This window comes from Roseateles sp. DB2 (genome assembly GCF_051857535.1).
Lineage (GTDB): Bacteria > Pseudomonadota > Gammaproteobacteria > Burkholderiales > Burkholderiaceae_C > Roseateles_B.
This window is the reverse complement of sequence record NZ_JBPZGY010000002.1, coordinates 451,493-506,977: the sequence shown is the minus strand read 5'-3', so window position 1 is coordinate 506,977 and position 55,485 is coordinate 451,493. Positions and strand designations below refer to the sequence as shown.

48 protein-coding genes (2 of these 48 only partly in view) are annotated in these 55,485 nt (G+C 70.2%); 16 read left to right on the top strand and 32 right to left on the bottom strand.

Going from position 1 to position 55,485, the window contains the following annotated elements; genetic code table 11:
• The 4 genes from ACS5PK_RS04755 to ACS5PK_RS04740 form a co-directional block, all read left to right on the top strand.
• Nucleotides 1–1,745, top strand: the final stretch of a protein-coding gene (locus ACS5PK_RS04755; RefSeq protein ID WP_439439103.1) for an indolepyruvate ferredoxin oxidoreductase family protein. Its footprint begins 1,855 nt before the window's first position; 1,745 of the gene's 3,600 nt are visible here — the last part of the coding sequence; the start codon falls outside the window, past its left edge; its stop codon occupies nt 1,743–1,745.
• Between the two features lie 105 nt (nt 1,746–1,850).
• Nucleotides 1,851–2,771, top strand: a complete 921-nt coding sequence (locus ACS5PK_RS04750) for a hypothetical protein (RefSeq protein WP_439439102.1) — start codon at nt 1,851–1,853, stop codon at nt 2,769–2,771.
• Between the two features lie 213 nt (nt 2,772–2,984).
• On the top strand, nt 2,985–3,551 hold the full coding sequence (locus ACS5PK_RS04745; RefSeq protein ID WP_439439101.1) for a hypothetical protein: 567 nt from the start codon (nt 2,985–2,987) through the stop codon (nt 3,549–3,551).
• An 11-nt stretch (nt 3,552–3,562) separates the two neighbouring features.
• Nucleotides 3,563–4,348, top strand: a complete 786-nt coding sequence (locus ACS5PK_RS04740; RefSeq protein WP_439439100.1) for a hypothetical protein — start codon at nt 3,563–3,565, stop codon at nt 4,346–4,348.
• Between the two features lie 71 nt (nt 4,349–4,419).
• Here ACS5PK_RS04740 and ACS5PK_RS04735 read toward each other — a convergent pair whose 3' ends face one another.
• The 7 genes from ACS5PK_RS04735 to ACS5PK_RS04705 form a co-directional block, all read right to left on the bottom strand.
• A complete protein-coding gene (locus ACS5PK_RS04735) occupies nt 4,420–5,070 on the bottom strand; it encodes a 2-hydroxychromene-2-carboxylate isomerase (protein WP_439439099.1) in 651 nt (216 codons plus the stop codon).
• A gap of 92 nt (nt 5,071–5,162) precedes the next feature.
• Nucleotides 5,163–6,293 carry an acyl-CoA dehydrogenase family protein gene (locus tag ACS5PK_RS04730; RefSeq protein ID WP_439439098.1) on the bottom strand — a complete coding sequence of 377 codons (1,131 nt, stop codon included), beginning with the start codon at nt 6,291–6,293 and terminating at the stop codon, nt 5,163–5,165.
• An 81-nt stretch (nt 6,294–6,374) separates the two neighbouring features.
• Nucleotides 6,375–7,043, bottom strand: coding sequence for an SDR family oxidoreductase (locus tag ACS5PK_RS04725; protein WP_439439097.1), 669 nt, complete (start codon nt 7,041–7,043; stop codon nt 6,375–6,377).
• Between the two features lie 111 nt (nt 7,044–7,154).
• Nucleotides 7,155–8,333, bottom strand: a complete 1,179-nt coding sequence (locus ACS5PK_RS04720) for an acetyl-CoA C-acyltransferase (RefSeq protein WP_439439096.1) — start codon at nt 8,331–8,333, stop codon at nt 7,155–7,157.
• Between the two features lie 29 nt (nt 8,334–8,362).
• Nucleotides 8,363–10,174 carry a bifunctional isocitrate dehydrogenase kinase/phosphatase gene (gene aceK, locus ACS5PK_RS04715; protein WP_439439095.1) on the bottom strand — a complete coding sequence of 604 codons (1,812 nt, stop codon included), beginning with the start codon at nt 10,172–10,174 and terminating at the stop codon, nt 8,363–8,365.
• Between the two features lie 34 nt (nt 10,175–10,208).
• Complete coding sequence (gene can, locus ACS5PK_RS04710) at nt 10,209–10,880, bottom strand: carbonate dehydratase (protein ID WP_439439094.1); 672 nt, start codon at nt 10,878–10,880, stop codon at nt 10,209–10,211.
• Nucleotides 10,881–10,972: 92 nt separating this feature from the next.
• Nucleotides 10,973–12,151 carry an isovaleryl-CoA dehydrogenase gene (locus ACS5PK_RS04705; RefSeq protein WP_439439093.1) on the bottom strand — a complete coding sequence of 393 codons (1,179 nt, stop codon included), beginning with the start codon at nt 12,149–12,151 and terminating at the stop codon, nt 10,973–10,975.
• A 253-nt stretch (nt 12,152–12,404) separates the two neighbouring features.
• On the opposite strand from ACS5PK_RS04705, the gene ACS5PK_RS04700 reads away from it, so the two are divergent.
• Complete coding sequence (locus tag ACS5PK_RS04700) at nt 12,405–13,970, top strand: methyl-accepting chemotaxis protein (RefSeq protein ID WP_439439092.1); 1,566 nt, start codon at nt 12,405–12,407, stop codon at nt 13,968–13,970.
• Between the two features lie 150 nt (nt 13,971–14,120).
• Nucleotides 14,121–15,665, top strand: a complete 1,545-nt coding sequence (locus ACS5PK_RS04695; protein WP_439439091.1) for a methyl-accepting chemotaxis protein — start codon at nt 14,121–14,123, stop codon at nt 15,663–15,665.
• A gap of 42 nt (nt 15,666–15,707) precedes the next feature.
• Here the strand turns inward: ACS5PK_RS04695 and ACS5PK_RS04690 are convergent, their stop codons facing one another.
• From ACS5PK_RS04690 to ACS5PK_RS04680, 3 genes are read right to left on the bottom strand one after another with little or no spacing between them, the layout of a single operon-like run.
• The gene (locus tag ACS5PK_RS04690) at nt 15,708–16,418 is read right to left on the bottom strand and encodes a DUF6438 domain-containing protein (protein ID WP_439439090.1); all 711 of its coding nucleotides are present in this window, start codon (nt 16,416–16,418) and stop codon (nt 15,708–15,710) included.
• A gap of 15 nt (nt 16,419–16,433) precedes the next feature.
• The gene (locus tag ACS5PK_RS04685) at nt 16,434–16,904 is read right to left on the bottom strand and encodes a cyanophycin metabolism-associated DUF1854 family protein (RefSeq protein WP_439439089.1); all 471 of its coding nucleotides are present in this window, start codon (nt 16,902–16,904) and stop codon (nt 16,434–16,436) included.
• 17 nt (nt 16,905–16,921) lie between these two features.
• Nucleotides 16,922–19,201 carry a cyanophycin metabolism-associated ABC transporter gene (locus ACS5PK_RS04680; protein ID WP_439439088.1) on the bottom strand — a complete coding sequence of 760 codons (2,280 nt, stop codon included), beginning with the start codon at nt 19,199–19,201 and terminating at the stop codon, nt 16,922–16,924.
• A gap of 222 nt (nt 19,202–19,423) precedes the next feature.
• Between ACS5PK_RS04680 and ACS5PK_RS04675 the strand changes: the two genes are divergently transcribed.
• Nucleotides 19,424–21,601, top strand: coding sequence for a cyanophycin synthetase (locus ACS5PK_RS04675; RefSeq protein ID WP_439439087.1), 2,178 nt, complete (start codon nt 19,424–19,426; stop codon nt 21,599–21,601).
• 57 nt (nt 21,602–21,658) lie between these two features.
• On the top strand, nt 21,659–24,220 hold the full coding sequence (cphA, locus tag ACS5PK_RS04670; RefSeq protein WP_439439086.1) for a cyanophycin synthetase: 2,562 nt from the start codon (nt 21,659–21,661) through the stop codon (nt 24,218–24,220).
• A 51-nt stretch (nt 24,221–24,271) separates the two neighbouring features.
• Here the strand turns inward: cphA and ACS5PK_RS04665 are convergent, their stop codons facing one another.
• The 6 genes from ACS5PK_RS04665 to ACS5PK_RS04640 form a co-directional block, all read right to left on the bottom strand.
• Nucleotides 24,272–24,706, bottom strand: coding sequence for a hypothetical protein (locus tag ACS5PK_RS04665; RefSeq protein WP_439439085.1), 435 nt, complete (start codon nt 24,704–24,706; stop codon nt 24,272–24,274).
• A gap of 123 nt (nt 24,707–24,829) precedes the next feature.
• A complete protein-coding gene (locus ACS5PK_RS04660; RefSeq protein ID WP_439439084.1) occupies nt 24,830–25,315 on the bottom strand; it encodes a hypothetical protein in 486 nt (161 codons plus the stop codon).
• A gap of 72 nt (nt 25,316–25,387) precedes the next feature.
• On the bottom strand, nt 25,388–25,822 hold the full coding sequence (locus tag ACS5PK_RS04655; RefSeq protein WP_439439083.1) for a hypothetical protein: 435 nt from the start codon (nt 25,820–25,822) through the stop codon (nt 25,388–25,390).
• Nucleotides 25,823–25,959: 137 nt separating this feature from the next.
• Nucleotides 25,960–26,097, bottom strand: a complete 138-nt coding sequence (locus ACS5PK_RS04650; RefSeq protein WP_439439082.1) for a hypothetical protein — start codon at nt 26,095–26,097, stop codon at nt 25,960–25,962.
• 29 nt (nt 26,098–26,126) lie between these two features.
• Nucleotides 26,127–26,438 carry a hypothetical protein gene (locus tag ACS5PK_RS04645; protein ID WP_439439081.1) on the bottom strand — a complete coding sequence of 104 codons (312 nt, stop codon included), beginning with the start codon at nt 26,436–26,438 and terminating at the stop codon, nt 26,127–26,129.
• Nucleotides 26,439–26,579: 141 nt separating this feature from the next.
• Nucleotides 26,580–27,725, bottom strand: coding sequence for a tetratricopeptide repeat protein (locus ACS5PK_RS04640; protein ID WP_439439080.1), 1,146 nt, complete (start codon nt 27,723–27,725; stop codon nt 26,580–26,582).
• Nucleotides 27,726–27,876: 151 nt separating this feature from the next.
• Between ACS5PK_RS04640 and ACS5PK_RS04635 the strand changes: the two genes are divergently transcribed.
• Both ACS5PK_RS04635 and ACS5PK_RS04630 read left to right on the top strand, forming a co-directional pair.
• The gene (locus ACS5PK_RS04635; protein ID WP_439439079.1) at nt 27,877–28,095 is read left to right on the top strand and encodes a DUF3079 domain-containing protein; all 219 of its coding nucleotides are present in this window, start codon (nt 27,877–27,879) and stop codon (nt 28,093–28,095) included.
• A 163-nt stretch (nt 28,096–28,258) separates the two neighbouring features.
• On the top strand, nt 28,259–28,669 hold the full coding sequence (locus tag ACS5PK_RS04630) for a PaaI family thioesterase (protein ID WP_439439078.1): 411 nt from the start codon (nt 28,259–28,261) through the stop codon (nt 28,667–28,669).
• A gap of 103 nt (nt 28,670–28,772) precedes the next feature.
• On the opposite strand, the gene ACS5PK_RS04625 is transcribed toward ACS5PK_RS04630, so the two are convergent.
• From ACS5PK_RS04625 to ACS5PK_RS04595, 7 genes are all read right to left on the bottom strand, one after another.
• Nucleotides 28,773–30,497: a hypothetical protein gene (locus tag ACS5PK_RS04625; RefSeq protein WP_439439077.1), complete on the bottom strand. Its 1,725-nt coding sequence runs from the start codon at nt 30,495–30,497 to the stop codon at nt 28,773–28,775.
• Between the two features lie 134 nt (nt 30,498–30,631).
• Nucleotides 30,632–30,880: a DUF3297 family protein gene (locus ACS5PK_RS04620; RefSeq protein ID WP_439439164.1), complete on the bottom strand. Its 249-nt coding sequence runs from the start codon at nt 30,878–30,880 to the stop codon at nt 30,632–30,634.
• Nucleotides 30,881–30,938: 58 nt separating this feature from the next.
• A complete protein-coding gene (locus tag ACS5PK_RS04615) occupies nt 30,939–32,198 on the bottom strand; it encodes a TolC family protein (protein ID WP_439439076.1) in 1,260 nt (419 codons plus the stop codon).
• Nucleotides 32,195–32,494 (bottom strand): DUF3240 family protein, encoded by a 300-nt coding sequence (locus ACS5PK_RS04610; protein WP_439439075.1) that lies wholly within the window; start codon nt 32,492–32,494, stop codon nt 32,195–32,197. Before ACS5PK_RS04610 ends, ACS5PK_RS04615 begins: the two co-directional genes overlap by 4 nt.
• Nucleotides 32,487–35,579 carry an efflux RND transporter permease subunit gene (locus ACS5PK_RS04605; protein WP_439439074.1) on the bottom strand — a complete coding sequence of 1,031 codons (3,093 nt, stop codon included), beginning with the start codon at nt 35,577–35,579 and terminating at the stop codon, nt 32,487–32,489. The genes ACS5PK_RS04610 and ACS5PK_RS04605 overlap by 8 nt, the downstream gene beginning before the upstream one ends.
• 1 nt (nt 35,580) lies before the next feature.
• Nucleotides 35,581–36,750, bottom strand: a complete 1,170-nt coding sequence (locus ACS5PK_RS04600) for an efflux RND transporter periplasmic adaptor subunit (protein WP_439439073.1) — start codon at nt 36,748–36,750, stop codon at nt 35,581–35,583.
• 189 nt (nt 36,751–36,939) lie between these two features.
• Nucleotides 36,940–37,293, bottom strand: coding sequence for a hypothetical protein (locus ACS5PK_RS04595; RefSeq protein WP_439439072.1), 354 nt, complete (start codon nt 37,291–37,293; stop codon nt 36,940–36,942).
• A 168-nt stretch (nt 37,294–37,461) separates the two neighbouring features.
• Between ACS5PK_RS04595 and ACS5PK_RS04590 the strand changes: the two genes are divergently transcribed.
• Nucleotides 37,462–38,040, top strand: a complete 579-nt coding sequence (locus ACS5PK_RS04590; RefSeq protein ID WP_439439071.1) for a lysozyme — start codon at nt 37,462–37,464, stop codon at nt 38,038–38,040.
• Between the two features lie 14 nt (nt 38,041–38,054).
• Here ACS5PK_RS04590 and ACS5PK_RS04585 read toward each other — a convergent pair whose 3' ends face one another.
• On the bottom strand, nt 38,055–40,634 hold the full coding sequence (locus ACS5PK_RS04585) for a cation-translocating P-type ATPase (protein ID WP_439439070.1): 2,580 nt from the start codon (nt 40,632–40,634) through the stop codon (nt 38,055–38,057).
• 153 nt (nt 40,635–40,787) lie between these two features.
• Between ACS5PK_RS04585 and ACS5PK_RS04580 the strand changes: the two genes are divergently transcribed.
• The 4 genes from ACS5PK_RS04580 (at nt 40,788) to ACS5PK_RS04565 (ending at nt 47,560) form a co-directional block, all read left to right on the top strand.
• Entirely contained in the window at nt 40,788–41,294 is a 507-nt protein-coding gene (locus ACS5PK_RS04580; protein ID WP_439439069.1) for a c-type cytochrome, read from the top strand.
• Between the two features lie 66 nt (nt 41,295–41,360).
• Nucleotides 41,361–41,738, top strand: a complete 378-nt coding sequence (locus ACS5PK_RS04575) for a response regulator transcription factor (protein ID WP_439439068.1) — start codon at nt 41,361–41,363, stop codon at nt 41,736–41,738.
• 4 nt (nt 41,739–41,742) lie between these two features.
• On the top strand, nt 41,743–46,599 hold the full coding sequence (locus ACS5PK_RS04570) for a PAS domain S-box protein (protein ID WP_439439067.1): 4,857 nt from the start codon (nt 41,743–41,745) through the stop codon (nt 46,597–46,599).
• On the top strand, nt 46,592–47,560 hold the full coding sequence (locus ACS5PK_RS04565; RefSeq protein WP_439439066.1) for a diguanylate cyclase domain-containing protein: 969 nt from the start codon (nt 46,592–46,594) through the stop codon (nt 47,558–47,560). Before ACS5PK_RS04570 ends, ACS5PK_RS04565 begins: the two co-directional genes overlap by 8 nt.
• A 45-nt stretch (nt 47,561–47,605) precedes the next feature.
• On the opposite strand, the gene ACS5PK_RS04560 is transcribed toward ACS5PK_RS04565, so the two are convergent.
• The 8 genes from ACS5PK_RS04560 to ACS5PK_RS04525 are packed head-to-tail and all read right to left on the bottom strand — an operon-like array spanning nt 47,606 to nt 54,723.
• Entirely contained in the window at nt 47,606–48,055 is a 450-nt protein-coding gene (locus ACS5PK_RS04560) for a nuclear transport factor 2 family protein (RefSeq protein WP_439439065.1), read from the bottom strand.
• 39 nt (nt 48,056–48,094) lie between these two features.
• Nucleotides 48,095–48,895: an SDR family NAD(P)-dependent oxidoreductase gene (locus tag ACS5PK_RS04555; RefSeq protein WP_439439064.1), complete on the bottom strand. Its 801-nt coding sequence runs from the start codon at nt 48,893–48,895 to the stop codon at nt 48,095–48,097.
• Entirely contained in the window at nt 48,886–49,449 is a 564-nt protein-coding gene (locus ACS5PK_RS04550) for a DUF3833 domain-containing protein (RefSeq protein WP_439439063.1), read from the bottom strand. The genes ACS5PK_RS04555 and ACS5PK_RS04550 overlap by 10 nt, the downstream gene beginning before the upstream one ends.
• On the bottom strand, nt 49,446–50,762 hold the full coding sequence (locus ACS5PK_RS04545) for an MFS transporter (RefSeq protein ID WP_439439062.1): 1,317 nt from the start codon (nt 50,760–50,762) through the stop codon (nt 49,446–49,448). Before ACS5PK_RS04545 ends, ACS5PK_RS04550 begins: the two co-directional genes overlap by 4 nt.
• A 7-nt stretch (nt 50,763–50,769) precedes the next feature.
• Nucleotides 50,770–51,366: a chalcone isomerase family protein gene (locus ACS5PK_RS04540; protein ID WP_439439061.1), complete on the bottom strand. Its 597-nt coding sequence runs from the start codon at nt 51,364–51,366 to the stop codon at nt 50,770–50,772.
• Complete coding sequence (locus ACS5PK_RS04535) at nt 51,363–52,613, bottom strand: class I SAM-dependent methyltransferase (RefSeq protein ID WP_439439163.1); 1,251 nt, start codon at nt 52,611–52,613, stop codon at nt 51,363–51,365. The genes ACS5PK_RS04540 and ACS5PK_RS04535 overlap by 4 nt, the downstream gene beginning before the upstream one ends.
• A 20-nt stretch (nt 52,614–52,633) precedes the next feature.
• On the bottom strand, nt 52,634–53,407 hold the full coding sequence (locus ACS5PK_RS04530; protein WP_439439060.1) for a DUF1365 domain-containing protein: 774 nt from the start codon (nt 53,405–53,407) through the stop codon (nt 52,634–52,636).
• Nucleotides 53,404–54,723 carry an NAD(P)/FAD-dependent oxidoreductase gene (locus ACS5PK_RS04525; RefSeq protein ID WP_439439059.1) on the bottom strand — a complete coding sequence of 440 codons (1,320 nt, stop codon included), beginning with the start codon at nt 54,721–54,723 and terminating at the stop codon, nt 53,404–53,406. The genes ACS5PK_RS04530 and ACS5PK_RS04525 overlap by 4 nt, the downstream gene beginning before the upstream one ends.
• A gap of 141 nt (nt 54,724–54,864) precedes the next feature.
• On the opposite strand from ACS5PK_RS04525, the gene ACS5PK_RS04520 reads away from it, so the two are divergent.
• Nucleotides 54,865–55,485: the 5' portion of a TetR/AcrR family transcriptional regulator gene (locus ACS5PK_RS04520; protein ID WP_439439058.1), read on the top strand. Its footprint extends 24 nt past the window's final position; only the first 621 of its 645 coding nucleotides appear in the window; it begins with the start codon at nt 54,865–54,867; its stop codon lies beyond the right edge, outside the window.

Below are 55,485 nucleotides of genomic sequence, written 5' to 3'. Positions count from 1 at the left end.
GCGCCGCCGAGAAGCGCCGCCGCCGCAAGAAGGGCGAGTTCTACGACCCGCCCAAGCGCGTCTTCATCAACGAGGCCGTCTGCGAGGGCTGCGGCGACTGCGGGCAGGCCAGCAACTGCCTCTCCGTCGTGCCCGTGGAGACCGACTGGGGCCGCAAGCGCGCCATCGAGCAGAGCAGCTGCAACAAGGACTTCTCCTGCGTGAACGGTTTCTGCCCGAGCTTTGTCTCGGTGCATGGTGCGCAGCTGAAGAAGAAGGTGGGCTCGGGCTTCACCGCAGCCGACCTGGCCCGCGAGATCAACGCCATCCAGCCGCCCGCGCCCTGGCAGTGGACCGGCCCCTTCGACATGCTGGTGACCGGCGTGGGCGGCACCGGCGTGGTGACCGTGGGTGCGCTGGTCTCGATGGCGGCCCACCTGGAGGGCAAGCAGGCCTCGGTGCTGGACTTCATGGGCTTTGCGCAAAAGGGCGGCTCGGTGCTGTCCTTCGTGCGTGTGGCGCCGACGCAGGACCTGCTCAACCAGGTCCGCATCGACACCCAGCAGGCCGACGTGCTGCTGGCCTGCGACATGGTGGTGGGCGCCTCGCCCGACGCCCTGGGCACCGTCAAGCCCGGCCGCACCGTGATCCTGGCCAACACGCACGAGCTGCCCACCGCCGCCTTCGTTCGCAACCCCGATGCCAGCCTGCAGGGCCAGGGCCTGCTCGCGAAGATGCAGCATGCCGTCGGCGGCCAGCTTGATTTGCTGGACACCATCGACGCGCAGGCCATCGCCCAGGAGCTGATGGGGGACACCATGCCCAGCAACATCATCATGCTGGGCGCCTGCTGGCAGCGTGGCCTGATCCCGGTGAGCTTCAATGCGCTGATGCGCGCCATCGAGCTCAACGGCGTGGCCGTGGACGGCAACAAGACCGCCTTCGCCCTGGGCCGCCTGGCGATCGCAGCGCCCGAGGCCCTGCGCCGCCTGGCCGGCCAGCCGGACGGCACGCCCGTGCAGCTGCTGCTGGGTCAGGACAAGCTGGACGGCGAGGACGGCCTCATCAGCCGCCGCCTGCGCTTCCTCACCGACTACCAGGACGCCGCCTACGCCCAGCGCTACCTGGCGCTGGTCCAGGAGATCCGTCTGGCCGAAGGCCGCCTGGGCGCGCTGGGCCAGGGCGAGCGCCTCACCAAGGCCGTGGCCCGCTACCTGGCCAAGCTCATGGCCATCAAGGACGAGTACGAGGTCGCACGCCTCTACACCGACGGCCGCTTCGAGCAGGCGCTGAAGGAGCAGTTCCAGTCCTTTGATCGCCTCTCCTTCCACATGGCCCCGCCCCTGGTCTCCAAGCCCGGTGCCGACGGCCGCGCGAAGAAGATCGAGCTGGGCAGCTGGACCTTCTCTGCGCTCAAGCTGCTGGCCCGCCTGAAGGGCCTGCGCGGCGGCTGGCTGGACATCTTCGGCAAGACCGAGGAACGCCGCATGGAGCGCCAGCTGCTGGCCGACTACGAGCAGCTGCTGCGCCGCGAAATCCTGCCGCTGCTGCAGCCGGGCCTCGAGAAGCCGCGCTACGAGCTGATGCTGGCCCTGGCCCGCCTGCCGGAGAAGATCCGGGGCTACGGCCATGTGAAGCTGGCCAATGTGGTGACCGCCCGCGCGCAGTGGAAGGACCTGCTGGACCGGCTGCAGGGCAAGGTGCAGGAGGCCAGCCCGGTGGCCAGCGCAGCGCCCATCCGCATCAAGGGCGTGGCGGAGCTCTGAAGCCGCTGCGTGCGGCCGGGCGGCGGTACTAGTCCGCAGTCCTCACTGCAGCGCCCGCGCTGGCGGCCTGGGCCAGGGCTATGCTGGCGGGCGGACACCTCGCCCATGCCGCCGCCAGACATCCCCCATGTGCCCCACCGCCGCCAGCTGCTGCTGACGGTCTGCGGCATCGGCATGGCGTCGAGCGTGTCGGCCCAAGCACCGCTGCTGATCCGTCACAACATGGCGGATGCCGGGGCAGCCTCGCCCCCCTACCGCCTGCAGGTCCTGCGCCTGCTTCTGGACCGTACCCTCGCCAGCCATGGCCCCTACGAGTTGCGGGCCAACCCCAGTGCCACCACGCAAAGCCGCGCCCTGGCCCAGCTGCGGGCCGGCGACCTCGACGTCTGGGCCAGCATGTGCTCGCGCAGCCGCCAGGACGCCGGCCTGAGCATTCCCATCTGCCTGCGCCGGGGCGTCAACGGCGTGCGCCTGCCCGTGGTGCTGGCCGAGCGCCGCAGCGAGTTCGAAGGCCTGCGCCACCAGCTGGCGCTGCGGACCTACCGCTTCGGCCAGGTCAGCCACTGGCCGGACGCCCGGGTGCTGGCCGGCAATGGCTTCAAGCTTGAGGCGGTGCAGACCCTGGAGGCCTTCCCGGCCATGCTGCGCCTGCGCCGCTTCGACATCTTCCTGCTGGCCGCCGACGAGGCCCACGCCATCGCCCAGGCTCATCCGGACCTGCGGGTGGTGGATGGCTGGTGCCTGGCCTATCCCTCCCTTTACGGCTTCTTCGTCAACGCCCGCCTCCCCGCCCTGGCCAGCCGTCTGCGCGAGGGTTGGGCACGATGCCTGGCCGACGGCAGCTTTGCCGCTCTGTTCGAAGCGCATCTAGGCCCTCAGATCCAGCGGGCGCAGCTGGACAAGCGCCTCTGGTTGCGCCTGCCCAATCCGGACCTGCCAGACGGCATGCCCCTGCGGGAGCGCGCCCTGTGGCATCCACAGGTCTGGCAACACCTGCTCGCACCCGGCGCCTCGCTCAGCCGCTGATCTACCCGCCCCGCAGTCCCGCGGGCCCGGCAGGCATCACCCTGGAAGAACTGCCAATAGGGTTGGGCCTGATGTCTGCAGGCAAACCCCGAGTTCATCGCGCTTCCCGGCCACCACACTCCGTGTCGCGCGTGCAGAAGTTGTGCAGCATGCGCTTCCATAACAAGCCGGGCCGACAGGCCTGAACCATCCATCCATCTGTACGAGGCAGATATGCACACGAAACTTCTGAAGTCCCCCATCGCCCGCACCCTGGGCGTCGCGGTCGCGCTGTACATGGGAGCCCTGGGCGCCCAGGCCGCTGTCGTCAACAGCACCTACATCCAGAACTCGGCCACCGAGATCCGACGCCAACTGGGCAGCTATGCCCGCCCCACCGTCTACGTGGACCGCAATGCCTGCGGCGAAGGCGTCCCCGGCAGTGCCGTGGCCTGCGGCCCCTACACCATCAGCGTGGGCGTGCGCTTCCTGCAGGGCCAGGAAAACAGCTACGGCAACTACGTGGCCAAGTTCATCCTCGCGCACGAGTGGGGCCACAGCATCCAGTTCACCCGCGGTATCTACAAGCAGGCACCCATGCAGGAGCTGCAGGCTGACTGCGTGGCCGGCACCTTTGCCAAGTACGCTCAGACCTCGCTGGGCTATCCGTCCTTCATCGAGTCGGCCGTGCGCTCGGCCCGTGCCGCGGCGGACTACTCCACCCACGGCTCGCCCTCGCAGCGTGACTACTACTCGCGCTACGGCTACGCCAACGGCCTGGGCCGCTGCCTGAGCCTGTAAGGAGCCTGGTCATGAGCCCCAAGCATCTGGGCCTGGCCGCCCTTGTCGCCACCGGTCTGACGCTGGCCAGCTGGTACTGGCTGGATGAGCGTGAGGCCGCACGTGCCGAGGAGGCCCAGGCCCGCGCCAAAGCCGAGGCGGCCCAGCGCAATGCGGGGCTCAACACCGGCCTGGCCGACTTGTTCCGCCCCGTGCCAGCCAGTAGCGCGCAGGCGCAGGGCACCGGCGGCAACGGGCAGCAAGTCTGGCTGGCCGCCGGCCAGGGCGGCTCGCCGGGCACCGTGCCCGGCATGCCGCCGCCCGACATCCAGCCCGAAACCCCGCAGCAGCGTGCCGAAGCCGAAGCCCTGCGCAAGCTGGGCTATCACATCGACCAGCGCTACTACCAGATGAGCCTGGGCGATCTGCGCCAGGCGGCCAACAACGGTGATCGCCAGGCGCTCACGCACCTGGCCGAGCGCTACCTCTTCGCCCTGGACGGCAAGCCTCAGGACCCCGAGCATGAGCCCGGCTATCCCTACCGCGAAGCCGCCCGCGAAGCCCTGCGCCAGGCCTATGTCCGAGGCAATCTGCATGCGGCAGCCATCATCTCGGAGTCCTATCTGCTGGAGAAGCGGCCCCTGGACGCCGCGGCCTGGAACCTGGTCGCCCGGCGCGCGGGCGACACGCTCAGCGCCGACTGGTTCGTGGGCACCAAGGACTACCAGCAGCTGAACGAATCCCAGCGCAGCGAGGCCAACCGCATGGCGGAGAGTCTCTGGGCGGATCTGGAGGCAAGGCGGCAGGCCAAGGGTTGAGGCAATCGCCCCTCGGCACGACAGCAGCCCACGCGGCTGCCGTTTCTTTTCCTGACGCCTGCCCGGCGTGATCAGAGCCGCGTGAATGGCCCGCTGGCCAGCCAGCGCTCGATCTGCGGCTGGCGGTCATTGCCCCAGAAGGGTTCGCCGTCGATGAGGAAGAAGGGCGCGCCGAACACGCCCGCGGCCACGGCAGCCTCGTTCACGGCCCGCAGGCGCTGCTTCCAGCGATCGTCCTGCCAGGCTGCCTCGGCGGCCTCGGCGTCCAGGCCCAGTTCGGACACCAGCGCCTTGAGCTGAGCAACATCGCTCAGCACCACGCCACGGGTGAAGTAGGCCCGCAGACCGGCCCGTGCGAAATCCACGGCCTGCTGCGGGCCGTGGGTGTCGTGCAGCCACCAGAAGACGCGCGCCGCGTGGTGCGTGGCGATGGGAAATGGCTCCGGCTGCCGGTAGGGCAGGCCCGCGAAATGCGCCGAGCGCTCGAAGTCCCGCAGCGCATAGTCTCGCTTGATGGGATGGGCCACCGGCGGCTTCAGCTCGGCGGCCTGGAAGGTCACACCCAGCAAAATGGCATGCCACTGGACGGTGCGCCCGTGGCGGGCCGCGACGGCATTGATCCACTCCGAGGCGATGTACGAGTACGGCGAGGAGAAGTCGAAGTAGAACTGGAGGGGCGGGCGGGCCGGGGCGACGCGGCCGGCGAAGGGCGATTCACTCATGCCGCGACCTTAGGCCATTTCCCTCGCCCGCGCAGCCCGGGCTTTCGCTCCCTGGGCGCACTGCGGGCCTGCTCCGCCCTTCCGGCCATCGCTCAGACCAGGGCGCGCCCGATCAGGATCTTCTGGACCTCGGAGGTGCCTTCGTAGATCTGGGTCACACGCACATCGCGGTAGATGCGCTCGACGGGGAAATCGCTCACATAGCCGTAGCCACCGTGGATCTGGATGGCGGCCGAGCAGACCTTCTCGGCCATCTCGGAGGCGAAGAGCTTGGCCATGGCCGCTTCCTTGAGGCAGGGCTGGCCAGCATCCTTGAGGCTGGCGGCATGCCAGATCAGCTGGCGCGCGGCCTCGATCTGCGTGGCCATGTCGGCCAGCTTGTGCTGCATGGCCTGGTGCTCAAAGATGGGCACGCCGAAGGCCACGCGCTCCTTGCTGTACTTCAGCGCCGCCTCGAAGGCTGCGCGGGCCATGCCCACGCTCTGGCTGGCGATGCCGATGCGGCCGCCCTCCAGACCCGACAGCGCGATCTTCAGGCCCTGCCCTTCCTCGCCCAGGCGGTAGCGCGCGGGGATGCGGCAGTTCTCGAACAGGATCTGCGCCGTGTCGCTGGCGTGCTGGCCCATCTTGTCCTCGATGCGGGCCACCGTGTAGCCCGGCGTCTTCGTGGGGACCAGGAAAGCGCTGATGCCCTTCTTGCCCGCCGCCTTGTCGGTGACAGCCATCACGATGGCGACGTCACCGTTCTTGCCGCTGGTGATGAACTGCTTGACGCCATTGAGGACGTAGTCCTCGCCATCGCGCACAGCCGTCGTCTTCAGACCGCCGGCCTCGGAGCCCACATGCGGCTCGGTCAGGCAGAAGGCGCCCAGCATGTCGCCGCGGGCCAGGGGCTTGAGGAACTCCTGCTTCTGCGCCTCGTTGGCGAAGGCCATCAGGATGGAGCACACCGGGCAGTTGTTGACGCTGACCACCGTGGACGTGGCGCCGTCGCCCGCGCCGATCTCTTCCAGGATGATGGCCAGGGCGAGGTAGTCCAGGCCGGCGCCGTCGTACTCGGTGGGCACGGCCACGCCGTAGCAGCCCAGCGCGGCAAGGCCCTTCAGCTCCTCGGCGGGGAAGTGGTGGCTCTTGTCCCACTCGGCCGCGCGGGGCGCGATCTGGTCTTGCACGAAAGCGCGCACGGCGTCCTGCACGGCACGATGGTCTTCACTGAGCAGCATGAGAGGGGTACTCCGGGAACGGGGGGAATCGGTGGGATCGGGAGGATCCGTGGATCGACGATGAGACGCCTCGTGAGCGCCTCACCAGGCCAGGGGCTGGCCGTCGTGATTGAAGAAGCCGCCATTGTCCGATGGCTGCAGGCGGGCCAGCAAGGCGCGCATGCCGGCGATGCTGGTGGCTGGGTCGATGTCGGCGCCGGCACCGCCCATGTCCGTGCGCACCCAGCCGGGATGCAGGCTCACGCAGATCGCGCGGCCGGCCAGGGCCAGGGACGCGTCCTTCATCACCGAGTTCAGCGCGGCCTTGGAGGCCCGGTAGAGCCAGCCATGGTTGTTTTCGCGCAGGGCAATGGAGCCCATGACCGACGAAATCACCGCCACGCGGGCCTGCGGCGCCAGGCTGTCCAGCAGCTGCGGCAGCACGCGCATGGGACCCAGCACATTGGTGTGCATGACCTGGTCGAAGACGGCCTCCGTCGGCGTCACCAGGCCGTCGGTGCGCTCGCCGAAGACGCCGGCATTGATCACCACCTCGTCGAAGGCCTCGCCATCGACCTGCCAGGCCAGGCCGGCACAGCTGGCCACGTTCGCCACATCCAGGCGCAGGGGCTTGGCGCCGAGCTGGCGCAGGACCTCAAGGCCGTCGTCGCTGCGGGCCGTGGCCACGACGCGCTCGCCAGCCTCGCAGTACTGGCGCACGAACTCCAGGCCCAGGCCGCGGGAGGCGCCAATGATCAGGACATGCTTCATGGGTATCGCCTCGAGCGGCGTCAAAAGAACGGCGTCAAAAAGAAGGCGCGGGCCGGACCAGGCCGGCAGCCGCGCCTCGTGCAGCCGGGGGGCAAGACCCGGCCCTCAGCCTCAGATCAGCTCGACGCCCACGGCGGTGGCTTCACCACCACCGATGCACAGCGAGGCGACGCCACGCTTGAGGCCACGATGCTTCAGCGCGCCCAGCAGGGTCACCAGGATGCGGGCACCGGAGGCGCCGATGGGGTGGCCCAGCGCCACGGCACCGCCGTTGACGTTGACGATCTCGTGCGGCAGCTTGAACTCGGCCATGGCGGCCATGGTCACGGCAGCGAAGGCCTCGTTGACTTCCCAGAGGTCCACGCTCTTGGCGTCCCAGCCGTTCTTGGCCAGCAGCTTCTGGATGGCGCCGACCGGGGCCGTCGTGAACCACTCGGGCGCATTGGCGTGCACGGCCGTACCCACGATGCGGGCGACGGGGCTCAGGCCCATCTTGGCGGCGGTGCTCTCGCGCATCAGCACCAGGGCGGCAGCACCGTCGGAGATGCTGGAGGAGGTGGCGGCGGTGATGGTGCCGTCCTTCTTGAAGGCGGGCTTCAGGCCGGGGATCTTGTCCAGCTTGGCCTTGAAGGGCTGCTCGTCACGGCTGATGACCACGTCACCGGCCTTGCCGGACAGGGTCACGGGGGCCATTTCCCAGGCAAAGCTGCCGTCCTCGTTGGCCTTCTTGGAACGCTCGGTCGAGGCGATGGCGAACTGGTCCTGGGCCTCGCGGCTGAAGGCGTACTTGCTGACGCACTGCTCGGCGAACACGCCCATGGCCTTGCCGCGCTCGTAGGCGTCTTCCAGGCCGTCCAGGGCCATGTGGTCGTACATCTGCGCGGCACCGTACTTCACGCCCTTGCGCGCGAACATCAGGTGCGGGGCATTGGTCATGGACTCCATGCCGCCTGCGATGAGGATGTCGGCGCTCTCGGCCTTCAGGGTGTCGTGCGCGAACATGACGGCGCGCATGCCGGCGCCGCACATCTTGGACAGGGTCACGGCACCGACGGACTGCGGCAGGCCGGCCTTGAGCACGGCCTGGCGGGCGGGGGCCTGGCCCTGGCCGGCCATCAGGCAGTTGCCCATGAAGGCTTCCTGGATGGCATCGGCGGGTACGCCGGCGCGTTCCACGGCGGCCTTGATGGCCACGGCGCCCAGCTCCCAGCCGGCGAGATTGGAGAAATCACCCAGCAGGCCACCGATGGGCGTGCGGGCGGCGGAAACGATGACGATGGAGTCGGACATGGAGGCTCTCCTGGAATGGACTCAAGGGGTTATTGAATGGGCAGCTCGCGGTCCAGCGGTTCGGCCGGCGTGGCCGGCAGCGCTGCAGTCGAGGGCTGGGCGTAGAAGCGCTTGTGCGCCTCGTAGGGAAAGACGTCGTGCACATGGCCGGCCAGGATGCGCTCCTTGTGGCCCTGCCAGAACTCGGCCTCGAGCAGGTCGGCGTGGTGGCGCATGAAGAGCTCGCGCACGCCGGGATGGCCCAGCAGGAAGGGGCCGAAGGTCTCGGGGAAGACGTCGCGCGGGCCGACGGCATACCAGACCTCGCCGGACAGCTCCTCCTCTTCGGTACGCGGCGTGGGCACCTTGCGGAAGTTGCAGTCGGTGAGGTATTCGATCTCGTCGTAGTCGTAGAACACCACCTTGCCGTGGCGGGTCACGCCGAAGTTCTTCCAGAGCATGTCGCCAGGGAAGATGTTGGCGGCCACCAGATCCTTGATGGCATTGCCGTACTCGACCACGGCATGCTCCAGCTGCGGCGGCGTGGCTTCCTGGATGTAGATATTGAGCGGCACCATGCGGCGCTCGATGTAGACGTGCTTGAGGATGAGGTCGTCGCCCTTTTCCTCGACCAGGCTGGGGCAGAAGGTCTTGAGCTCGCGGATCAGCTCTTCCTCGAAGCGGTAGCGCGGGAAGGCGACGTTGCTGTACTCCAGGGTGTCTGCCATGCGCCCCACGCGGTCGTGCTGCTTCACGAGCAGGTACTTGCTCTGGATGAGCTCGCGCGTGGTCTCTTTCTGCGGCGGGAAGTAGTCCTTGATCAGCTTGAAGACGAAGGGATAGCTGGGCAGATCGAAGACCAGCATCACCATGCCCTTGATGCCGGGGGCGATGCGGAACTTGTCGCTGGAGTGGCGCAGGTGGTTGAGGAAGTCGCGGTAGAAGAGGTTCTTGCCGTGCTTCTGCAGGCCGATGGCGCTGTAGAGCTCGGCCCGCGGCTTGCGCGGCATCAGGGAGCGCAGGAACTGCACGTAGGCGCTGGGCACCTCCATGTCGACCATGAAGTAGGCGCGGGCGAAGCTGAAGAGCATCAGCAGGTCGTCCTCGCCGAACAGCGCGGCGTCGATGTAGAGGAAGCCCCGGTCGTTGTGCAGGATGGGCAGCGCGAAGGGCGTCTCCGTGAAGCCGTTGATGATCTTGCCGACCAGGTAGGCGCCCTTGTTCCGGTAGAACAGGCTGGACAGCACCTGGATCTGGAAATTGGTCCGCCAGCGGAAGAGGCCCAGCTCGCGCTGCACGGCATTGAGCACGCCATCGACATCGCGCCCCAGGTCCTCGAAGTCGCGGGCCAGCTGGAAGTTGTGGACGATGCGGATCATCGTCTCGCGCAGCGTCTCCCGCGTGGGGTAGTAGCAGCGGAAGGTGGGCGTGGCGGCGGGCTCCTCGTTCTCGATGTACTCAGTCGAGACGGCGGGTCGCACGAAGATGAAGTCGTTGTGAAAGTAGGCGTGGTGCAGGATGCGCGTGCAGGCCGAGTTGAAGAAGGTCTCGGCCAGCTCGGGCTGCAGGTGGTTGGTCAGCAGGCCGATGTAGTGCAGCTTGACCTGCTGCCAGATCGTCATGGGCAGCTGGCTGGCCTGGAACTCGCCCTCCAGCAGCTCGACGGCCTCGTCCACCCGCTTGTCGTAGAACTCGATGCGCTGCGCCTGCGCACGCTGCTGGCCGTGCCAGTCTGCCCGCTCGAAACGCTTCTTGGCCTCGGCCGAGGTGGCACGGAAAAGCCGGTAGTGCTTGTTGAAGCCGCCCAGCAGCGCTTGCGCGATCTGGTGGGCGCGGGAGTCGGTGAGCTGCTGCGGAAACATGGCGAGGGTGCGGCGGCAGTTGGGGGCGAAGCGCTCAGCTTACGCGCGCCGCTTCGTAGCGCTTCTTGACCGCGCTCAAGGCCTTCTGGAAGGCCGAGGCCAGTTGCTCCGGCGCGCCCACGGTGATGCGCAGGTCCTCCAGCAGGCCGTTGTGCAGGCCATAGACCCAGCCGTGCACTACGATCTCCTGGCCACGGGCCCAGGCATCCTGCACGACCGTGGTCTGGCAGGCATTGCGCGCCTGCTCCAGCACATTGAGCTCGCACAGGGCGTTGACACGCTGGCGCTCGTCCAGGGTCTCCAGCCATTCCATGTGGTGGTTGCGCACGTCCTGCACATGGCGCAGCCAGTTGTCGACCAGGCCCACGCGCTGGTCCAGCAGGGCGGCCTTGACGCCACCGCAGTTGGAATGCCCGACCACGATGATGTGCTTGACCTTCAGCGCATCGACGGCGAACTGCATCACCGAGAGGCAGTTGAGGTCGGAGTGCACCACCACATTGGCCACGTTGCGGTGCACGAAGAGCTCGCCCGGCAGAAGGTTGACCAGCTCATTGGCCGGCACCCGGCTGTCGGCGCAGCCGATCCAGAGGTACTCGGGCGTCTGCTGCTTCAGCAGTCGCGAGAAGAAGCCGGGCTCGCGCGTCTCGGTCTCGAGGGCCCAGCGCTTGTTGCTGTCCAGCAGTTCTTGCAGTTCGGTGCTCATGGCCGCATTGTCGAATCGTGGGGCGGGCCAGCCCTGCCCGTTGGGCAAGGCTGGCTTCGTTCCCGGGGGCTTGCCGGCCCCCGGGCGCAGCGTCACATCGTCTCGGCGAACAGCTCGCGGCCGATCAGCATGCGGCGGATCTCAGAGGTCCCGGCGCCGATCTCGTACAGCTTGGCATCGCGCCACAGGCGGCCCAGCGGGTACTCGTTGATGTAGCCGTTGCCGCCGAAGATCTGCACGCCCTCGCCGGCCATCCAGGTGGCCTTCTCGGCGGTCCACAGGATCACCGAGGCGCAGTCCTTGCGGACCTGGCGCACATGGTCGGTGCCCAGCATGTCGAGGTTCTTGGCCACGGTGTAGGCGAAGGAGCGGGCGGCCTGCAGCACGGTGTACATGTCGGCGACCTTGCCCTGGATGAGCTGGAACTCGCCGATGCTCTGGCCGAACTGCTTGCGGTCGTGGATGTAGGGAATCACGTTGTCCATGACGGACTGCATGATGCCCAGCGGGCCGCCGGTCAGCACGGCGCGCTCGTAGTCCAGGCCAGACATCAGCACCCGGGCGCCGCTGTTGACGGCGCCCAGCACGTTCTCGGCCGGCACTTCCACGTTCTCGAAGACCAGCTCACCAGTGTGGCTGCCGCGCATGCCCAGCTTGTCCAGCTTCTGGGCGATGGAGAAGCCCTTCATGCCCTTCTCGATCAGGAAGGCCGTGACGCCGCGCGCGCCCAGCTCGGGTTCGGTCTTGGCATAGACCACCAGGGTATCGGCGTCGGGGCCGTTGGTGATCCACATCTTGGTGCCGTTGAGCACGTAGTAGCCGCCCTTGTCCTCGGCCTTGAGCTTCATGCTGATGACGTCGGAGCCGGCACCCGGCTCGCTCATGGCCAGCGCACCCACGTGCTCGCCGCTGATCAGCTTGGGCAGGTACTTCTGCTTCTGGGCCTCGTTGCCATTGCGGTTGATCTGGTTCACGCACAGATTGCTGTGCGCGCCATAGGACAGACCCACCGAGGCGCTGGCGCGGCTGATTTCCTCCATGGCCACCATGTGGGCCAGGTAGCCCATATTGGCACCGCCGTACTGCTCCGGCACGGTGATGCCCAGCACGCCCAGCTCGCCCATCTTGCGCCACAGGTCCATGGGGAACTGGTCGTTGCGGTCGATCTCGGCGGCACGCGGCGCGATCTCGGCCTGCGCAAAGTCGCGCACGGCGTCGCGCAAGGCGTCGATGTCTTCACCAAGTTGGAAATTCAGGCCGGGCAGGTTCATCTTTGTCTCCGAGGCAGGTTGGCTGAGGCCCTCGCGCCGGACTCCAGGGCGCATCAAGGCCGGCGCCCAGCATCATCGGCGCCGGGCATCAGCTTACGTTTACGTAAACGTCAATTCTAGCCTTGCTGAGAATTTCGTCGCATCCCCAGCGATGCAACCGTTCTCAACATTTCAAGCAACTACGAAAGTGGCTCACACTGGCTGGACATGGACAAAAGTCGCTCAATAGCCCAGGAGCGGACAGGAGACAAGCATGCTGAACCAATGGTCCTTCCGGCGTCGTATCGCCCTGCTCACCCTCAGTGCCATGCTGGGCGTCCTGGTCCTGCTGGTACTGACGACCTACCAGACCTATGTGGAAATCATGAGCAGCCGCCGGGAGATGCTGCAGACCGCCGTGCAATCGGTCTTCCACATCGTCGATGGCTATCGGCAGCAGGCAGCCGGCGGCAAGATGAGCCAGGAGTCCGCCCAGGCGGCTGCCAAGGAGGCCATTCGCATCGCCCGCTATGGCGGCGCAGATGGCAAGACCGAGTACCTCTACGCATGGACCCCGGACGGTGTCAGCGTGATGCACCCGATCAAGCCGGAGTGGGCGGGGCAGAACATGCTGGACAAGGTCAAGGACGCGAATGGCCGCCACACCATCCGCGACCTGGTGGAGGGTGCTCGGGCCAGCCGTGATGGTCGAGCCTTCGTCGACACCCAGTTCCCCCGTCCTGGCAAGACCGAGGCCGTGGCCAAGCTGCAGTACGTGATGACGGTGCCGGAATGGAACTGGATCGTCGGCTCCGGACTCTATCTGGACGACGTCAGCTCCCTGGTCTGGACCGCCACGCTGACTCGCCTGGGCCTGGGCCTCATGGTCTTCGCCGGCATGGGCCTCTTCGGCTGGGCCGTCACCCGCAGCGTGCTGCAGCAGCTGGGCGGAGAGCCCCGCGAGGCGATTGCCGCCATGCGAGCCGTTGCCGAGGGCGACTTGCGCGTCACGAAGGCCGAGGCCCCTGAGGCCAGCCTGCTGGGGCAGTTGCAGCACATGGTCCAGGCCCTGAACCGCACCATGGCGCAGCTGCGCGCCGCCGGCGACTCCATCAACACGGCCGCGGGCGAGATCGCGCAGGGCAACCACGACCTGTCGGCCCGCACAGAGCAGACGGCCTCCAACCTGGAGCAGACCGCCAGCTCCATGGAGGAGATGAACGGGGCCGTCAGCCAGTCCGCGGACACCGCGCGCCAGGCCAACCAGCTCGCCGTCTCGGCCGGCCAGGCCGCCCAGCGCGGCGGTCTGGTGGTGGACCAGGTGACGCAGAGCATGCAGCGCATCACCGACAGCTCGCGCAAGATCGGCGACATCATCGGCGTGATCGACGGCATTGCCTTCCAGACCAACATCCTCGCGCTCAACGCCGCCGTGGAAGCCGCCCGTGCCGGCGAACAGGGGCGAGGCTTCGCCGTGGTGGCGGGCGAGGTCCGCTCCCTGGCGCAACGCAGCGCCGAGGCCGCACGCGAGATCAAGACCCTCATCGGCACGTCCATCGGCAACGTCGAGCAGGGGGCAGAGCTGGTGCAGCAGACCGGGCAGGCCATGCAGGACATCACGAGCAGCGTCAGCCGCGTCTCCGACCTGATCGGCGAGATCGCCGCGGCCTCCGCCGAGCAGCGGGACGGGATCCAGCAAGTCAACCAGGCGGTGGCCCAGCTGGACCAGATGACGCAGCAGAATGCAGCCCTGGTCGAGGAGTCTGCAGCGGCCGCCCAGTCCATGCGCGAACAGGCGCAGCAACTCTCCGAGTCCATCGCCACGTTCCGCCTGGACTGATGCCGCGGCGGCGGGCACGACACCACACCAAAGCGTGACCGGCGCCACGGTGCGCCCTGGGAGGCGCCCGGCGCGGCTGGGGAATCTTGCACCAGATCATGGAGCCCGAGCCTGACGCTGCCTAGCATGGTGCCTTCCAAGGAAGTCGCCATGCGTCAAAACCTGCCCATCACGCAGCAAGCCCACGAGATACCGGCCGATGCCACCCTCATGTCGGTGACGGATCCCCAGGGACGCATCACCTACGCCAACGCCGCCTTCAGCGAAGCCAGCGGCTTCACCATCGAGGAGCTCCTGGGCCAGCCCCACAACCTCGTCCGTCACCCCGACATGCCGTCGGCGGCCTTCGATGACCTCTGGCGCAGCCTCAAGGCTGGCCAGGCCTGGACCGGCATCGTCAAGAACCGGCGCAAGAACGGCGACCATTACTGGGTGAAGGCCAATGTCACGCCGCTGCATCGCGAGGGCCGCCTGCTGGGCTATGTGTCCGTGCGGACGCGCCCGCAGCCCGCCGAGGTCGCCGCTGCCGAGCAGCTGTACGCCGTCCTGCGTCAGGGCGGCACGACCACGCCGCGCCTGCACCGCGGCTGGGTGCTGCCGCGCTGGCGCTGGAGCCCCGCCGCGCTCGCCCATACCCTGCCCTGGCGGGCCCGTTGCGCACTGGCACCTGTCCTGCTGTGGCTGGGCGGGATCGCCGCCGCGGCCATGGCGGGCGTGGCCGGCTCAGCGCTTGCGCTGATGGCGCTGGGCACCGGCCTGCTGCTGCTGGCTGCCCTGGGCTGGCAGGAGTGGCAGCTCGTGCGCCCCCTGCACACCCTGCAGACGCGCGTCCAGGCCCTGGCGTCCGGGCGCGCGGATGAAGCGCATCAGCCGGCCCGCAGCGATGCCATGGGCCAGGCGCTGAGGGCGCTCAACCAGGTCGGCCTGAACCTGCGCGCCCTGAGCGGCGACGTCCAACACCAGACCCGCGGCATGGACGCCGCGAGCCACGAGATGCGCCTCGGGCACGAGGACCTGCACGCCCGGACCGAGCAGGCCGCGTCCCATCTGCAGCAGACCGCCGCCTCGATGGACCAGCTCAGCGCTGCCGTGAGCGCCAACGCTGCCTCAGCGGCTCGTGCCGCCCAGCTGATTGCCGAGGCCCGCGAGAACGCGCGTCGGGGCGGTGAGCAGGTCGAGGCCATGGTCACGACGATGGCCGGCATCAGCGAATCCAGCCGCCGGATCGCGCCCATCATCGGGCTCATCGACAGCATCGCCTTCCAGACCAACATCCTCGCGCTCAATGCCGCTGTCGAGGCAGCCCGGGCCGGTGAGCAGGGGCGCGGCTTCGCGGTGGTGGCCGGCGAGGTGCGGGTGCTGGCCCAGCGTGCCGCCGAGGCCGCCCGCGAGATCCGCGGCATGATCGCCCACAGCACCGAGCAGGTGGCCACGGGCACCGAGGTCGTCTCCGCCACGGGGCGGACCCTGCAGGGCATCGTCGACGAGGTGCAGGACCTGGCCGGGCTCATCGCCGGGATCAGCCTGTCCACCCAGGAGCAGGCCCAGGGCCTCGGCCAGATCAGCCAGGCCGTCGCGCAGCTGGACGAGATGACCGGGCAGAACGCGGCGCTCGTGGCGCAGTCGGTGAACGCCTCCGGCCAGCTGAAGGAGCGCACCGAGCGCCTGAGCGCGGCGGCACGGGTGTTCTGCTGAGCCCCTGGCCTGGACAGGGCGGACCGCCCGGATGCCGAGGCCTCAGCCCGCCTCGTCCCAGACGATGGTGTCGTTGCGCCACCAGCGCGGCACCTGAGGCGGGCCGCCATCCTCGCCCGCGCAGCGCGGACCGCCGGGCGGCATCAAGGACCACGTCGGCACCCAGCGGCCGAGCCCGGCCACGCGCTCGATGACCGCGGGCACCTCCTTCGCGTACCCCTGGATCGCGGGCTGGAAGCGGGCCTCGCTCACCTGCGTGCCGAGGACCAGGCGCACTCGCACCACTTCGGCGTCCGGTATGGGGAGGGCCATGGACGCATTCACAGCGCGCCAGTCGACGGTGCCGAGGGCGGCCAGCAGGCGGCGTGCGGCGACCGCGTCGATCCGCTGCGTGGCCACACCCAACCGGCAGACGAAGCGCTCGCCGTCGAAGCGGACGTCGCCAGAGGCCGCGACCCGCACTGTGTAGACAGGGCAGGTGCCATAGCAGCCTGCCCGCTCGAACTCGACAAAGGCGGCGTCGGGTACCGACTCGCTGCCAGGCTGATCACCCTGGACCACCTGCTGGAAACGAAAGGCGTCGCGTGAGGGCCAGAGGCCTTCTGCGCTGACCAGCGCAACGGTGAGCGCCAGGCCGAGGCCGGCGATCAGCGAAGCCGCGAGCGGCGGGCGCCGGATGAAGCCGCTCCCGCCCGCCGCCGGGCCGTCGCCCTCATCGAGGACCAGGGGGTCGACGAGGCGGCGCTCCGGCATGGCGGCGCGGGCGGCTTACAGGAAGCGCTCGAGCAGCTTGCGCGAATGCCGGTCCAGCGCGAAGCGGTCCGGCACCAGGAACTGCAGGCCGTGACTGCTGGTGATCAGCAGCTTGCCTTCGCCCAGGCGGCGGATGTCCTCTTCGGTCTTGAGGATGAACTGGGCCTGGCCGCGCTCGGTCTGCACCGTCCACTGGCTGGGCGTGGAGAAGGTGCTGACGGACAGCAGGGCCTGCACCACGGGCATGAATTCGCGCACCTCGAACTCGGCCTCCAGCAGTTCGCGGTCGGTGGGCGGCAAGGACGAGAGGCGGGGAATCCAGGCCAGCTCGTGACCGTCCTGGCCCACGAGGGAGATGCCCTCGTCGGGCGCGGAGATGGGATGGGCACGCACAGGCGTCACGCCGCCGTGGAACTGGCCCTCGGCGTCGATCAGGTCGATGCGGCCGAAGGCATTGCGCGAGAGGCGCTGGTAGGGGGTCGTCATGGGGGGCTCTCTGCGGCTCAGGCGCTCACCGTGTGGGCATTGGGATTGGGCAGGGCGATGGGCTCCGCCTCCTCGGCATCGACCCGGCGGGCCTGCGCCTCGTAGAGCCGCCAGTAGGCGCCCTTCTTCTCCATCAGCTCGTCATGCGGGCCGACCTCGACGATCTGCCCGCGGTCCATCACCACGAGGCGATCGGCCTTGCGCAGGGTGGACAGGCGGTGGGCGATGGCGATGGTGGTGCGACCCTTCACGAGGTTGTCCAGGGCCTTCTGGATTTCCTTCTCGGTCTCGGTGTCCACGGCCGAGGTGGCTTCGTCCAGGATCAGCAGGCGCGGGTTGATCAGCAGGGCGCGAGCGATGGAGATGCGCTGGCGTTCGCCACCGGAGAGGCCCTGGCCGCGCTCGCCCACCAGGCTGTCGTAACCGTGGGGCAGGCGCAGGATGAACTCGTGCGCATGGGCGGCGCGGGCCGCGGCGACGATCTCCTCGCGGCAGGCGTCCGGCTTGCCGTAGGCGATGTTCTCGGCAATGGTGCCGAAGAAGAGGAAGGGCTCCTGCAGCACCAGGCCGATGTGGCGGCGGTAGTCGGCCACCGTCACGCGACGCAGGTCGGTGCCGTCGATGCGGATCGAGCCCTCGGTGACGTCGTAGAAGCGGCAGATCAGGTTGACCAGCGTGCTCTTGCCCGAGCCGGAATGGCCCACCAGGCCGATCATCTCGCCCGGCTGGATGTCCAGCGTGAGGCCGCGGATCACCGCACGGTTGCCGTAGCGGAAGCCGATGTCCTGGATCTGCAGCCCCCCGGTCACGCCGTCGAGCTTCACCGGGCTGGCGGGGTCAGGCACATTGGACTGGTGGTCCAGGATGTCGAAGATGCGCTTGGCACCGGCCGCCGCCTTCTGCGTGACCGAGACGATGCGGCTCATGGAATCCATGCGCCCGTAGAAACGGCCGATGTAGGCCAGGAAGGAGGTCAGCACGCCCACCGTGATGTCGCCGTCGGACACCAGGTAGATGCCGAAGGCCCAGACGACCAGCAGGCCGATCTCCGTCAGCAGTGAGACCGTGGGCGTGAACAGGCTCCAGGTCTTGTTCAGGCGGTCGTTGACCTTGAGGTTGTTGTCGTTGGCCTCCTTGAAGCGCCGGGCCTCGCGACGCTCCTGGGCGAAGGCCTTGACCACGCGGATGCCGGGGATGGTGTCGGCCAGCACGCTGGTCACCTCGCCCCAGACGCGGTCGATCTTCTCGAAGCCCGTGCGCAGGCGGTCCCGCACCAGGTGGATCATCCAGGCGATGAAGGGCAGGGGCAGCAGGGTGGCCAGGGCCAGCCAGTGGTTGATGGAGAAGAGGATGACAGCCGTCATGCCCAGCATCAGGACGTCGGTGATGAAGTCCAGGGCGTGCAGGGAGAGGAAGACGCTGATGCGGTCGGTCTCGGAACCGATGCGGGACATCAGGTCCCCGGTGCGCTTGTTGCCGAAGTACTCCAGCGACAGCGACAGCAGGTGCTCGAAGGTGGCGGTGCGCATGTCCGCGGCGATGCGCTCGGACACCAGGGCGAGGATGTAGGTCTTGGCCCAGCCCAGCACCCAGGACACGAGCCCGGCGCCCAGCAGGCCGCCCAGGTAGTAGGCCACCAGCCAGGGATCGATCTTCTGGCCCTGCTGGAAGGGGATCAGCACCTCGTCCATCAGCGGACGGTAGAGATAGGGGCCGACCAGGGTGGCCGCGGTGGCCCCCAGCATCAGCAGGAAGCCCAGCAGCAGCTGGCCCTGGTAGGGCCGGGCGAAGCGCCACAGGCGCAGCAGCACCCAGGTGGAGGGCGGCGTGTGCAGTTCACGCTCGCAGGTGGGGCATTCCTCGCTCTCGGGGGGCAGCGGGGCCTTGCAGCTGGGGCAGAAGCCCACCTCCTCGGCCTCGGTGCGCGGGCCTTCGTCCCGGCGCTCGAAGGCCTCCTGGAAGCGCTGGGCCTGTAGATTGATCGCCAGGGTGAAGCGCCACAGGGCCAGGCGGCCGGTGGCGTCCACCAACTCCAGGCAGCCCACGCCGGCGTGGTCGGTGAGGCGCAACTCCAGCCCGGGGCGCAGGGGCCACTCGGACCACTGGCGGCTGCCGGCATCGAAGGCCAGCAGGCGCTGGTGGCTGAAGGCCAGCAGGCCCACGCCGAAGCGCAATTGAGCGTCGAGGTCAACCTCCAGGCTGGCCAGGACGTTCTCGCCCTTCAAGAGACGCGAAGTCAGAGTCGCCCATTCGGGATGCTTGGCGGACGCGTCGTCCACAGGATGGTGATGCTGCATTGTTCTTTCGTTCTGAACGCCCCCGGGGCGGCTGCCGGCGACTGCGCGATTTTCGCGCATCCTGCAACGTTCCCACCGCCCAATCGATGACAAGCGAGCAGGCCCTCACTCACACGACGGACAAACCCGCCCCAAACTGAGAGCAAAATGGCGCCTGGTCGCCAGACGCACATCCCGGCCCTGGCCGGCCTTCCCCCTCCCGACCTGTCCACGCCCCGCCCCATGAGCCGACACGACGACATCCAGCTTTTGCGCGTCAACTACCTGCGTGGTCCCAATATGTGGACCTACCGCCCCGTCCTGGAGGTCTGGCTGGACCTGGGCCGGCTGGAGGAATTCCCATCCAACAAGCTTGAGGGCTTCAATGAGCGGCTGACGACCGTCCTGCCCGCCCTGATCGAGCACCATTGTGGCGTCGGCGAACGTGGCGGCTTCCTGCAGCGCCTCACCGAGGGCACCTGGATGGGTCATGTGCTGGAGCACATCGTCATCGAGCTGCTCAACCTCTCCGGCATGCCTACCGGCTTCGGCCAGACCCGCTCCACGTCCAAGACCGGCGTGTACCGCATGGTCTTCCGGGCCCGTGACGAGCAGGTGGCCCGTGCCGCCCTGGCCGAGGGTCATGCCCTGATCATGGCCATGATCAATGCCGACACCTTCGACGTGAAGGCCGCCGTGGACCGCATCCGCGACAAGGTCGACGACTGCTACCTGGGCCCCTCCACCGCCGCCATCGTGGCCGCCGCGACGGACCGCCGCATTCCCCACATCCGCCTGAACGACGGCAACCTGGTGCAGCTGGGCCACGGCGCCCGCCAGCGCCGCATCTGGACCGCCGAGACCGACATGACCAGCGCGATCGCCGAAGGCATCGCCCGTGACAAGGACCTCACCAAGAGCCTGCTCAAGAGCGTGGGCGTGCCGGTGCCGGCCGGCACGGCGGTCAAGACGGCAGCCGAGGCCTGGGAAGCCGCCCAGGACATCGGCCTGCCGGTGGTGGTCAAGCCCTCCGACGGCAACCATGGCCGGGGCGTGACCCTGGACCTGCGCCAGGAAGCTGACGTCGCCGCCGCCTTCGATCTGGCCGACAAGGAGGGCTCCGAGGTCCTCGTGGAAAGCTACATCCCCGGCAACGAGCACCGCCTGCTGGTGGTGGGCGGTCAGGTGGTGGCCGCTGCCCGCGGTGATGAGGCCTGGATCACCGGCGACGGCCAGCACACCGTGCAGCAACTGATCGACCTCCAGATCAACACCGACCCGCGCCGCGGCCTGACCGAGGACTTCCCCCTCAACCGCATCACCCTGGGTGAAGACGCCGTCGTGCTGCTGGACCTGCAGCGCCAGGGCGTGACGCCCACCGCCGTGCCGGCCTCCGGCCAGCGGGTGCTGATCCAGCGCAACGGCAACGTGGCCATCGACTGCACGGCCCAGGTCCACCCCGAGGTGGCGCATGCCGTCTCGCTGGCGGCCCGCACCATCGGCCTGGACATCGCCGGGGTCGATCTGGTGAGCACCGACATCTCCCGGCCCCTGTCCGAGACCGGCGGCGCCATCGTCGAGGTCAATGCCGGCCCCGGCCTGCTGATGCACCTGAAGCCCGCCGAGGGCATGCCCCAGCCGGTGGGTCAGGCCATCATCGACCACCTCTTCGCCGAGGACGAGACCGGCCGCATCCCCGTGATCGGCGTGCTGGCCTCGCAAGGCGGCAACCACATCACCCGCCTGGTCGCCTGGCTGCTGCACCTCAACGGCCGCCATGTGGGTCTGGCCTGCAGCGACGGCCTCTTCCTGGGCCCGCGCCGCGTCGAGAAGCGCTTCAGCGCCCGCTGGGACGCCGCCCACCGCCTGCTGATGAACCGCGTGGTCGATGCCGTGGTGGTGCAGAACGACGCCGCCTCCATCCTGAAGGACGGCCTGGCCTATGACCGCTGCCAGGTCGGCGTGGTGACGGACATGGCCGCCGCCGTGGATCTCAGCCACTTCGACACCCTCACCGAGGACCAGCGCTTCAAGGTGCTGCGCACCCAGATCGACGTGGTGCTGGGCGACGGTGCCGCGGTGCTCAACGCCGCCGAACCCCGCCTCGTGGAGATGGCCGAACTCAGCGACGGCGAGGTGCTCTTCTACGCCCTGGACGCTGCCAACGAGGCCCTGCAGGCCCACCGGGCCAAGGGCGGCCGCGCCGTCTTCCTGCAGGGCGGCACCGCCGTGCTGGCGCAAGGGGCGAGCGAGACCGTCGGCGCCAACATCGCCGGCCTGGCCCAGCGCTTTGCCAAGGCCGGTCAGCCCACCGATGACGCGACCCTGCTGGCCGCCGTCGCCACAGCCTGGGCCATGAACATCTCCCCCGAGCTGATCTCCGCCGGACTGGACACCTTCGTGCCGGACCTGGCGCAATAAGGCGCAAGCAAGACGCCGCCCCGCTCACAACCGCATTTCCCGAAAGACGACGCGAACATGGAAGTCTCCCGCATCCGCGCCCTCCGAGGCCCCAATATGTGGAGCCGCCACACCGCCATGGAAGCCGTGGTGCACTGCACGGAAGCCGAGCGTTCGATCAGCGGCCTGGCCGGCTTCGAGGCCCGTCTGCGTGCCCTCTTCCCCGGCATCGGCGCCCTGCGTGCCGAGATGAGCCTGGCCCAGGTCCTGGAGCAAGCGGCCCTCGCCCTGCAGGCGCAGGCCGGCTGCCCGGTCACCTTCAGCCACACCCACGTCACCGGCGAGCCCGGCACCTGCCAGGTGGTGGTCGAGTACAGCGAGGAAGACGTCGGCCGCATGGCCATGGATGACGCCACGCGGCTCATCCTGGCCGCCATGGGCGAAGGCAGCTTCGACATCGACGAGTGCCTGAAGCGTCTGCGCGAGACTGATGAAGACGTGCGCCTGGGCCCCTCCACCGGCTCCATCGTGGACGCCGCCGTCAAGCGCGGCATCCCCTTCCGCCGCCTCACGCAGGGCAGCCTGGTGCAGTTCGGCTGGGGCGCCAAGCAGCGCCGCATCTGGGCCGCCGAGGTCGACGCCACCAGCGCGGTGAGCGAGTCCATCGCCCAGGACAAGGACCTCTGCAAGCAGCTGCTGCAGTCCGCTGGCGTGCCCGTGCCCATCGGCCGCCCTGTCGAGTCCGTTGACGACGCCTGGGACGTGGCCCTGGAGATCGGCCTGCCCGTGGTGGTCAAGCCCCAGGACGGCAACCAGGGCAAGGGCGTGACCGTCAATGTCACCAGCCGCGAGCAGCTGGAGGCCGCCTACAAGGCCGCGGACGAGATCGGCCATGTGATGGTCGAGAAGTTCCTGCCCGGCTCCGACTACCGCCTGCTGGTGGTGGGCGACAAGCTCGTCGCCGCCGCCCGCCGCGATCCGCCGCACGTGATCGGCGATGGCGTCCACACCGTCAAGCAGTTGGTCGACAAGGTCAATGCCGACCCTAAGCGCGGCGACGGCCACGCCACCTCGCTGACCAAGATCCGCTTCGACGACATTGCCGTCGCGCGCCTCACCCAGCAAGACCTGACCCCCGAGTCCGTGCCGGCCAAGGGCCAGCGCGTGATCCTGCGCAACAACGCCAACCTCAGCACCGGTGGCACCGCCACCGATGTGACCGATGACGTCCACCCCGACGTCGCCGCCCGCGCCATCGCCGCAGCCCAGGTCGTGGGCCTGCATGTGTGCGGCGTTGACGTGGTGGCCGAGAGCGTGCTGCGCCCGCTGGAGGAGATCAGCGGCGGCATCGTCGAGGTCAATGCTGCTCCGGGTCTGCGCATGCACCTCTCGCCCAGCTTCGGCAAGGGCCGCAATGTGGGCGAGGCCATCATCAACCACCTTTACGGCCACGGCCACAAGAGCGAGGACGGCCGCATCCCCGTGGTCGCGGTGACCGGCACCAACGGCAAGACCACCACCACCCGGCTGATCGCCCACATGTTCGCCACCTGCGGCCTGCGCGTGGGCATGACCAACACCGACGGCGTCTATGTCGACGGCCGCCAGATCGACAGCGGCGACTGCTCCGGCCCCAAGAGCGCCCGCAATGTGCTGATGCACCCGGACGTCGAGGCCGCCGTGTTCGAGACCGCCCGCGGCGGCGTGCTGCGCGAGGGCCTGGGCTTCGACCGCTGCCAGGTCGCCGTGGTGACCAACCTCGGCGAGGGCGACCACCTGGGCATGAATTTCCTCAACACCGTCGAGGAGCTGGCCCTGGTCAAGCGCGTGATCGTGCAGAACGTGGCGCTCAGCGGCTATGCGGTGCTCAACGCCTCTGACCCGGTGGTGGCGAACATGGCCAGCGTCTGCCCCGGCCAGATCATCTTCTTCACCGCCGACCGCCACCATGCCCTGATGGCCGCGCACCGCGCCCAGGGCAAGCGCTGCGTCTTCATCGACGGTGACCAGCTCGTCGCCGCCCAGGGCGCCTGGCGCGAGAGCATCCCCCTGCGCGACATCCCCTTCACGCGCGGCGGCATGATCCCCTTCCAGGTGGAGAACGCCATGGCCTCCGTGGCGGCCGCCTGGGGCGTGGGCCTGGACTGGGACACCATCCGCCGCGGCCTGGCCAGCTTCAACAGCGACAGCGACAACGTCCCCGGCCGCTTCAACGTGATGGACTACCGCGGCGCCACCGTGATCGCCGACTACGGCCACAACGGCGACGCCATGCGCGCCCTGGTGGCCGCCGTGGAAGCCCTGCCGGCCAAGCGCCGCTCGGTGGTGATCTCCGGTGCCGGCGACCGTCGCGACGAGGACATCCGCATCCAGACCCAGATCCTCGGCGCCGCCTTCGACGACGCCCTCCTCTTCCAGGACGCCTGCCAGCGCGGCCGCGAGGACGGTGAGGTGCTGCGTCTGCTGCGCCAGGGCCTGGAAGGCGCCACGCGCACCTCCCACATCGAGGAGATCCGCGGCGAGTTCGTCGCCATCGACCGCGCCCTGGAGCGCCTGCAGCCGGGCGATCTGTGCCTGGTGCTGGTGGACCAGGTGGAAGAGGCGCTGGCGCATCTGGCGCAGCGCATCACCCAGGGCTGATCAGGCCCTCGCCCCTGCAAGCCCTGGTGCGCTGCGGCCGCCAGGGCTTTTTCACGAATGGAAGCGGTAGCCGGGGCCACCCGGCGGCGTGCTGCAGTCCTGGTGCTGGTGATGCCGCGGGGGGTAGCAGCGCCCGGTGGCATGGTCCGGGGATCCCTCGAAGTCGAGGAAGATCAGCTCGCCCTGGCGCCAGGCCCCGGCACGGGCCGGCCCAAGGAGCGCGGGCCGGACATCGAAGGCGGGTCGCCACAGGTCCTCCTCATTGTCCTTGCCCGTGGCCAGCGCCTCCTGGGCGGCCGTCTCCAGGGCCCCGCGCTGAAGGGCGATGAGGCAGCGCAGGCGGAATTCATGCACCGTCGACTGTGCGGCAAAGAACGCAGCGAGCAGCAGAGAAGTGCCCAGGGAGCGCAGCAGCACGCAAGGGCCCTGGCTGGCGAACCGGCTCCGCACACCCGAGGCCGTCTCGGCCAGCAGGAGCCCGGTCACACCCAACAGGAACAGGCCCGACGCCCGCTGGAGTGGACGAACAGGGAGTGGGTCCCGAAGATGCTGAGTACGGTCGTCAGCACGGCGCGGGCGCCGGCAAGCAAGGGCGTTCTTTTCATCGGCTCAGCGCAGGACTTCCGCAGGCCGGTCCTCCGTGCCGCCGACCCTGCGACTGCCCGCGCGCAGTTGCTGGTCCACGTCCCTGTCCAGTTGCTCCCAGAAGTCGGGGCCGAAGCGGCGCCGCGCCTCGGCGCTCATGCGCTCGTTATAGGCCGCCACATAGCCGCGCTGCTCGCCCGGATCCGTGCAGCCGGGCCCGAGAGCCAGGCGGATGCCCTTCGCACGCAGCAGTTGCTTCCGCACACTCCGGCGGGACGAGGCCCTCACCGTCTCAGGCCCTGTCGACTCGAACAGCTTCAGCATGCCCGCCGCGATGTCGGCCCGTGCCGCCTGTTCGCCGCGCTCGCGGCCGCGGGCCTCCGTGCCGATGCGGGCGTCGATCGGCACCAGCAGGGGCTCGGCGGCGGCAGCAGGAGCCACGAGCAGGCTGCCCAGCAAGGCGCCGAAGAGCGGGGTGAGCGCCGTGATGACAGGGATGTTCCTTGGCATGGCACGAACGATAGCAGCGTGGGTGTCCTTCATTGCAGAGGCGACAGCAGCGCGGCTCCTTCGGGCTCCGGTCTAGCTGCAGCGGCAGGGCGCAGGCGGACCGTCCAGCACCCGCGCGCTGCACCGCCCCAGGAGACGGGTCCTGCGCAGCTCGATGGCCTGGCCCGGCCGCAGGGCCGCGCCGCCGGGCACCACGCAGGCCTCCGTGCCGCCGCCAGTGCAGCAAAGCGAATAGGACAGCTCGACGGCCCCGCCCTCGACAACTTGCAGGTGATTGACCTCCGTGGCGATGCGCTCCGCCGGCAGCAGCAGCTCGGCCCCGGCCATCAGCAGCGCGGCTGCCATCAACCCTGGCAGTGGCCGCCAGGCCCGCCTGGCGAAGTCCCACCCCACGTCGCGCCAGGAGCCGGCGCCTGCCCTGGCACGCCGGGCCAGCATGACGATCAGCAGCAGGGCGACGGCGGCCGTCAGGCCGGCGAGCACGGTGGCGACGAGGGCGGCGGGCATGGGCGGGGATCTCCTGGCATCGGGCCGGGCGGGCGTTGGGCGGGCGTTGGGCCCATCATCGCCGCTGCGCTGCCCATGCGTTGCCTATGCGTTGCCCATGCGTTGCCTATGCGCTGCTTCGATGGATGCGCGTGGGCTCAGGCCGCCGACGCCTCCCATTCGGCCCAGCCCTGCACACGCTCCGGGAATGCCACGGCGGCCCGCGCCAGGCCGGACAGCGCGACCCGGGATGCCAGCGAACGCTGCATCAACTGTCGGCGCAGGGCCGCGCTCATGGGCGCCGCAGCCCGGGGCGCCGGTGCACTCAGCGCCGGTTGGCGGCGGGCACGACACCGGCCAGACTCTGCGCCCCTGCCGCGTCCTCAATGGCCATGTGCATCTGGGCCACGGCCTCGCGCTCACCCTTGATGGCGTAGGTGTCATGGCCGCAGTGCGGGCAGTGCGCCATGAAGGCGGCCTCGATGCCCCGGATGTCGGAGATGTCCATGGGGGTCATCTCGTTGAGCTCGGCCTGGCAGTTGTTGCAGCGGATGTACTTCGGTCGCAGCGACAGCTGGCGCTCGATCGCGGCCTGCTTGCGCTGCTCGGGGGTGCCGCGGAGCTTGGCTTGTCCCATGGGGCTTCCTTCAGATTCGGTGGGGGCTCAGGTCCAGCCTGAAGCCTGACAAAGAAGGGGCGCCCTACAGCGCCCCATGGAGATCCGAGCTGCGACCGGCGATGCGTTCAGGCAGGCCGTCGGTCGCGTCGGTCCGGCGCCTCAGTCGAAGTCCCCGCCGCCGCCCACGTCGATGTCGCTGCCGCCGCTGTCCCAGCTGGCGCCGGCATCACTGCCGCCGAGGTCCAGGTCGTTCGAGGGGCTGTTGTCGAAGGGGATGTAGCCGCCACCGCCGCTGCCGTCATCGGCATGCCGGCGATGCCGCTCGGAGGCCTCGGCGCTGCCGCTCATCATCGAGCCGATCGCCACGCCCACGCCCACCGCGGCGGCCGTGCCCAGGGCACCGCCCAGGCCGCCGCCGCCATAGCCGGGCTGTCCACCGTAGCCGTAGCCGGGCCCCTGCGCACGGGCCTGCGCCTCGGCCTGCATGCGGGCCTCCTGCATGCGCAGGGCCTTGTCGCTGGGCTTCTCCTCGCCACGAATCTCGGCGGCGATGTCGCGGGAGCGAAGGATCAGGCTCTCGGTCTCGGCGAAATCACGGCGCGAGGCCAGGGTGCTGATGTGGGTGCTGATGTCGGCCTGCGCCTTGCGCACACGGTCGTAGGTGGCGAGCTTCTGCTCGGGACTGAAGGCCGGGTTGGCATCGGCCGCGGCAACGGCATCGCCCAGGTCCTTGTGCGCCTCCATCAGGGCGCCGCGCCAGCGTTCGACGTCGGCCGGGCTGTTGCCCGCCACGCTGCGGCGCAGCTTGCGCCACAGCACGAAGCCCACGCCGCCCAGCACCAGCAGCCAGAACCACGAGAAGCCTCCCGAGGACGGCTCCCGGCGCTCCTGCCGCGGCGGCTCGGCCGCGGGCAGCGCCTGAGCCGGCGCCGGCTGCTGCAGGGTCTGCGGGCGGGCTGGCGGCTCCAGGCGGATCGGGCCGGCCTGGGCCTGGTCGATGCGCTGGATCATGGTCTTCTTACTGGCGAAGCTTTCGCTGGGATCGAGCTCCCGCGCCTTCTGCAGCTCAGCCTTGGCGGCGTCGATCTGGCCCTGCTCGAACTTCACCTCGGCGAGCCAGAAATGCGCCAGCGCGTTCTCGGGATGCTTGCGCAGCACGCCATCGAGCTTCTGCTCGGCCTGCGTCCAGCGCTGGGCGCGCATGTCGGCAGCGATGTCCTCCTTGGTCCCGGCCTGGGCCAGGCCGGTCGCACACAGCAGCACGGCTGCCAGCACCCAGGCGTGACGACGGGATGCAGTCTTCATCTTCGTTCCTCCAGCAACTCGGCCCGAGGCCGCCGGATGGCGCCGCTGGGCAGAGGACCCGATCCTAGCCTGCCCGGCCCCCCATGCCGGAGGCCACCCGATCTTGCGCTGGCGCAAGACCCTGCCGGCGACAGGCCTCCACAGTGGGTGCATGGCGAAGAAGTTCCCCCTCCTGCCGGCTCAGCCGCAGCGCGTCTGCTGGGGCTGCGATCTGTACTGCCCCAGCGAGAGCATGCGCTGCGGCAATGGCTCGGTGCGCACGCCGCATCCCAGCGAGCTCTTCGGCGAAGACTGGGAAACGGGTCTGCTGCCCGTAACGGCCCCCTCGGAGCCGCCCGTGCCGCAGCCCGCCCCGGCGCGCGTCGACTGAAGCACTCGCCCCGGCGGCACCGCAGGCGCGGCTCACCGAAGCTGCGGGTCAGGGCCCGATCGCGGTGCCGAAGTTCGGCCAGGCCCTGCGCCTGCAAGACACCTTGAAGCCCCTTATGCTGACCGGCTGATCGTCCTGCCCGGGCCTCGCGCCCTTTGCCGCCATGTCCATCGAAGCACTCAACGCCCGCAGCCAGGGCACCCTGCCCGGCCACCTGGGCATCGTCATCACCGCCCAGCGCCCGGGAGAGATCGAAGCCGAGCTGCCCATCGTCCCGTACCTGATGGCGCCCAACGGCTATCTGCATGCCGGCAGCATCCTGACGCTGGCCGACACCGCGGCTGGCTTCGGTTGCATGTCCAACCTGCCCGAGGGCGCCCAGAGCTTCACGACGCTGGAGATCAAGTCCAACCACCTGGCCACCGCCCGGGAAGGCGTGCTGCGCTGCACGGCCACCCTGGTGCATGGGGGCCGCAGCACCCAGCTCTGGGACGCCAAGGTCACCCACGCCGGCACCGGCAAGACCCTGGCCCTGTTCCGCTGCACGCAGATGGTGCTGTACCCACGCGGCTGAACCCGCGGCGGGCGACACCGCTCAAGCCGGCGCCCAGCCGCCCGAGGGAGTCCCGCCGCGTCCAAGGGCTCACAGGCTCACAGGCTCACAGGCCAATGAGCGTTCAGAACTTGCAGCCCTTGGCCCTCAAGGCGTCCAGGGCCACGGCGCCCAGGGCCAACAGGCCGTTCTCGGCATAGGCCTTGCGGCAGTCCTCGCGCAGGGCCTTTTCCATCTCCTTCTGAAGCTTGGTCTTGAGCTCCGGCGGATTGGGCGCAATCTCCAGCAGGGCCCGCGAGCGGCTGCTGGCCACCGGGCCGCGCTGCGAGGTGGGCAGGTCCAGGTTCAGGCGCGGCGCGCTGGCCGGGGCAGAAGGCGCGGTGGCCACATCGCGGCCGCGCTGGGCGCCGGCATCCGGTGAGCCGGGCTGCGGCTGCGCGGCGGGGCCCTGCCCCGGATCCGCGCCCGTGAGGCTGATCTTGCCGGGCGAAGGCAGCGGACGTGCCCCGGGTGCAGGGGAGGCCGTGGCCGTGCCCGTCAGCGAGCGCTCGCCTGCGAGAGTCTGGGAGGCCGGACCCGTGGCGGGGCTGGCTGTGGGGCTGGCCGCGCTGTTGGCAGCATTTGCGCTGCCTGCACCGCTGGCCGTACTGCTCGGGCTCGCTGCCGTGGCGTCAGGGCCCGTCGGCTCGGCGGGCGCGCTGAGCGGCTTGAGGCCCTGCAGGCTGGCCTGCGCAGCCGCGCTGGGCGCCAAGCGGCTCAAGGGGCTGGGCGCGCTGATGCGGGCCGTGCTGCTGGCAGCTTCCGCAGGCAGCTGGGCCACCGCATGCGCCGAGGGCGCCAGGCTCGGGCTGGCGGGCAGGTCCTGGGCGCGCGAGCCCTGATCCGCGCTCAGCGGCGCCAGGGCCGGCGCCTGGACCTTGTCGGCGGGACGAACCGCATCGGCGCTGAGCCGGGCGGTCGAGCGCTCCGGCAGGCTCAGGGTGGGGCTGGGCGCCAGGGTGGCTGCCGCGCTGCTCAGCGAGCCCAGGGCCTGAGGCCGGATCGCCTGCGTCACCGGGCTGGGCAGGCTGGGGCTCTGCAGCGTGGCCACGCGCGGCGCAGGCGCTTCCAGGGGCGGCAGCGTGCTGAGCTCAGCGGGGCGCGGCGAAGAAAGGCGCTGCAGGGGCTGCGGCGCCTGGATGCGCACGGGGCTCACCTGGGTGTCCAGGCGCTCCGCCGACTGGGTGGGCAAGGTCAGGCGTGGCAGGGGCTGGAGGCTGTCCTGCGGACTGGCCAGGGGCTCGACCTGGGCTGATTGCACTGGTGCCGGCGCCTGCTGAGGCGTGTCCAGTTGGCGGGTCACGCGGGGATCAACCTCGGTAGGCGGCGCCGGCAGTTCGCTTTGCAGGGCCTCGGTATGGGACTGCGTGATCGGGGTGATGGGTTCGGGACGGCTGCCCTGACTGCTGGCGCTGTCCTGCAACTGCTTGACGGTGCTGGGCTGCGGCGCCCACTCGCCCTCGCGGGCGGCGCCGGGACGGTCCGGCGGCGCCGGTTCGTCCTCGCGACGGACCACGCCGCCGAAGCGGCGGCTGGCGGCATCTCCCGCGGGGCCGCGGTCGGCCTGGCTGTCGGGCGCGCCGCCGGCCTGGGCGGCGCCCTGCAGGCGCACGGTCAGCCGGCCACCGCCGGCCTGCTCGTCCTGGCGCGCGTCACCCGGCGCCGTGCCGACCAGGACGGCCAGCCACACATGCAGCAGGCCTGCCAGCACCAGGCTGCGCCGGAGCTGCTCGTCCTTGAGCTGCGGGCGCTGCTGGCGGGCCGTCGGCGGCGACATCAGGGAGGCGGAGGCGGAAAGAGACAGGGACACGGAAGTGGGCAGGGACCCGGACCTTGGTGGCATGCCCGGCTTGCTGCGCAGTGTGCCGTTGCGCGCGCAGCGCGTCCATCAGGCCCCAGGCAAACCCCAGGGCATGGGGCGGACAGCGCCCGGCCGGGGTCGGCTCAGCGGTAGAAGGCCTCGACCACGCCCTTCAGCTTGATCAGCACCGGGCGGCCGCGGCGGTCCACGGTCTTGCCGGAGGGCACCTTCACCCACCCTTCGCTGATGCAGTACTCCTCGACGTCGAAGCGCTCCTTGCCGTTGAACTTGATGCCGACGTCATGCTCGAACACCGCCGCCACGAAATGCGGACTGGCGGGATCGACGGACAGGTGGTCAGGCAAGGCGGGGGCGTTCTCGGCAGCGCTCATGGTGAGGAAACGGTGAGTGGTCAAAGGCGCTATTGTCCAACGTCCGGCCGGGCCGGGTTCAGTCGTGTGCCAGGCCCCAGATCTGGTGGGCATCGACCAGCAGCCGCGTGCGCGCCTGCTGGGCCTCCAGCCGAGCCTGCAGCTCGGCCCGCTCGGCCTCGGCCTGCAGGCGGCGGGACTGCACCAGGGCGGTGAGGTCCAGCTCGCCCAGCTCGTAGCCGCGCTGCACGCGGCGGCTGGCCTGGGTGGCGGCCTCGCGCTGGGCCTTCGCACGGGACCAGGCCTCCACGCCCCCGTCCCAGCGCGCCAGCAAGCCCCGCGCCTCGGCCTCCACCTCGGCCCGCACCCGGGCCAGATCAGCCCGGCTGGCCTCCGCCTCCGCCAGGGCCTGGCCCAGCCGTGCCTCGCGTTGCGCGCCGCCCAGGGGCAGGCTCAGGCTCAGGCCCAGCAGGCGTTCGCGGCGCGAGGCCTCTGAGGCCGTGTAGAGCCCCACCGTGGGATCGGGCCGGCGCTCCGCCGCCTGGCGCTGGGCATGCAGCTCGGCCTGCTCCGCCTGCAGGCGGGCGGACAGCAGCGCGTCGGACTCCTCGACCATGTGCGCCACCCAGTCCATCCCACCCGGGGCCTGCAACAGGGCCGGGGCGGGCAGGCTGGCGGCCGCGGGCACTTCAGCGGTGAAGCGCTGCAGCTGGATGCCGGCCTGGGCGAGCCGGGTCGCGGCCTCACGCTGCAGGCGCTGGGCCTCCGCCAGCTCGGCCTCGGCCCAGTCGAGGTCCAGGCGCGCGGCGTCGCCCGCCCGGTGGCGGCGGGCGACGGCCTCGCGCTGCTGCAGCGCCAGCGCCTGCTGGGACTCGGCCAGCGCCAGGCCCTCGCGAGCCGCCAGCAGACCCAGCCACAGCTCCGCCAGCTGGCGCGCCGCCTCGTGGCGGGCCTCGCCCAGCAGGGCCTGCGCCAGGCGCTGCCCTTGCTCGCCCAGGCGCCGGTCCAGCGCCGCCTTGCCCCACCAGCGCAGACTGCGCTCCAGGCCCAGGGACCACTCGCGGGATACGCCGCCTTCCTGGTAGCGCCGCTGCTGGGTCGTGGCCTTCAGCGTCCATTCGTGCGGTCCTGCGGCAAGCGCCCGGGCACCCTGCCGGGCGGCATCGAGCTGGGCCTGGGCGCGGCGCACCGGGGGCGACTGGTCCAGCCAGGCCTGGGCCTGAGCGTCGGCGGGCAGGGCAGCGTCCGCAGCGGGCGCCATCGTCTGGGCGACGCCGTTCGTGGCCATGCCGGCAAGGCTGATCGCCAGCAGGCAGGCCAGGGTCATTGCTCGCTTCACAGCAGGCCCTCCTCTTGCACAGGCAGGACCCAGTAGCGCAGGCCGGTGCCCGCGAACTGCCCGCGCAGCTGCTGCAGCAAGACCTGGCACCGCTCCCGCGCCAGCAGCACCTGCACCTGGCAGGCGCGACGGCGTCCCAGCACCTGTTCCAGCGGGCTCAGGGCCTGCGGCCCGGCACCGTGGCTGTCCACCACGCCGCTGGTGAAGGGCGCGTCGCCGGCCTGCACCAGCAGCAGGTCCAGCAGTTTCTCTTCCAGCTCGGGCGGGGCCACGAGGGTGAGGCAGCAGTCAGTCATTCGACATCTCCGCAAGAGGCGCACGCGGCGGCTGGCCGTGGCGCAGGTAGAGGATGGGCAGCAGGAACAAGGTCAGCGCGGTGGCCGTCAGCAGGCCGCCGATGACCACGATGGCCAAGGGCCGTTGGATCTCCGAACCCGGCCCGTCGGCGAACAGCAGGGGCACCAGGCCGAAAGCGGTGATGGCGGCCGTCATCAGCACCGGCCGCAGCCGCCGTTCGGCGCCCTGCACCACGCAGTCGCGCGGGCCCAGGCCTTCGGACTCCAACTGCCGGAAACAGCTCAGCAGCACCACGCCATTGAGCACCGCGATGCCCAGCAGCGCGATGAAGCCCACCGAGGCCGGCACCGAGAGGTACTCCCCCGTCAGCCCCAGCGCGAGCACGCCGCCGACCAGGGCGAAGGGGATGTTGCTCAGCACCAGCAGGGCCTGGCGCACCGAGCCGAAGGTGCTGAACAGGATCAGGAAGATCAGACCCAGCGCCAGCGGCACGACCAGGCCCAGGCGGGCCGCGGCGCGCTGCTGGTTCTCGAACTGCCCGCCCCAGCTGAGGCGGTAGCCCTGGGGCAGCGGCAGCTCCGCCGCGATGCGGGCCTGCGCCTCCTGCACGAAGCCGACGAGATCGCGACCGCTGACATTGGCCATCACCACGCCGTAGCGGCTGCCCATCTCGCGCTCGATCTTCACCGGGCCGGACTCCCGCTCCAGCCGCGCCACCTGGCTCAGCGCCACGCTGCCGTGGCCGGGCACCGGAATGCGCAGGGCCTCGAATTCCGCGGGCGAGACACGCAGCAGGTCCGGGCCCCGCAGCAGGATGGGCACGCGGCGCTGCCCCTCCATCACCTGGCCGGCGCGCAGGCCTTCCAGCTGCACGCGCAGCGCGTCCTGCAGGACCTCCACGCTGAGACCCTGCGCGCCCGTGGCCAGCGGGTCGATGCGCAGCTGCAGGTACTGAACGCCGTCGTTCTCGATGCGGAACACATCCTGGCTGCCGGGCACCGCCTTCAGCAGGCTTTCGATACGCGCGCTGAGCTGATTGAGGGTGGCCAGGTCCGGGCCGAAGACCTTGACCGCCAGGTCGCCGCGCACGCCCAGGATCATCTCGGAGATGCGCATCTCGATCGGCTGGGTGAAGCTGTAGCGTATGCCCGGGAAGCCCTCCAGCACCTCACGGATGCGGGCGATCAGCGCCTCCTTGTCGGCCAGCTGCCACTGCGCGCGAGGCTTGAGCACCAGGAAGCTGTCGGTCTGGTTCAGGCCCATGGGGTCCAGGCCGATCTCGTCCGATCCGGCCCGCGCGACCACGCCGGCGATCTCGGGAATGCGCATCAGCGCCTGCTGGATGCGCAGGTCCAGGGCCGCCGTCTGCTCCAGGCTCACCGAGGGCAGTTTCTCGATGCCCACGATGAGGTCGCCCTCGTCCATGGTCGGCAAAAAGGTCTTGCCGACCTGCGTGTAGACACCGCCTGCCAGCACCAGCAGGGCCACCGCGCCGGCCAGCACGTGGCCGGGCTTCGCCAGCGCGCGCTGCAGCAAGGGGCGGTACAGGCGCAGCAGCTGGCGCACCAGCCAGGGGTCCTCGTGCGGCAGCTTTTTCAGCAGGAATGAGGCCAGCACCGGGATCACCGTCAGCGACAGCAGCAGCGAGCCGGCCAGCGCGAAGACGATAGTCAGCGCCACTGGCGCGAAGTACTTGCCCTCCAGTCCTTCCAGGCTCAGCAGGGGCAGGAAGACCGTCGCGATGATCAGCACCCCGGCCGCCACCGGCGCGGCCACCTCGCGCACCGCCCGCAGCACGATGTGCAGGCGCGGCAGGCGGCCGCCCGCCGGCTCGTGGGCCAGTTGCTGAACGATGTTCTCGACCACCACCACCGCCGCGTCCACCAGCATGCCCAGGGCGATGGCCAGTCCGCCCAGGCTCATCAGGTTGGCCGACATGCCGGTGAGACGCATGAGCACGAAGGTCCACAGCGCCGCCAGCGGCAGCACCGCGGCCACGGCCACGGCCGCGCGCAGATTGCCCAGGAAGGCGCCCAGCAGCAGCAGCACCAGGACCGTGGCCTCCGCCAGGGCCCGGGCCACCGTGCCCACGGCCTTGTCGACCAGGGCCGCCCGGTTGTAGAAGACCTCGACCTTCACGCCCTCGGGCAGGGTCGGCTGCAGTTCGGCCAGCTTGCGCTCCACGCCCTCCACCACCTGGCGGGCATTGGCCCCGGCCAGGCCCAGCACCAGGCCTTCGACGGCCTCCTCGCGCCCATTGCGGGTCACGACGCCGTTGCGGGTGACGCTACCCTCGCGCAGCTCGGCCACATCGCCCAGGCGCACGAGCGCCCCGCCCTCGCGCTTCAGCACCAGGGCGCGCAGATCATCCAGGCCGCGCAGACTGCCCTCGCTGCGCACCAGCAACAGCTCCTCGCCTTCCTGCAGGCGGCCGGCGCCGTCGTTGCGGTTGTTGGCAGCGATGAGGGCCTGCACATCAGACAGGCCCAGCCCCAGGGCGGCCAGGCGGGACAGATCGGGCACGACCTCGAAGGCGCGCAGCTTGCCGCCCAGCACATTGACATCCGCCACGCCGGGCACGGTGCGCAGGGCCGGGCGGATGACCCAGTCCAGCAGCTCGCGGCGGGCCTGCAGGCTCATCCCCGGAGCCTCGACGGTGAACTGGTACATCTCGCCCAGCGGCGTGGTGATGGGCGCCATGCCGCCCGTGACGCCGGCCGGCAGCTCCGGCATCAAGGTGTTCAGGCGCTCGGCCACCTGCTGGCGGGCCCAGTAGACATCGGTGCCGTCGAGAAAGTCCACGGTGATGTCCACCAGGCCGTACTTGGACACCGAGCGCAGCATGCGCTGGCGCGGCAGGCCCAGCATCTCAACCTCCACCGGGGCGGCCAGGCGGCTCTCGACCTCGGTGGGCGTCATGCCCGGGGCCTGCAGGATGATCTTGACCTGTGTGCCCGAGACATCGGGAAAGGCGTCGATGGGCAGGCCGCGGAAGGCCCACCAGCCGGCGGCCACCAGCAGCAGGGCCGCCATCAGCACGATGAGGCGCTGGGCCAGGGAGAACTGGATGAGGCGGGTCAGCATTTCATTCGCCTCCGCTCAGGCCCAGCCAGGCGGCCTTGAGCGCCACCAGGCCGCTGACTGCGATCTGCTGGCCAGCCTGCAGATCGCCGCCCAGCTGCACCGCCTCCGCGCCCGTGCCCAGCACCGTGACGGGCAGCACACGAAAGCCTTGCGCCTCCCGCACGAAGACGTAGGCCTTCCCCTCATGGCGCACCAGGGCCGCGGCCGGTACGGACCAGGCGCTGCCCGGCGCCTGCGAAGGCAGGCGCACCTGCAGCAGCTCGCCGGGCCGCAGGCGCTCGCCGCCCTTCACGACACGGGCGCGCACCGGCAGGGTCTGGCTCTCCCCGACCACGCCGCCGACATGGCTCACGCGGGCCACGATGTCGCGGCCCGGGACCTGCAACTCGGCGCCCACGGCCAGCTCAGGCTGCCGTCCGGCGGGCCAGGCCAGCTCCAGCCAGGCCTCGCCGCCCTTGTTGAGGCGCAGCAGCACCTCGGCATCGCGCACACGCTGCCCGGGTCGCACCTCCAGCGACTCCACCTGGGCCGCCACCGGCGCACGCAGCAGCAGGGCCGGCTCCGGCGCCCCGCCCTGGCGCAGACGCTGCATCAGGGCAGCATCGCCGCCGCCCAGCTTCAGGGCGGCGCTGGCCTGCTGCAGGCGGGCGCGATCAGCCTCGGCCTGCACCCGCGCTTCCTGAAGGCGGCGCTCGGGAATCACGCCCTCCTCAAACAGGCGCTGCTCGCGTCGCAGCTGGGTCGCGGACAGGCCTTCGCGCGACTGCGCCTCCATCCAGCGCAGTTGCAGTTCGGCGAACTCCGGGCTTTGCAGGCGCAGCAGGGGCTGACCGGCGCGCACCAGGTCCTGCTCCTGGACCATCACCTCCTCCACCAGGCCGCCCACGCCGCTGCTGAGCACGCGCTGCGACTGCGGCGGCGCCTGCACGCGGGCACTGTGCAGCAGGCCCCCCGCGGCCGGCCCAGCATGCAAGGCCTGCAGGCGAACGCCCAGGGACTGCAGCTGGGCCGGCGTCACGGCCATGCTGGCCGGCGGTTTGGCGCCTTCGGCAGAGGCCGGGGAAACAGTCGTCAGCAGGGCCGCGGCAATGCCGGCCAGCATCTGGCGCCGCAGGGGCATGGCGGAGCGCGACACGGCCAGGGACTGGCCGCGCAAGGAATGGAAAGACATGCAGGACTCCACAAGGCCTCACGCGGCCTGATCGGAAGAAGACGGGGGACCGTGGGCGAGAAGCGGCGCAGCCGGCTCGGCCAGCCAGGGTGTGTGCCAGGCAAGACCTGGCACCGCGGAATTGCTCACGCTGGGCGGCAGCCGGCCCCAGGGCTTGGGGCGAGAGGCGGCGCGGCCGTGAGGGCGACGTCAGACCTGCCGGGGCGGCCGTTCTGGCGTGCCCGGCGCCGGGCTGAGCCAGGCCGGCAGCAGGGGCGAGCGCAGGGCCTGCGCCGCGAGGACCAGGGGCAGTGCCAGGGCCTTCGCCGGCAGGACCGGGGCCTGGCTGGCGGCGTCGTCCATGGCGTGCTGCAGGGAGGCGCCGGAGAGGTCCTGGTGAAGACCGCCGTCGGCATGGTGGTGATGCGGGGTCAGGCTTTGCCAATGCTGGCGCACACTGGAAGCCGCATCGCCCTGGGCAAACCAGGCGCCCAGCCCGGACAGGGTCAGGCCTTGCCACAGCAGGGTCATCAGCAGCAGCAGGGACAGTGGGCGGCAGCGCATGCGCCGGATTCTAGAGACCTCGCGCGCCCGAACCCAGGCGCCCCAGCGGCCAGCAAGGTGTTCATCTGCCCTTAAGAATGTCCCGACACGCCGACCATCCCTAAACCGTGGTAGCGCGGTGCCCCGTTTGGCGCTACCGTGCGGCCATCGTCCGCCCGGGAGTCCAACATGGCAAACCAGCAGCCCGCCCCCGTCACGCCGCCCGACACCAGTCCCTGGGATGGCGGCGTCCCAGCCGCCGCCACCGCGGTAGTCAAGCGCATCGAGGGCTTCTTCGCTCAGCCCTACGATGACAACGGCGCCCAGCCGGGCGGCACCTGGACCATAGGCTACGGCACCATCGTCGACGCCCAGGGCCATCGCGTCACGCCGCAGACGCCCCCCATCACCGAGGCCGAGGCCGACCAGCTGCTGCGCCGGGACATGGCCGGTGCCGCCCAAGACGTCCAGCAGCGGGTGCTGGTGCCGCTGCGCAGCTGTGAGGCCGCTGCGCTGATCTCCTGGGTCTACAACCTCGGCGCAGGCAATCTGGCCAAATCCACCCTGCTGCTGCGCCTGAACGCCAACCGCAAGTCCGAGGTGCCGGCCGAGATGCGCAAGTGGATCATGCAGGAGGGCCGCCCCGTGCTGGGCCTGCTGCGTCGGCGCTGGGCCGAGGCCGCCATCTTTGCCGGCATGGACGCCACGAATGCCTGCGTGCGGGCCTGGCGCGAAATCGACGACCTCTCCGACTGGCCGGCCTTCTGACCCCGCCCCCCCGCTCAGCCCCTGCGCTGCAGGCGAGCCGTGAGCGCGCCCGTCACCAGCAGGGTGCCCGCCATGGTTCCCAGCAGCCACAGGGCATCGCCCCAGGGCAGCAAGGCCAGGTGCAGCAGCTGGCGCAAGGCGGGCAGCCACAGCGCCACGCCCAGCACCAGCAGGGCTGCAGCGCTCACCGCCCAGAAGGTCCGTGCGGCTGGCCCCAGCAGGGAGCGCCAGCCCAGGCCCAGGCTGAGGTCCAGGCCCACCAGACCCAGATTGCCCAGGGTCAGGCCCAGCATGGCCAGCGTACGGGCCTGTTCGGTCGAACGGCCGGCATCCAGGGCCCAGGCATAGAGGCCCAGGGTCGCGAGCAGCAGGAGGGCGCCCTGCATCAGCGCCATCTGCAGCAGGCGCGGCGCCAGCAGCCCCTCCTCGCGCCGCCGCGGCGGCCGCTGCATCAGGTGCGGATGCTCGGGTGCGCCCTCGAAGGCCAGGGAGCAGATGGGGTCGATCACCATTTCCGTCAGCACCACATGCGCCGGCATCATCAGGGGCGGCAGGCCCAGCAGCACCGGCAGCAGGGCCAGTCCCGCGATGGGCACGTGGATGGCGACGATGTAGGCCATCACCCGGCGCAGGTTGTCGAAGATGCGCCGGCCCATGCGGATGCCGCCCACGATGCGGCCGAAGTCCTCGTCCAGCAGCACCAGGCCAGCGGCCTCACGGGCCACGTCGGTGCCGCGCACGCCCATGGCGATGCCCACATGCGCCGCCTTCAGCGCTGGCGCGTCATTGACACCGTCGCCCGTCATGGCCACGGTCTCGCCCAGGCGCTGGAAAGCCTGGACCAGGCGCAGCTTCTGCGCCGGCATGACGCGGGCAAAGACGCGCACCCGGCGCAGGGCCAGATCCAGGGCGGTGTCGTCCAGCGCGGCGATCTGCTCGCCCGTCAGCGCGCCGGCCTGCACCTCGATGCCGGCCTGGCGCGCGATGGCCAGGGCCGTGGCGGCGTGGTCGCCGGTGATCATGGCCACACCAACGCCCGCGGCGCGCGCCTGCGCGACGGCCTCGGGCACGCTGGCGCGCAGCGGGTCCTCGAAGCCCAGCAGGCCCTGCCATTCGAAGCCGTGGTCATGCGCCTGCAACGGCATCTCGCCAGCGCCCACGGGCCCGGCCGCCACGGCCAGCACGCGCAGGCCGGCCTCGGCCATGGCCTGGACCTTCGGGCGCAGCGCGGCCCAGCGCGCTTCGTCCAGATGGCAAAGGTCGGCCACCGCCTCAGGGGCGCCCTTGGCCGCGATCCAGCGCTGGCCGTCGGGCGCTGTCCAGACCTGGGAGAAGGCCAGAAGCGAGGGGCTCAGCGGGTATTCGTGCAGCAGCGTCCAGTCCGGGTGCAGGTGCTCGGAGCCCGCCAGGTCCGCATCGCCGCGCAGTAGCACGGCCTGGTCCATGGGGTCGGCGCCGCCGCGGCGCGAGGCCAGCATGCCGAACTCCAGCAGGCGGTGGACCGCCTCGGGCAGGGACGCGGCATCGGCCGGCCCCTTCAGCGGCAGGTCCAGCTCGGGCGTGCACAGGCGGCGCAGGCTCATGCGGTTCTCGGTCAGCGTGCCGGTCTTGTCCACGCACAGCAGGGTGGCCGACCCCAGGGCCTCGATCACCGCCGGGCGCCGCGCCAACACCTGGATGCGTGCAAGGCGCCAGGCGCCCAGGGCCAGGAAGACGGTCAGCGCCATCGGAAACTCTTCCGGCAGCAGGGCCATGCCGATGGCGATGCCCGACAGCAGGCCCTGCAGCCAGTCGCCCTCCCGCCAGCCATGCCACAGCACCAGCAGCAGGCTGGCGCCCAGCGCGGCACCGCCGAAGACCTGAACCACCCGGCGCAGCTGCTGCTGCAGGGGCGTGCTGCTGCTGTCGATGCCAGCCAGCGAGGCACCGATGCGCCCAAGCTGCGTCTGCCGCCCTGTGGCGCTCACCTCCAGCAGCCCATGGCCGGCCACGACCAGGGTGCCGGCATGCAGCCAGGGGCTGTCGTCGCCGCCGGGGGGCGGGGCGGCGTCGCGCGCGTCGTCGGGCACCCAGGGCCTCTTGCGCACGGGCACGGATTCGCCGGTCAGCAGTGATTCGTCGGCCGTCACGGCGCTGGCCTCGATGAGGCGGCCGTCCGCGGACACACGATCGCCCTCGCCCACGGCGATGAGGTCGCCAGGCACCAGCTCGCTGGCGGCGCGCCGCTGCCAGCGCCCCTCCCGCAGCAGGCGGACCTGCGGCTGGGCCAGCGAGCGCAGGGCATCCAGGGCATGGGCGCTGCGGCGCTCCTGCAGCACCACCAGCCCCACCGTCAGCAGGGCGAAGACGCTCAGCAGCAGCCCCTCGCCCAAGTCGCCCAGCACCAGGTAGATGGCCGCCGCCACCAGCAGGAGCAGGAACATGGGCTCGGTGGCCACGCTGCGCAGGGTCTGCAGCAGGCCCTGGCGCTCGTGGTCCTCGAGCACATTGGGCCCGAAGTGAGCCAGGCGCTCGCGGGCCTCGGCTTCGCTGAGGCCTGAAGGGGCAGAGGGGTTGTGCGCCGCGGCGGACGCGGGAGCGGAGGACGGCTGCATGGCGGGCGGGCGGAAGGCGGTGTCCGACTCTAGGGCAATCCGCCTGACCTGGATGTGACGCAGGGCCAGCGCTTGACATGGCTCAAGACAAGCCGGGGGCGACATGGCATGCTGGATCTCATCCGCCCTGCCGGCGCCTTTGCGAGAGCCATCATGCAAGACCTGCCCCCCCTGCCCCGCCCGGCCGCCCCGCGCCGTCGCCTCTGGACGGCCCTGGGCCTGTCGATGGCACTGGTGCTGGCCGGCTGCGGCGTCATCGTGCAAAACCGCCTGCCCGCCGAGGCCCTGGCACGCCAGAGCAAGGCGCCGGGCACGGTCTACACCGGCTGGCGCGTCTTTCAGGACAAGTGCGCCCGCTGCCACGGCGCGGATGCGACAGGCACGGCGCAGGCGCCAGACCTGAGCCTGCGGGTGCGCGACATGGGCGCCCGCCGTTTCATGGCCCTGGTGCTGAGCCGCTACGACTGGGCCCTGCCCGCCGGAGCCGACCCTGCCAGCCGCGAGGCCCAGCTCGATGCAGTGCTGCAGGGCCGCCAGGGCGCGCTGGCCATGCCGGCCTGGCAGGGCGAGCCGGTGGTGACGGCCCATATCGCCGATCTCTACGCCTACCTGGCCGCCCGTGCGGACGGCTCGCAAGGCCCGGGACGCCCGGCGCCCTGAGCTTGCCTCGCCACCGGCGGGGCTATGCTGCAGGTAAGAACGAAGGCTGACTGCAAGGGAGGTTCCATGCCAGCCAAGCGAATCTTGATCGTGGACGACCAGGCGGAGACCCGCCGGCTGGTCCGTTGGGGGCTCACGGACAGCGGATTCACGCTGCACGAGGCCGCCAATGCCGCTGGCGCCCTGCAGCTGGCCCGCGCCCTGCATCCCGAGCTCGTGATCCTGGACGTGGTGCTGCCCGGGGACACCGACGGACTCGCCCTGTGCCGGCAGTTCCGAGCCGACGCCGAACTCGCCACGCTGCGCGTGCTCATCCTCTCGGCCAACGCCGATCCCAAGGACCGGCTGGCGGCCATGGACGCCGGTGCGGACGCCTATCTGTCCAAGCCCTTCAGTCCGGTCGAGCTCGACCGGCAGGTCCAGGCCCTGCTGAGCAAGACCTGACCCCATGCTGCGCCCTCCCTGGCGATGGCTGCTGCTGCGCCGCCCGGAAGGGCTGGCGGCCACGGTGCTGCTGCTGGGGCTGCTCATCGCCGCCTGCTCGGGCATCTGGATTGAGCAGCGCGAGACCCGTAGCGCCCAGGCGCGCTTCGAGCGCCTGGCCGAGAGAGTGGAGCGCGAGGTGGCGCGGCGCCTGCAGCTGCCGGTCTACGGCATGCACGGCGCGCGCGGGCTGTTCGCGGCCACGGGCCACGTCACCCTGCCCGAGTTCCGGACCTATGTGGACTCTCGGCAGCTGGCGCAGGAGTTTCCCGGCATCCGGGGCTTCGGGCTGATCGAGCGGGTACAGGAGGAGGCGCTGGCGTCCTTCATCGACGCCCGTCGGCGCGAAGGCCAGCCCGACTATGCCGTGCAGAGCCTGGCGCCAGGCGGCACTCATTACCTGATCAAGTACATCGAACCCCTGGCCGCCAACCGACCTGCCCTGGGGCTGGACCTGGCCGGAGACGCCATACGCCGGCAGGCGGTGGAGCAGGCCATTGACACCGGCAACCCCGTCATCAGCGATCGCCTGACGCTGCGCCAGGACGCCTCGCAGTCCGTTGGCTTCTTGCTGCTGGTGCCCTTCTATCGTCCAGGCAGCGACCCATTGACCGTCGAGCAGCGGCGCCGGGCCCTGATGGGCTTGCTCTTCGCCCCCCTGGTCGCTCACGAGATGTTCGAGCAGCTGGGCTACGTCACCGACGGCCAGTTGGCCGTGTCCCTCTATGCCGGCGAGCAGGCGGACGCGGCGCAGCTGATCCACCGCTCCGATCCCGAGCTGGACGAGCAGGACGCCGCCTTCAGGACCTGGCGCACCCTCACCGTCGCCCAGCGCCAGCTCAGCGTGCAGGGCCTCAGCACACCACTCTTCGAGCAGTCCTCGGTGAGCCTGGGCTGGCTGGGCGTCACCGTCGGGGGCGCCCTGCTCAGCACTGCCCTCGCCTTTGCGACCTGGCTGCTGGCCTCCGCCCGCCTGCGCGCCGAGGCACTGGCCCATGCCATGACCGCCGACCTGCAGCGCCTGGCCCTGGTCGCCCGCGGCACCTCCAACGCGGTGATCGCCACGGACGTGCAGCTGCGCATCAACTGGGTCAATGAAGGCTTCACCCGCATCACCGGCTACAGCGCCGAGGAGGTGCTGGGCCGCACGCCGGCCGAGGTGCTCAGCAGTGGTCAGGCCGCGCCGGAAACCCTGCACACCCTGGCGGAGGCCGTGCGCGAGGGCAAGGGATGCCGCGTGGAAATCCTCAACCGCCGCAAGGACGGCCGCCTCAACTGGGTGGACACCGAGCTGCAGCCCGTGCGAGACGAGGACGGCACGCTGACCGGCTTCATCGAGATCGCCCTGGACATCACCGAGCGCAAGACCGCCGCCGAGCAACTGGCTCGCGAGCAGCTGCGCCTGCAGAGCATCATTGATGGCACCGGCGCCGGCACCTGGGAATGGGACCTCGCCCATGACACGGTGCGCTTCAACGAGGAATGGGCCCAGATGCTGGGCTATACCCTGGCTGACCTGGAACCTATCACCAAGAAGACCTGGGAGCGCCTGGCCCACCCGGAGGACCTGCAACGGGCCACGCGCGTCCTCATGGAGCACCTGCAGGGATCGGCGCCGCAGTACGAAGCCGAGATGCGTCTGCGTCACCGGGACGGGCACTGGGTCTGGGTCATGACGCGCGGCAAGGTCGCCACCCGCGACGCGCAGGGGCAGCCGCTGCTGGTAGCGGGCACGCATCTGGACATCAGCAGGCGCAAGCGCATCGAACAGGACCTGCGCAACAACGAGGCTGTCCTCGAGCAGGCGGGCCGCATTGCCGGCGTGGGTGCCTGGCAGGTCGAGCTGGGATCACAGCGCCTGCACTGGAGCGTCCAGATGTTCAGGCTCCATGATCTGGACCCCGCATCGCCCCAGCCCAGCCTGGAGGAGGCCCTGCGCTTCTTCGATGCCGATACCCGCGAGCGGATCGCTGCGGCCACCCACGCATTGGTGACTGAGGGCTTGCCTCAGGACCTGGAGCTGCGCCTCATCACCGCCCAGGGGCGGGAGATCTGGGTGCGCTCGGTGGCCCAACCTGAGTTCGAGGGCGAGCGTGTGGTGCGCATCGTCGGCACCTTGCAGGACATCACGGAGCGGCGCCGGCTCGAAGACTCCCTGCGCCGCAACCACGACGTGCTGCGCAGCGTGCTGGAAAACCTGCCCTGCGGCCTCAGCGTGTTCGATGCGCAACTGCACCTGGTCGCCGACAACCAGCTCTTCCGCGAGCTGCTGGGCTTCCCGCCCCAGCTCTTCGAGGCCGAGCTGCGCGGCGAGCCGGTCCAGTTCGAGGAGATCATCCGTTTCAATGCCCAGCGCGGTGAATACGGCGAGAGCCAGGACCTGGACGCCACGGTGAACGCCATCATCGAGCGGGCCCGCCGCCCGACCCTGCACCAGTTCGAGCGCACGCGGCCCGACGGCACGGTGCTGGACATCCGCGGCGCCCCCATGCCGGGCGGCGGCTTCGTCACCACCTACATCGACGTGACCCAGCAGCGCCACGCCGCCCAGGAGCTGGCCAAGGCCATGATGCTGCAGAAGGCCGTGATGGATGCCTCGAGCAAGGTCGCCATCATGGGCTCCAACCGCCAGCGCATCGTCAACGTCTTCAACAAGGGCGCCGAGCTGATGACCGGCTACAGCGCGGCCGAGATGATCGGCAAGGCCCGTGCCAGCGCCCTGTTCGATCCCGTGGAGCTGGAGGCCTATGGCCGCGAGGTCTCGGAGCAGGTGGGCGAGCCGCTCAGCGGATTCGCCGCTCTCGTGCATCCCTCCCAGCTGGGCCGCGAGGTGGAGTGCCACTACGTGCGCAAGGATGGCAGCAGCTTCCCGGCCCTGCGCGTGGTCACCGAGATGCGCACGCCCGACGGCGAGCTGTTCGGCTACCTGGGCGTGGGCTTCGACATCAGCCGCCAGAAGCAGACCGAGGCCGAGCTGCGCGAGGCCACCGCCGCCGCCGAGGCCGCCAGCGCCGCCATGGGCCAGTTCCTGGCCAATATGAGCCACGAGATCCGCACGCCCATGAACGCGGTGCTGGGCCTGCTGCAGCTGCTGCAGCGCACGCCGCTGGACGAGCGCCAGCGCGACTACGTCAGCAAGACCGAGCGCGCCGGGCGCTCGCTGCTGGGCCTGCTCAACGACATCCTGGACTTCTCCAAGATCGAGGCCGGCAAGATGCAGGTGGACAGGCACCCCTTCTCGCCCCAGACCCTGCTGGACGACCTGCGGGTCATCCTCACTGGCAACGTGCGGCACCGTCCTCTTGCATTGCATTTCGAGCTGGACCCGGCCCTGCCGCCGGCCCTGCTGGGCGACAGCCTGCGCCTGCAGCAGGTGCTGATCAACCTGGGCGGCAACGCGATCAAGTTCACGGCCGAGGGCCAGGTGCGGGTGAGCCTGCGGCGCGAGCCGCCGCTGGCAGAGGACCCGCCGGGCAGCGTGCGCCTGCAGTTCCGCGTCAGCGACACCGGCATCGGCATCGACCCCGCCCACCAGCAGAAGATATTCGAGGGCTTCACCCAGGCCGAGGCCTCGACCACGCGCCGCTTCGGCGGCACCGGCCTGGGCCTGTCCATCAGCCAGCGCCTGGTGCAGCTGATGGGCGGCCAGCTGCAGCTGCACAGCACGCCGGGACAGGGCAGCGAGTTCTTCTTCAGCCTGACCCTGCCCGAGGCCGACCCCGCCTCACTCCCCGCGCCCGTGGCCAGCATGCCGGCGGGTGGCCGCCAGCGACTGCAGGGCCTGCGCCTGCTGGTGGTCGAGGACAACCGCATCAACCAGCAGGTGGCGCGCGAGCTGCTGGAGGACGAGGGCGCCACCATCGAGGTGGCCGGCAACGGCGCCCTGGCCCTGCAGCGCCTGGCCGAGGACGCGGCCTTCGACCTGATCCTGATGGACGTGCAGATGCCCGAGATGGATGGCTACACCGCCACGCGCGCCCTCCGCGCCGACGCCCGCCTGGCCGCCCTGCCCGTCATCGCCATGACGGCCAACACCATGGAAGGTGATCGCGAAGCCGCGCGTGCCGCGGGCATGGATGGCCACGTGGGCAAACCCTTCGAGATCGACGAGCTGGTGGCCGTGATCAACCGCCGCCTGGGGCGCACGCAGGCCACGGGGGCCCCCGCCGAGGCGCCAGCGCCCGGCAGCGCACCGGTCCCGCCAGCGCTGCAGGCCCAGGGCATGGCGCTGGGGCTGGACCTGGCCGACGGCCTCGCTCGGCTGATGGGCAGGCCGGATCGCTACCTGCGCATCTGCCGGGGCTTCGTGGAGGACACCGCGGCCCTGGAAGCCCGCCTGCAGCCCCTGCTGGACGCCTGCCGATGGACCGAGGCCGCCGCCCTGCTCCACGGTCTGCGCGGCCTGGCCGCCACCGTCGGCGCCCGCCGCCTGGCGGACCTCGCTGGCCGCTGCGAACAGGTCTACAAGAAAGGCGAGGCGGCGGCACCGGCCGAAGTCCAGGCCCTGCTGCAGGCGGCCTCGCTGGCCCGGGAACTGCTCCCCCTGGCACAGGCCCTGCAGCCCACGCCCGCGCCTGAGGACGCGGGGCAAGTCGTCTTCGATCCCCGGCCCTTGCGTGAGGCTCTGGCCGCCCTGCGCACGCGCCTGGCCGAATCCGACATGGCCGCGTTCGACTCGTTGGAGCAGCTGCGGCCCCTGTGTGAGTCGCGGCCCGCACTGGCCGAACCCTTCGACGCCCTGGACCAGGCCATGGCAGGTCTGGACTTCGTGGCAGCTGACCTCAGCTGCCAGCAGATGCTGGACGCCCTGCCCCATGACTGAGCACCCCTTCGACTTCAAGCTGCCCCAGGACCGCAAGCCGCGCCTGCTGCTGGTGGACGACCTGCCCCTGAACATCCAGGCCCTGCACCAGGTCTTCGCCGCCGACTGCCAGGTGCTGATGGCCACCAGCGGCGAGCAGGCCCTGGCCCTCTGCGCCCGGCAGCCCCCCGACCTCATCCTGCTGGACCTGATGATGCCGGGCATGGATGGCTTCGAAGTCTGCCGCCGCATCAAGGCCGATCCGGCCCTGGCCGACATCCCGGTGATCTTCCTGACCGCGGACCAGGACGAGGCCACCGAGGAACGAGGCCTGGAATGCGGCGCCGTAGACTTCGTCACCAAGCCCTTCCGGCCCTCGGTGATGCGCAGCCGGGTGAAGACCCACCTCACCCTCAAGTTCCAGACCGACCTGCTGCGACAGCAGGCCTTGATCGATGGCCTGACCGGGCTCTACAACCGGCGCTTCTTCGACAAACGTGCGGTCGGCGAGTTGCAGCGCGCCCAGCGCAATGGCAGCGGCCTGGCCCTGATGTTGGTCGACGTGGACTTCTTCAAGCGCTACAACGACCACTACGGCCACCTGGCCGGCGACGACGCGCTGCGCGCAGTGGCCACGGCCTTGCGCAGCCAGCTCCGTCGGCCGGGGGACCTGGCTTTTCGCTACGGCGGCGAGGAGTTCGCAGTGCTGCTCGCGGAAACAACGCTCGATGGCGCTCGCGTGGTCGCACAGGCCCTGGAAGCCGCGGTGCGCCAGCTGGCGATGCCGCATGCACAGTCCGAAGTGGCGCCAGTGCTGACCGTCAGCATCGGCGGCGTCTGCGGCGCCGCGCCGCAGGACCTGCCCCTCACGGACTGGATGCGGCAGGCAGACCAGCAGCTCTACCTCAGCAAGGCACGCGGGCGCGCACAGGCCCTGATCGAGCCTCTGGCTGTCCCCACAACAGCAGCGCCAGACTCCTGAGAGCCCACTGGCGCCATGGCAGGAGGGTCGGCGAAAGGCCAGGGCTCAGCCCTGGGCCGGCGTGGCCAGCCTGCCGCGCAGCCAGCGCATCAGGCGGCCGATGAGGGGCAGCTTCTCGTAGAGTTCCTCGGCGGCATCCCAGTAGTCGCGGTGTTCCAGCACCTGGCCCTGGGCGCCGTAGCGGATGCAGCTGGCACCGTGGACGTGCCAGGTCTTGCCGTCAGCCTCGCGGCGAAACTCGAAATCCCAGCTCAGGAAGGCCATGTCGGCCTCGGTGACGGTGTGCAGCACCGTGAAGCGCGGCGCGACGAGCACCTCGAACATATGGGCAAAGATGCGCTGGATGGCCGCACGCCCGCGGACCTCGTTGAAGGGGTCCTTGAAGCTGGCGGCCTCGCCGTAGAGTTGCATCAGCGCGGGCAGGGTCGTGGGGCTCAGGGCCTCGTAGGCCTGCACGAGGCGGGCTGTGCGGGGGTCCAGGGACAGGGCAGACATGGGCAAACTCGTCAATGAGGCGGGATCGAGGCCCCGGCCTCAGGGGCCGGTGGCGCGGCGCACCGCAGCGAAGTACCAGGCATCAGGCAGGAAGCGCAGCCAGCGCATCCAGCGGGTGAAGCGCCGGGGAAAGTGGATCTCGAAAAGGCCCTGCGCCCAGCCGCGCAGCATCTCCTGCGCGGCCTCCTCGGCGCTGATCAGGGCCGGCATCTCGAAGTCATTCTGCTTCGTCAGGGGTGTGGCCACGAAGCCGGGATTGACGATGGACACGCCCAGGCCGCGCGGCCGCAAATCCAGGTGCAGGATCTCTGCCAGGTTGTGCAGGGCGGCCTTGGTGGGCCCGTAGGCCAGGGCCTTGGGCAGGCCGCGGTAGCCCGCCACGCTGCCCACCAGGCTCAGGTGGCCCGCCCCGGCGGCCAACATGGGCGGCACGATGAGGGGCAGCAGGTGCAAGGCGCCCCGGTAGTTGACGTCCAGGTGGCGCTGCAGCTCGGGCGGGTCCAGTTCGGTCGCGCGCTGCGGCCGGTAGTGGCCGGCGCAGTAAACCACCAGATGGGGTGCCCCACCCGCCCAGACCAGCACCTGGGCTGCCGCCTGCTGCAGGGACTGCACGTCCGTCACGTTCAGCGGCAGGGCGCGGCTGCCGGGATGGGCGGTCTCGAATTCGCGCAAGGCCCGTTCGCTGCGCGCCGACACGATCACCCGCGCGCCCTCGCGGTGCAAAGCCTCAGCCAGCGCGCGGCCGATGCCCGAGGAGGCGCCCACCAGCCAGACCCACTGCCCGGCCCAGTCGCGCAAGGGAGGATTGAGCGGGCGCAGCAGTGACAGCTTCAGCGGCATGTCGTGCTCCCCGCCTCGTCCTTGGTGAACACCAGGGTGACGTCACCCAGGTGCAGGCCCCATTTGCTCATGGCCGAGCGGTTGAGCACGGTGCGCTCGTCCATGCGGAACATCCAGTCGTCCAAGGCCACATGCCAGACACGGCCGTCCACGGGCAGGGCCAGTGTGTATTTCCACTGGAAGGCGTTGCCGGCCTGCGCGCCGAAGGCCTCGCCGACGACATCGTCCGCCTGCCCGCTGTAGCGGCCCTGGCCCAGGTGGCGCAGGCGCCACAGCCGGCGCTGGGTACTGCCGTCGCTGTAGGTGAAGTGCTCGTCCAGCGTGCCCTCTTCGCCCTGCCAGCGGCCTTCCATGCGCACATGGAAGCGTTTGACCACGCGTCCGGCGCGGTCGGTAAACAGGCCCTGGGCCTGCAGGCAGCCTTGCAGATAGCTGCGCAAGTCCAGGGTGGGCTGCTCCTGGGCATAGTCCTGCACCTGCGGACCGGCGCAGCCGCTCAGGGCCGCGGCCAGGGTCAGCAGCGCGACAGGGCTCAGGCGGCGAGGGATCTTCATGTGGCACTCCAGGAGGGATGGACACGCTCCAGGCGCCACAGCAGGGCCAGCGCCAGGAGCTTGAGCAGGCAGGGCAGGCCGGCGTAGGCCCAGGCCAGGGTGTCCAGGGCGGCGGTATCGCGCGTGCCGGGCGCATAGCCCAGGCTGGCCAGCAGGGGCAGGGCCAGGCCGGCAGCCAGGGCGAGGTTGAGCTTGCTGGCGCAGGTCCACCAGCCGAGGAACTGGCCTTCGCGGCCGGGGCCGTCGGGATGGTGGTGGATCAGGCCGGTCAGCAGGGCGGTCGGCAGGGCCAGGTCCGCCCCCAGGGCCAGCCCGCTGGCCATGCAAACCAGCAGGAAGGCCGGCGCATCGCCTGCCGCCAGCCAGGGCGTGGCGGCGAAGCCCAGCACGCTGAGCAGCATGCCCCCCCGCCAGGCCGGCGCCAGGCCTACGCGGCCGGCCAGGGCAGCCCAGGCGGGCAGGCCCACGGCCCCGGCCGCGAAATAGGCCAGCAGCAGGACTGGCTGCCAGTCCGCGGCCATCAGCCGGTCGCTGACGAAAAAAGGCAGCAGCGTGGCGGGAATGGCGCTGGCCGTGCCATTGATCAGGAAGACGGCCAGCAGGTGGCGAAAGTCCGCCTGCCGCCAGGGTGAGGGCAGCGCGGTGCCGTCGGCAGGGTGGGCCACGGCAGCCACGGGGGGCGCTGATGAGGCCAGCGTCCACAGGCCCCACAGGCCCAGGACCAGCGCGCAGCCCAGGGCGAGGCTGGTACCGCCCGTGCCCAGCAGCCAGGGCAGACCGCTGGCCACCAGCACCCCCAGCAGCGTGGCGCCCTCGCGCCAGGCGGTGACGCGTGTGCGCCAGGCCACGGAGCCCCCCCAGCGCGTGCCCCAGCCCTGGTGCAGCAGGCTCAGGGCGCTGAAGGCCAGGGTGCAGACGCCCAGGCTGAGCACCAGCCAGACCCAGGCGCGCCGCCACTCGCCGGCAGGCGGCTGCCACAGCCCGGCAAAGGCCAGGGCAAGCACCAGGGCCATCAGCGCGGCAGCCCCCCAGGCCGTGCGCGCTCCTTGCTGCAGGAGGCGGTCGGCGCGGCGGCCCAGCCAGGGATCGACCAGCGCATCCAGGGCCCGCAGGCCCAGCAGCGTGGCGCCCAGCACTGTCAGCGGCACACCCGCCTGCGTGGCGTAGTGATGGGGCAGGCTCACGTACAGCGGCAGGGACACGAAGGCCAGCGGCAGCGCGAGTGCGCCATAGGCCAGGCCCTGTCGCCAGGGCAGCCGGGCGGCCTGCGACCCGCGGGTCGCCAGCTCAAGCGGTGGGCGGGCCGCATCCATGCTCGACTCAGCCGGGCAGGCCCAGCAGCGATTGGCGCAGGGCTGGGGCAGAGCTCTGCGGCGCCAGCCAGATGCCGAAAAAGAGCCGCGCGTACAGGGGGTCCGACAGCTCCGCGGTCTGGCGGCCGTTGTAGAAGAAGCGCACGCCCCCCTGGCCGTCATGCCAGCCCAGCAGGCGGTCCCCCGGCTTCACGTCCGGAAAGGCCTGCTTCATCAGGACCAGCCACTGCTGGGCCTGCGTCTCGCTGAAGGCCCCCACGCGGCGCATTTCCGCAATGGAGCGCTCGGCGATGGCCGCCCCCTCCAGCCGCCGGTCATAGCTGAGCACCAGGCCCAGACGCTGGCCGGCGTAGTCCTCGGGCGAGAAGGCGGGCGTGGTCCACAGCCGGGCCTCGTAGACCCGCAGGCCGAAGAAGCGCAGCACGCCGCTGCCGCGCAACTGCGCGCCAGGCAGCAGCGCCTGCAGTTCCTCCGGCAGGGCGGGCGTGGCAGGACCGCCGGCTGCGGGCATGGGAGCGGAAGAGGCAGGAGTGGCCATAAGCATCCAGGGCAGGGAACAGAGGGCCGCGCACAGCGCACGGCGGTGCAGGCGGCGGGGGGTCATGGGGCGGGCTTTCTGAGGGTGAACTGCATCACGTCGGTGTTGCCGGTGTCGAAAGCGGCTTCGCAGTAGGCCAGGTAGAAGGTCCAGATCTTCTCGAAGCGCGCATCAAAGCCCAGGGCTCGGACCTGGGGCAGCGCCTGCAGGAAGTCGGCATGCCAGCGGCGCAGGGTCTCTGCGTAGTCGCGCCCGAAGGCCAGGCGGTTCTCCACCACGAAGCCGGCGCGGCGCGCCTCCGCCTCGAAGGCCGAGGGGCTGGGCAGCAGGCCGCCGGGGAAGATGTACTGCTGGATGAAGTCGGTCGAACGCAGGTAGCGCGGGAAGAGGTCGTCGCGCAGGGTGATGCTCTGTATGCAGGCATGGCCGCCGGGCTTGAGGCAGTCCCACAGCGTCTGGAAGTAGCCGCGCCAGTACTCGTGGCCCACGGCCTCGAACATCTCGATGGAGACGATGGCATCAAAGGGCTGCTCGCGGTGCTGGGCCGGCAGGTCGCGGTAGTCCTGGTAGCGCAGTTCCACCTGAGCCTCCAGCCCGGCGGCCGCGATGCGCTCGCGGCCCCATTGCAACTGCTCACGGGACAGGGTCACGCCCGTCACCTCGGCACCGAACTCGCGTGCTGCCAGCTCGGCCAGGCCGCCCCAGCCGCAGCCGATCTCCAGCAAGCGCTGGCCCGGCGCCACGCGGGCTTCGCGCAAGGCGCGGCGCACCTTGGCTGACTGCGCATCGATCAGGGCCACGCCGTACGGCTCGCGGCTCTCGAACCAGGCGGCGCTGTAGCTCATGCCGGAATCCAGCCAGAGCCGGTAGAAATCGTTGCCCAGGTCGTAGTGGGCGTGGATGTTCTTCTCGCTGCCGGATCGCGAATTGCGCTGGCGCAGGTGCTTCAGGCGGTAGAGCAGCCGGCCCCACCAGCGGCCGTAGACCAACTGCTCGATGTGCCCGCGGTTGACGATGCACAGACGCAGCAGGGCGGCGAGGTCAGGCGTATCCCACTGGCCGTCGATGTAGCTCTCTGCCAGGCCGATGTCGCCGGACTTGACGGTGCGCTCGAAAACCTGCCAGTCATGCACCACCAGCTGCGCCCTCAGCGGCGCTTCACCGGCCTGCACGGGGCGGCCCAGCTGCAGCGTCTCGCCATCAGGCAACTGCAAGGTCAGCTGGCCCTGCGGCAACCGCTCGAGCAGGCGCAGCACGCGCCGTGCGGAGGCGGAGATGGAGGCGGCCAGGCCGGGCCGGGCCGAAGCATTCAGAAGGGTTTCTTGGCTCATGGTCATCGACTCACCAGTTCAGTCGGGGCGGATGGCTTGGAGAAGAAGGGCACGCGCTTGCACCACAGGCGCAGGGCCTGCCAGTGGATGCGCAGCACCACGCCGAAGGTCATCAGGGGCATGCCCCAGAAGGCGCGGCGCACGGCCTGGGGCGTCAGGGGCTGCAACAGGCCGGCCTGGCTGGTCTGCAGCAGCAGGCCCTGTGCATCGCTCAGGTCCACAGCCGCACGCAGCCAGGCGGCCTGCCCCTGCGCATCCAGGCGGCGATCGAAGCGAAAGGCATAGTCGCCCTCCACGCGGCAGAAGGGCGAGACATGAAAGACCTTGCGCGCCGACTGCCGGCGCCCGTACGCCAGCTCGGGGCCGGTCAGCAGGTAGAGATGGCGCTCACCAAAGGTGTTATTGACTTCCGCCACCACCGCGGCCAGGCTGCCGTCCTCTCGGTGGGCGTACCAGAAGCTCACCGGCTTGAAGGCGAAGCCCAGCACCCGGGGGAAGGTCTGCAGCCAGACCTCGCCGGTCGCGTCATGGACGCCCTCAGCCAGCAGCAGGCGGTCGAACCAGGCCAGGGCGTCGCCGCCGCCGTCTCCATGGTCGCGGTCATGGAAGCTCAGCAGGCCCCGGCGGTTGCGCCGCAGCGCTGCGCAAGGCTGATCTCGCAGCCGGCGCAAGGGCAGGTGCAGGAAGTAGCTGGGGTAGTGAAAGGCGTGCAGCGCGGGCCGCTGACGCCGGTGCCACACGGAGCCCAGGGCCAGTTGGGCGCAGACTGCGCTCATGCGGCCCCCCGCTGCGCAGTGGCGTCACGCCGGGCCAGGGCAAACTCAACGGCGTCTGCCACCTCGAATCCTGAGCGCAGGCCGTCCTCATGAAAGCCATAGCCGCTCCAGGCCCCGCAGAACCAGGTGTGGCGCAGCCCCTGCACCTGGGGCAGCTGCGCCTGGGCCTGCATGGCGGCGCGGTCGAACACCGGATGGGCGTAATGAATGCGTCGGTGCACCAGGCGCTCGTCGAGCGGCCGCGCGGGGTTGAGCGAGACGATGACAGGCTGCGACCACGGCAGCGGCTGCAGGCGGTTGATCAGGTAGTGCAGGCAGACCTGGGCGCCTTCACTGCCGGCGTCCGCCGCGCGCTCATAGTTCCATGCGGCCCAGGCGAGCCGGCGGCGCGGCAGCACCGACACATCGGTGTGCAGCACCGCCTCATTGGGCTGGTAGCGGATGGCGTGCAGCAGGGCTCGCTCCTGGGGCAAGGCATCGTCGCCCAGCAGCGCCAGGGCCTGATCGGCATGGCAGGCGAAGACCACGGCATCGAAAGACTCGGCCCCCTGCACCGTCAGCACTCGCGCGCCGTGGGCCTGGCGCTGCACGCCCAGCACCGGCATGTTCAGCCGGGCATCGCCCAGTCGCTGCAGCATCTGCCGCACGTACTGGCGCGAACCGCCACGCACGGTGTGCCACTGCGGCCGGTCCTGGATCTGGATGAGGCCGTGGTTGTGGCAGAAGCGGATCAAGGTGCGAATGGGAAAGCGCAGCATCTGGTCCGTGGGACAACTCCAGATGCAACCCACCATGGGGAGCAGGTAATGGTCCTGGAAGGTCCGGTCGAAGCGGTGCTCGGCGAGAAAGTCCTCGATGGCGCCGTCCAGCTGCGCCTCCTCGCCCCGCTGCGCGAGGTCCGTGCAGAGGCGGTTAAAGCGCAGGATCTCCCGCAGCAGCCGCCAGAAGTCCGGCTTGAGCAGGTTGCGGCGCTGCGCGAAGACGGTGTTGAGCGAGCTGCCGCTCCATTCCAGCCCTTCACGGCCGTCGGCGCTCGGCACCTGAACGGAGAAGGACATGTCCGAGGGCGCCGTCTCTACACCCAGGGTTTGAAACAGCTCGGTCAGCAAGGGGTAGGTGCGGTGGTTGAAAACCAGAAAGCCGGTGTCCACGCCGTGGCTGACACCGTCCAGGCAGAGGTCCACCGTGTTGGCGTGGCCGCCGAAGTGGGAATCCGCCTCGAAAAGCGTCACCCGGCGGGGAGAACCCGGCGCACTCAGCCGCCAGGCCGCCGCTAGACCCGACACCCCTGAACCAATGACTGCAATGCGTCGCATGGGCCTGCTCCCTGTGCTGCAGCCGCCGCTTGGACCCGGCCGGCCAGTTTCTGAACTCATCAGTTCACAACTATAACTCCTCAGTCTAATTTTTGCACCATCAGGTATTTCCAGCAGTCCAGTCGGTCTAGAATGCAGGCCATGGGAGCCCGACCTTCGATCCGTGAGCAGGTGCAGCGCATGCGCCAGGAAGCCATCGTCACGGCGGTGAACCGCCTGCTGGCGACCAAGGGCTATGACGCCATGACCGTGGACGAGGTCGCGGCCGAGGCCGGCATGGCCAAGGCCAGCCTCTACAAGCTCTTCGCCTCCAAGGAAGACCTGGCCGGCGCGGCCATGGTGGCAGTGCTGGACCGGGCCCTGGCCTTTGTCGACCGCCTGCGGGAACAGGCCGCCGCCGCCGCAGCGGCCGGTGTGCCGATCAGCGCACGCGCTCAGCTGGAGGCGGTCACGCGCTGGGCCATGCAGACACAGCTGGAAGGTGAAATGCCCTCCCTGCCCGCCCAGAACTCCAGCCTCAGTGCCTCTTTGCAGTCCAACGACGACTACATGGACCGCCTGCTGGCCCTGAGCAACCGGCTCAGCATCTGGATCACGGAAGCCCAGACCGGGGGGCAGATCCAGACGCAGTTTCCGCCCGAGATGGTGCTCTACACCCTCTTCGCCCGCGCCTGCGATCCCGTCGTCAGCCTGCTCAAGGACTCCGGCCAGTACACCCATGCCCAGATCATCGACTGGGTGATGACCAGCACCTTCCAGGGC

What these genes read in the sequence shown, in the direction of transcription:
- ACS5PK_RS04750 (WP_439439102.1), top strand. Translation starts at nt 1,851, where the DNA reads ATGCCGCCGCCAGACATCCCCCATGTGCCCCACCGCCGCCAGCTGCTG.
- ACS5PK_RS04745 (WP_439439101.1), top strand. Translation starts at nt 2,985, where the DNA reads ATGCACACGAAACTTCTGAAGTCCCCCATCGCCCGCACCCTGGGCGTC.
- ACS5PK_RS04740 (WP_439439100.1), top strand. Translation starts at nt 3,563, where the DNA reads ATGAGCCCCAAGCATCTGGGCCTGGCCGCCCTTGTCGCCACCGGTCTG.
- ACS5PK_RS04735 (WP_439439099.1), bottom strand. Translation starts at nt 5,070, where the DNA reads ATGAGTGAATCGCCCTTCGCCGGCCGCGTCGCCCCGGCCCGCCCGCCC.
- ACS5PK_RS04730 (WP_439439098.1), bottom strand. Translation starts at nt 6,293, where the DNA reads ATGCTGCTCAGTGAAGACCATCGTGCCGTGCAGGACGCCGTGCGCGCT.
- ACS5PK_RS04725 (WP_439439097.1), bottom strand. Translation starts at nt 7,043, where the DNA reads ATGAAGCATGTCCTGATCATTGGCGCCTCCCGCGGCCTGGGCCTGGAG.
- ACS5PK_RS04720 (WP_439439096.1), bottom strand. Translation starts at nt 8,333, where the DNA reads ATGTCCGACTCCATCGTCATCGTTTCCGCCGCCCGCACGCCCATCGGT.
- aceK (WP_439439095.1), bottom strand. Translation starts at nt 10,174, where the DNA reads ATGTTTCCGCAGCAGCTCACCGACTCCCGCGCCCACCAGATCGCGCAA.
- can (WP_439439094.1), bottom strand. Translation starts at nt 10,880, where the DNA reads ATGAGCACCGAACTGCAAGAACTGCTGGACAGCAACAAGCGCTGGGCC.
- ACS5PK_RS04705 (WP_439439093.1), bottom strand. Translation starts at nt 12,151, where the DNA reads ATGAACCTGCCCGGCCTGAATTTCCAACTTGGTGAAGACATCGACGCC.
- ACS5PK_RS04700 (WP_439439092.1), top strand. Translation starts at nt 12,405, where the DNA reads ATGCTGAACCAATGGTCCTTCCGGCGTCGTATCGCCCTGCTCACCCTC.
- ACS5PK_RS04695 (WP_439439091.1), top strand. Translation starts at nt 14,121, where the DNA reads ATGCGTCAAAACCTGCCCATCACGCAGCAAGCCCACGAGATACCGGCC.
- ACS5PK_RS04690 (WP_439439090.1), bottom strand. Translation starts at nt 16,418, where the DNA reads ATGCCGGAGCGCCGCCTCGTCGACCCCCTGGTCCTCGATGAGGGCGAC.
- ACS5PK_RS04685 (WP_439439089.1), bottom strand. Translation starts at nt 16,904, where the DNA reads ATGACGACCCCCTACCAGCGCCTCTCGCGCAATGCCTTCGGCCGCATC.
- ACS5PK_RS04680 (WP_439439088.1), bottom strand. Translation starts at nt 19,201, where the DNA reads ATGCAGCATCACCATCCTGTGGACGACGCGTCCGCCAAGCATCCCGAA.
- ACS5PK_RS04675 (WP_439439087.1), top strand. Translation starts at nt 19,424, where the DNA reads ATGAGCCGACACGACGACATCCAGCTTTTGCGCGTCAACTACCTGCGT.
- cphA (WP_439439086.1), top strand. Translation starts at nt 21,659, where the DNA reads ATGGAAGTCTCCCGCATCCGCGCCCTCCGAGGCCCCAATATGTGGAGC.
- ACS5PK_RS04660 (WP_439439084.1), bottom strand. Translation starts at nt 25,315, where the DNA reads ATGCCAAGGAACATCCCTGTCATCACGGCGCTCACCCCGCTCTTCGGC.
- ACS5PK_RS04655 (WP_439439083.1), bottom strand. Translation starts at nt 25,822, where the DNA reads ATGCCCGCCGCCCTCGTCGCCACCGTGCTCGCCGGCCTGACGGCCGCC.
- ACS5PK_RS04650 (WP_439439082.1), bottom strand. Translation starts at nt 26,097, where the DNA reads ATGAGCGCGGCCCTGCGCCGACAGTTGATGCAGCGTTCGCTGGCATCC.
- ACS5PK_RS04645 (WP_439439081.1), bottom strand. Translation starts at nt 26,438, where the DNA reads ATGGGACAAGCCAAGCTCCGCGGCACCCCCGAGCAGCGCAAGCAGGCC.
- ACS5PK_RS04640 (WP_439439080.1), bottom strand. Translation starts at nt 27,725, where the DNA reads ATGAAGACTGCATCCCGTCGTCACGCCTGGGTGCTGGCAGCCGTGCTG.
- ACS5PK_RS04635 (WP_439439079.1), top strand. Translation starts at nt 27,877, where the DNA reads ATGGCGAAGAAGTTCCCCCTCCTGCCGGCTCAGCCGCAGCGCGTCTGC.
- ACS5PK_RS04630 (WP_439439078.1), top strand. Translation starts at nt 28,259, where the DNA reads ATGTCCATCGAAGCACTCAACGCCCGCAGCCAGGGCACCCTGCCCGGC.
- ACS5PK_RS04620 (WP_439439164.1), bottom strand. Translation starts at nt 30,880, where the DNA reads ATGAGCGCTGCCGAGAACGCCCCCGCCTTGCCTGACCACCTGTCCGTC.
- ACS5PK_RS04610 (WP_439439075.1), bottom strand. Translation starts at nt 32,494, where the DNA reads ATGACTGACTGCTGCCTCACCCTCGTGGCCCCGCCCGAGCTGGAAGAG.
- ACS5PK_RS04605 (WP_439439074.1), bottom strand. Translation starts at nt 35,579, where the DNA reads ATGCTGACCCGCCTCATCCAGTTCTCCCTGGCCCAGCGCCTCATCGTG.
- ACS5PK_RS04600 (WP_439439073.1), bottom strand. Translation starts at nt 36,750, where the DNA reads ATGTCTTTCCATTCCTTGCGCGGCCAGTCCCTGGCCGTGTCGCGCTCC.
- ACS5PK_RS04595 (WP_439439072.1), bottom strand. Translation starts at nt 37,293, where the DNA reads ATGCGCTGCCGCCCACTGTCCCTGCTGCTGCTGATGACCCTGCTGTGG.
- ACS5PK_RS04590 (WP_439439071.1), top strand. Translation starts at nt 37,462, where the DNA reads ATGGCAAACCAGCAGCCCGCCCCCGTCACGCCGCCCGACACCAGTCCC.
- ACS5PK_RS04585 (WP_439439070.1), bottom strand. Translation starts at nt 40,634, where the DNA reads ATGCAGCCGTCCTCCGCTCCCGCGTCCGCCGCGGCGCACAACCCCTCT.
- ACS5PK_RS04580 (WP_439439069.1), top strand. Translation starts at nt 40,788, where the DNA reads ATGCAAGACCTGCCCCCCCTGCCCCGCCCGGCCGCCCCGCGCCGTCGC.
- ACS5PK_RS04575 (WP_439439068.1), top strand. Translation starts at nt 41,361, where the DNA reads ATGCCAGCCAAGCGAATCTTGATCGTGGACGACCAGGCGGAGACCCGC.
- ACS5PK_RS04570 (WP_439439067.1), top strand. Translation starts at nt 41,743, where the DNA reads ATGCTGCGCCCTCCCTGGCGATGGCTGCTGCTGCGCCGCCCGGAAGGG.
- ACS5PK_RS04565 (WP_439439066.1), top strand. Translation starts at nt 46,592, where the DNA reads ATGACTGAGCACCCCTTCGACTTCAAGCTGCCCCAGGACCGCAAGCCG.
- ACS5PK_RS04560 (WP_439439065.1), bottom strand. Translation starts at nt 48,055, where the DNA reads ATGTCTGCCCTGTCCCTGGACCCCCGCACAGCCCGCCTCGTGCAGGCC.
- ACS5PK_RS04555 (WP_439439064.1), bottom strand. Translation starts at nt 48,895, where the DNA reads ATGCCGCTGAAGCTGTCACTGCTGCGCCCGCTCAATCCTCCCTTGCGC.
- ACS5PK_RS04550 (WP_439439063.1), bottom strand. Translation starts at nt 49,449, where the DNA reads ATGAAGATCCCTCGCCGCCTGAGCCCTGTCGCGCTGCTGACCCTGGCC.
- ACS5PK_RS04545 (WP_439439062.1), bottom strand. Translation starts at nt 50,762, where the DNA reads ATGGATGCGGCCCGCCCACCGCTTGAGCTGGCGACCCGCGGGTCGCAG.
- ACS5PK_RS04540 (WP_439439061.1), bottom strand. Translation starts at nt 51,366, where the DNA reads ATGACCCCCCGCCGCCTGCACCGCCGTGCGCTGTGCGCGGCCCTCTGT.
- ACS5PK_RS04530 (WP_439439060.1), bottom strand. Translation starts at nt 53,407, where the DNA reads ATGAGCGCAGTCTGCGCCCAACTGGCCCTGGGCTCCGTGTGGCACCGG.
- ACS5PK_RS04525 (WP_439439059.1), bottom strand. Translation starts at nt 54,723, where the DNA reads ATGCGACGCATTGCAGTCATTGGTTCAGGGGTGTCGGGTCTAGCGGCG.